Here is a 57,671-nt window from a genome sequence, read left to right as displayed (position 1 = left end):
TGTTCATAGGAAAGATTGCGTGTTCATATAATGACAGTAAAGTGAAACCGCTGGCAGAAGGAGACTTATCGATTACACAACATAAAAGGGGAGAATGACAATGATACGAATTTCAGAGTTTCAAATTAAGGATGTTGTAAATGTCTCTGACGGAAAAAAACTTGGAAACATTAGCGATATCGATATTGATATGAATACAGGGAAGATTCAAGCTGTCATTATTTCAAAGCAAACACGTATGTTAGGAATATTTGGGAAAGAAGCAGAGTTTGTTATTCCGTGGAAGCAAATCGTAAAAATTGGAGAGGATGTAATATTAGTAAGAGCTGATCATGTCAATTCTGTAACAGAATCAATACAAACACCGACAATTTCTTAAAGAATATTACAAATTCCTCTTTTTTTTATGTTGTCATTATGGAAAAATAAAAGTATGGTAAAATAGACAGGAAGTACCATGCTTTTTATGTTATTTTATTAAAAGGAGCCGCTTTATGAGAGAACCATTTATATATGAGGACGGTATATTGTATTTACAAGCGTGGAAAGAACTTGGAAACATTACTGCAGGATTTACGACAAAAGATGGTGGAGTAAGTACAGGCTCCTTTCATGCGATGAATTTAGGATTACATGTAAATGATATGATGGAAAATGTTCATGAAAATAGACGTATTTTAGCGAACAAGTTACAAAAAACATTAGAAAATTGGATTTGTTCAGAACAAGTTCATGATCATCATGTTGAAAAAGTAGGACAGCAAGAAAAAGGGCGAGGAATCTATTCATATGAAGATGGTATTCCAAACACAGATGGTATTTATACGACTGATAGAGATGTATGTTTAACATCTTGTTATGCTGATTGTGTTCCACTCTATTTCTATGCACCATCACAAGGTATGATAGGACTGGCACATGCTGGATGGAAAGGCACTGTAAAAGAAATTGCAAAAGAAATGATTCAAAAGTGGCGTGCGGAAGGGGTGCCAGCTCATGAGATTTATGTTGCAATTGGACCAGCCATAGGGTCCTGCTGTTATGTAGTTGATGATCGCGTATTATCAGCAGCAAAACAAGCGGTAAACGGACATGTTCCATATAAATTGATTTCAGACGGACAATATGCAATTGATTTAAAAGAAATCAATCGCATATTATGCATACAAGCTGGCATAAAAGAAGAGCATATTATGATGTCGTCTCTTTGTACAAGCTGTGAAGAACAATTGTTTTTCTCACATCGTCGTGATCGGGGAAAAACAGGAAGAATGTTGAGTTTCATAGGCTTTAAGGAGGATTGAAAACAGTGGTAGTGCAAGAGAATTTAGCATTTGTAAACGAGAAAATTAAAATAGCATGTGAACGAGCAGAGCGATCGGCACAAGAGGTTAAGCTCGTTGCAGTAACAAAAACAGTAGGAATTGAAAAAACAAATGAAGTAATAGAAGCTGGACTTACTGATTTAGGTGAGAATCGTAATGAAGGTTTTTTACAGAAGTATGAGCATTTTGGTTCAAAAGTAAATTGGCATTTCATTGGTTCGTTACAAACGAGAAAAGTAAAAGAAATTATTAATGAGATTGATTATTTGCATTCATTAGATCGCATTTCACTTGCGAAAGAAATTCAAAAGCGTACTACAAAGCAGGTTCGATGTTTTGTACAAGTGAAAACATCGTCTGAAGAATCAAAGCAAGGGATAGCGGCTGAGGAAACGATTGCGTTTATTCGTGCTTTGCAAGAATTTGATAAAATTGAAGTTGTTGGATTGATGACAATGGCACCATTTACTGAGGAAGAAGCCGAAATTCGTCATTGTTTTAAGAAATTGCGTGGTTTGCAAAAACAAGTACAAGAACTAGGATTATCATACGCTCCGTGTAAAGAGTTATCAATGGGAATGTCAAATGATTATACGATTGCAATTGAAGAAGGTGCTACATATATTCGTTTGGGAACGATTTTAGTAGGAAAAGCATAAAAGGAAGGAGAATGTTATTATGAGTTGGTCAAAAGTAAAATACTTCTTTTTTGACACTCCAGAAGAGCGAGAAGCTTACGAAAAGGAAAAGGAGCAAGCTGAAATGAAAAAACAACAAGATCCACCAGAGCAGCAGGATATTCCACTTACGAAAGCACAGCCGAAACAAAATATTGTAAGTATTGAAACAGCAAAGCAATCTTCCAAAGTTGTTTTGTTAGAACCGCGCACATATTCGGAAGCACAAGGGATTGCGGATCATTTAAAGGGAAGAAGAGCGGTTGTCATTAATTTGCAAAGGATGTCAACAGATCAAGCTGTGCGTATCGTTGACTTTTTAAGTGGTACTGTATACGCTATAGGCGGGGATATTCAAAAATTAGGACCGAAAACATTTATTTGTACACCTGAGACTGTGGATATTGTTGGGGCCATTTCTGAGTTGTTCGGTGAAGAGGAAGAGACAAATATAAAGAGGTGGTAATACGCCATGACGATTATTTTACAAGCATTGCTTTGGATCATCCAGATTTATTCCTGGGCGCTTATTATCTATATCCTTCTATCTTGGTTTCCAGGGGCTAGAGAATCAACATTTGGTGATTTTCTATCACGTATTTGTGAACCATATTTAGAACCGTTTCGGAGATTTATCCCACCTTTTGGCATGATTGATATTTCTCCAATTGTTGCAATTATTGCGTTGAGATTGGCTAGTAGTGGTTTAGTAAGTCTGTTTCGTTATTTCTTGTAATAAGAGGTTGAATGAATGAGCATCTATGAGCATTTTAGACCCGAAGAAGTGGTCTTTGTCGATAAAGTGTTAGAGTGGAAACAGGTGGCTGAAGAATATCATCAAGTGAAATTAACGGATTTTCTGGATCCGCGTCAGCAGCAAATTGTTGCTACGATAATTGGAAATCAAGGGGATGCTACTTTGCGTCTTTATGGTGCTGAGCCAAAAGCGGAAAGGAAAAGAGCTCTTATTTATCCGAGTTATCTTGATTTAAATGAAGAAGATTTCCAAGTTGAAGTATTAGAAATTGACTATCCTTCCAAGTTTTATACGCTTGAACATAGGCAAATATTAGGTGCATTTATGTCTCTTGGTCTTACAAGAGAAAAGTGTGGTGATATTTTGCTTCAAGAAAATCGTGCCCAAATTATAGTTGCAAAAGAAATTGTTTCTTACATTGAAATGAATTTACAATCAATAGGGAAAATGACGGTCTCACTTTCCTCTGTACAAGCAGACAAAGTATTACGATTGCAAGAAGAATGGAAAGAGCAGTCTGGAACTGTTTCATCCCTTCGATTAGATGTCCTGCTAGCTGAAATGCTTCATCTATCACGGCAAAAAGTACAACCGCTTATAAAAAACGGTCTTGTGAAAGTGAACTGGAAAACTGTTGAACAAACTGCATATGAGTGTTTTCCGGGTGATGTTTTTTCAATTAGGGGATATGGCCGGAGTAAATTATTTTCTGTAGAAGGAAAAACGAAACGCGACAAATGGCGAGTTTTGTATGGTATACTAAAATGATTGGTTTTTTAGAAGGAAAATCCCTTATTTTGTCGAAGAAAAGATATAATTAAAAGAGGAAAATTCAGATAACTACTTGGAGGTGGCGTTTGTGCCGTTAACACCATTAGATATTCATAACAAAGAATTTGGTCGCGGATTCCGTGGCTATGATGAGGATCAAGTAAATGAGTTTCTTGATCAGATCATCAAAGATTATGAATTGGTCATTCGCGAGAAAAAAGCATTAGAAGAAAAAGTTGCTCAACTAGAAGGTAAATTAGATCATTTTTCTAACATTGAAGACACGCTAAATAAGTCTATCGTTGTTGCACAAGAAGCGGCGGAAGAAGTAAAGCGTAATGCACAAAAAGAAGCAAAATTAATTGTACGTGAAGCAGAAAAGAATGCAGATCGTATCATTAATGAAGCTTTAGTAAAATCAAGAAAAGTTGCATTTGATATTGAAGAGCTAAAGAAACAAGCGAAAGTATTCCGTACGCGTTTCCGTATGTTATTAGAAGCACAGCTTGAAATGTTAAACAACGATGATTGGGACAAATTAATTGAGCTAGAAGAAGAAGTGGACGAGCTATTAAAGAAAGAAGAAACAGTGTAAGCTTGACGTTTTTCTCATTATTACATATAATTTTAAACAACATATTTATTAAGAAAAACGAAGATAGGGATAAGTACCTTTTTCATACCTTATATAGCGAACTGAGGACGGTGTAAGCTCAGGATAAGGAGATAAATGGGAATATCACCCTGGAGTTCCGCGCTGAACAAAAAAGTAAGCGTAGGCGTATATTCGCGTTAAGAATATAAAGAGGACTTTGTGCATACGTGTACGGTCTACTAGGGTGGTACCGCGGGAGACTTTCTCGTCCCTTTTTTAGGGATGAGAAAGTCTCTTTTTTATTCCATTTTTTAGGGTCTTTCTTTTATACATTCGAGGAGGAATTAAGCGTGGAGTATAAAAATACATTACTAATGCCGAAAACAGAATTCCCAATGCGTGGGAATTTACCAAAGCGTGAGCCTGCAATGCAAGAAAAATGGGCTGAGATGAACATTTATGAAAAGGTACAAGAACATACAAAAGGTCGTCCTTTATTTGTACTGCATGATGGTCCTCCATATGCGAATGGTGACATTCATATGGGACATGCGTTAAATAAAGTATTAAAAGATTTTATTGTTCGTTACAAATCAATGACTGGATACTGTGCACCATATGTACCAGGATGGGATACACACGGTTTACCAATTGAACAAGCTTTAACAAATAAAGGTGTAAAACGTAAAGAAATGACGGTTGCAGAATTCCGTAAATTATGTGCAGAGTATGCATACGAACAAGTGAATCGCCAACGTGAACAGTTTAAACGTCTTGGTGTGCGTGCTGATTGGGATCGCCCATATATTACCTTAGAGCCAGCTTATGAAGCGCAGCAAATTAAAGTATTTGGTGAAATGGCGAAAAAAGGTTATATCTATAAAGGACAAAAACCAGTTTATTGGTCTCCAACAAGTGAATCCGCTTTAGCTGAAGCTGAAATTGAATACAATGATAAAAAGTCAGCATCTATTTATGTGGCATTCCCTGTAAAAGACGGAAAAGACGTATTAGAGGGCGACGAGAAATTTATCATTTGGACAACAACACCTTGGACATTACCAGCCAACTTAGGTATTTCTGTTCATCCAGAACTTGAATACAGCATTGTGAAAGTAAATGATGAAAAATATATTATTGCTTCTGAACTATTTGACACAGTTTCTAAAACGTTAGAGTGGGAAAATGCTGAAGTTGTGAAAACAGTTAAAGGTAGCGAACTTGAGTATACAGTTGCGAAGCATCCATTCTATGAGCGTGATTCTTTAGTTATGCTTGGTGAGCACGTTACAACAGATGCTGGTACAGGTTGTGTACATACAGCACCTGGACATGGGGAAGACGATTTCCTTGTTGGGAAACAATATGGATTAGAAGTTCTTTGCCCAGTTGATGATAAAGGTGTATTAACAAGTGAAGCACCTGGATTTGAAGGTCTATTCTATGATAAAGCTAATAAGCCAATTACGGAAAAATTAGAAGAAGTTGGCGCGTTATTAAAATTAACATTTATTACGCATTCTTATCCACATGACTGGAGAACGAAAAAACCAATTATCTTCCGTGCGACAGCGCAATGGTTTGCATCTATTGAAGCGTTCCGCAAGGAGTTATTACAAGCTGTTGAAGAAACGAAATGGGTACCAGCATGGGGTGAAACACGTCTTCATAATATGGTTCGTGACCGTGGTGATTGGTGTATTTCTCGTCAACGTGCATGGGGTGTACCGATTCCTGTCTTCTATGCAGAGAATGGCGATCCAATTATTACAGATGAAACAATCAATCACGTAGCAGATCTATTCCGTGAGAACGGTTCTAACGTATGGTTCGAACGTGAAGCGAAAGATTTATTACCAGAAGGATTTACACATCCATCTAGTCCGAATGGCGAATTCCGTAAAGAAACAGACATTATGGACGTATGGTTTGATTCAGGTTCTTCTCACCAAGCTGTCCTAGAAGAGCGCGAAGACTTACAACGTCCAGCTGATTTATACTTAGAGGGATCTGACCAATACCGTGGCTGGTTTAACTCTTCATTATCAACAGCAGTTGCAGTAACAGGTAAAGCACCATACAAAGGTGTGTTGAGTCATGGATTCGTATTAGACGGTGAAGGTCGTAAAATGAGTAAATCTATCGGGAACATTGTTGTACCGAAGAAAATCATGGATCAATTAGGTGGAGATATTTTACGTTTATGGGTATCTTCTGTTGACTACCAATCTGATGTGCGTATTTCAGATGATATTTTAAAACAAGTTGCAGAAGTATATCGTAAAATCCGTAACACATTCCGTTTCTTATTAGGAAACTTAGCTAACTTTAATCCAAGTCAAGATATAGTAGCGAAAGCTGAATTACGTGAAGTAGATCGCTACATGCTAGTGAAATTAAATGACTTAATTACAAAAGTAAAAGAAGCATATGAAACATATGACTTTGCGGCAGTATATCATGCAATTCATAACTTCTGCACAATTGATTTAAGCTCATTCTATTTAGACTTTGCAAAAGACATTTTATACATTGAAGCAGCAAATCATCATGACCGTCGTGCGATTCAAACAGTACTTTACGATGTTCTTGTTGCATTAACAAAACTTGTAACACCAATCTTACCTCATACAGCTGATGAAGTATGGCCATATGTTCCTGGTGTTGTAGAGGAAAGCGTTCAGCTAACCGATATGCCAGAAGCTGTAGAAGTAGAGGGTGCGGAAGCGTTAAAAACAAAATGGGATGCATTTATGACACTTCGAGATGACGTATTAAAAGCTTTAGAAGTGGCTCGTAATGAAAAAGTAATCGGTAAGTCATTAAATGCGAGTATTACCCTATATCCAACTGCAGAAATGAAACAAATGTTAGAGTCTATTAGTGAAGATTTAAAACAATTATTTATTGTCTCTGAGTATAAACTTGGTGGAACAATGGAAGAAGCTCCAGCGGGTGCACCAAAATATGAGCATACAGCTGTTGTTGTAGCGCAGGCAACTGGTGAAACATGTGAACGTTGCTGGGTTGTTTCTGAAACAATTGGTAAAGACGCTGAACATGAAACATTATGTGAGCGTTGTGCAACAGTAGTAAAAGAAAATTATGTAAAATAATGATGTGATAAAAACTGACTGCTATTACGGTAGTCAGTTTTTGTATTTAGTAAGGATTCTTCTTAACATGTGACAGATGTATGAAAAGTTCGACTGCTTAAAGTTTTTCTGTTGGGCAGGAGGAAGTAACTTTTAAGCACTTTCCTATGAAGGAAAAATGTGTGAGCGGTAAGCGAGAAAATTTCGGACACACTAACGGTACATTGCAGCCGGGAGGGATGTACACGTGAATGAAATCTATATGGAAATCAAAGAAGAATTACAATTGATGAAAAAAGAACTACAGGAACGACTGGCAAAAGAAGCGATAGAAACTTATTATGTAGAATTCGGACTGGAATTAGGCTATGAATCGAAGGAAGATGGAAAAAAGAAATTATTTTTACATGATATAAGAGAAGATTTAAAAGATGTGGAACGAGCATTATTTAAAATGGAAATCGATATGTATGGTATTTGTGAGGAAACTGGGAAATACATTCCTGTAAAGCAAATGAAAATGATGCCAACAGCTCGTACAATTCATGAATTTTTATATGAGAAGGTAAATGTCTAAGAGGCACAACGATATTATATTACCTTTTTTTATTTTATTTTATTCTTCCGTAAAGGTTCATTGTGAAAAGACCGTAGCTATGCTAAAATTTTGAGGTACACTGTCTTTGTGGGGGAAATGAAAATGATATATTATTTAATAGCGTTATTTGTCATTACCATCGATCAAGTATCGAAATGGTTAATTGTAAAAAACATGGAATTAGGTACAAGTATCCCGATTATCGATAATGTATTATACATAACATCACATCGGAATAGAGGAGCTGCCTGGGGCATTTTAGAAAACAAAATGTGGTTCTTCTATATTATTACAGTTGTTTTTGTAGGATTTATCGTATTTTATATGAAAAAGTATGCAAAAACAGATAGGCTCCTAGGGATTTCATTAGGTCTTATTTTAGGCGGAGCAATTGGCAACTTTATTGATCGTGTATTTAGACAAGAAGTGGTGGATTTCATTCACGTGTATATTTTTTCATACAACTATCCGGTATTTAACATAGCTGACTCAGCTTTATGTATTGGGGTTGTATTGATTATTATTCAAACATTATTAGAAGGAAAGAAAATGAAGGAGTAATTGAATGAGCGAAGTAGTACAAGTAACAGTTACAGAAGAACAAATGAGCGAACGGATTGATAAGTTTCTCGCGGGAGTGAACAATGAATGGTCACGTTCACAAGTACAACAGTGGATTAAAGATGGCGTTGTAACCGTAAATGGAAACGACATTAAAGGAAATTATAAAGTAAAAGTAAATGATGAAATTGCAGTAGCAATTCCAGATCCAGAAGAGCTTGATATTTTGCCAGAAGACATGAATTTAGAAATTTATTATGAAGATGCAGATGTGCTTGTTGTGAATAAGCCACGTGGCATGGTTGTGCATCCAGCTCCTGGACATACAAGTGGTACACTTGTAAATGGGTTAATGCATCATTGTACAGATTTATCAGGTATTAACGGTGTAATGCGTCCAGGGATTGTACATCGTATTGATAAAGATACATCTGGCTTATTGATGGTTGCTAAAAATGATATGGCACATGAATCTCTTGTAAATCAGCTTGTGGCAAAAACAGTAACAAGACGATATAAAGCAATCGTCCATGGTGTAATTCCACATGATAAAGGGACAATTGATGCTCCAATTGGCCGTGATAAAAAGGACCGCCAAAGTATGACGGTTGATGAAAATGGGAAGCATGCTGTTACGCATTTTCAGGTGTTAGAACGATTTAAAGACTTTACACTTGTAGAGTGTCGTTTAGAAACCGGCCGTACGCACCAAATTCGTGTTCATATGAAATATATTGGATACCCGCTTGCGGGAGATCCGAAATATGGTCCGAAAAAAACATTAGATATAAATGGACAAGCGCTTCATGCGGGGATTTTAGGGTTTGATCATCCTCGTACAGGCGAATATATCGAGTTTGAGGCGCCAGTTCCAGCAGTATTTGAAGAAGTTTTAAATGTTTTACGGAAATAGTATTGACAAAACGATTAAAACCTGCGATACTAGCAACAGTTGAATAATGATCCTTTAACACAGCCCCGTGAGGTTGAGAAGGTAACGGTTTGAAATACTTAGGGTGTACTTGTACCCTTTTTTCAAAAGTCCTCTCGCACACGCTGAGAGGACTTTTTTTATACCATTCCTCTCACGCAAGAAAAAAGCTTGGAGGTGTAGAGCATGCAAGAAAAAGCTGTCGTTTTAGATGACCAAATGATTCGCCGCGCTTTAACACGCATCAGTCATGAAATTGTGGAACGTAATAAAGGTGTCGATAATTGTGTTCTTGTCGGAATTAAAACACGTGGGATTTTTATTGCACAGCGTTTAGCAGAACGAATTGGTCAAATTGAAGGAAAAGAAATAGAAGTAGGCGAGTTAGACATTACGCTATATCGTGATGATTTAACATTGCAATCAAAAAATAAAGAACCGCTTGTAAAAGGTTCAGATATTCCTGTGGACATTACGAAGAAAAAAGTTATTCTTGTGGATGATGTATTGTATACAGGAAGAACGGTTCGAGCAGCAATGGATGCTCTTATGGATTTAGGTAGACCATCACAAATCCAATTAGCTGTTCTTGTAGACAGAGGTCATCGTGAATTACCAATTCGCGCTGATTATGTAGGGAAGAACATTCCAACATCAAGTGAAGAACGTATTGAAGTTGATTTGCAAGAGACGGATCAGCAAGATCGAGTAAGTATATACGATAAGTAAAGCCCTTTTAAATGTAGTCCTGTGAGGCTGCCAAAGGGTCTTGACTTTCGTATGTCAAATTTGACATACGAAAGTATAGGACTCTTTGTGCATAGGGCGCAAAGAGTTTTTTTATTGCAAAGTTTTAAACTGAAGGAGGATATAACAATGGAGCAAAAGCCAGTGTTAGACATTCATGAAGTACCGAAACCCGGAAAATGGTTATTTTTAAGTATACAACATTTGTTCGCGATGTTTGGATCAACAGTGCTTGTTCCGTTTTTAACAGGATTGAATCCATCAGTAGCTTTAATCTCCAGTGGATTAGGAACACTCGCGTTTATTCTTATAACAAAAGGTCAAGTGCCAGCATATCTAGGCTCATCATTCGCGTTTATCGCACCGATTATTACGGCGAAGACAGCAGGAGGACCAGGAGCAGCAATGCTTGGTGGTTTACTAGCAGGACTTGTATACATCTTAATTTCACTTGGAATTAAGAAATCGGGATCAGCATGGATTATGAAGTTACTCCCACCAATTGTCGTTGGTCCAGTTGTAATGGTTATCGGATTAGCATTAGCACACACAGCAGTGAATATGGCAATGAATGATGCAGGTGGCAAGTATAGTGTTACACACTTCTCAGTAGCATTAGTAACGCTAGCAATTACAATCATTTGCTCTATATTCGGAAGAGGATTTTTCAGCATCATACCAGTTCTATTAGGGATTATCGGAGGATATATCTTCGCTTACTTCCAAGGATTGGTGGACTTAAAGCCAGTAGCTGAGGCGAAATGGTTTGATGTACCAGACTTTGTCGTACCATTTGTAACTTACACGCCAGAGTTTTCATGGAAGATTGTACTCTTAATGGTGCCAGTAGCACTTGTAACAATTTCAGAACATATCGGGCATCAAATCGTACTTGGAAATGTTATTAAGCGAGATTTAATTGAAAAACCAGGTTTACATCGCTCGATTTTTGGAGATGGTGTAGCGACATTAATCGCATCAGTAATTGGTGGACCACCAAATACAACATACGGTGAAAACATAGGTGTGCTGGCAATTACGAGAGCTTACAGTGTATACTTATTCATCGGATCAGCAGTCTTCGCGATTATGTTCGGATTTATTGGTAAGATTTCCGCACTGATTCACTCGATTCCAACACCAGTTATGGGGGGCGTATCAATCTTACTCTTTGGAGTAATCGCATCAAGCGGTTTACGCATGATGGTAGATGATAAAACAGACTTAAGCGACAAACGAAACTTAATGATTGCATCAGTGATTCTGGTAATCGGTATTGGTGGCGCGGTACTTCGTGTCGGAGAATCATTCCAAGTAGAAGGAATGGCGCTTGCAGCAATCGTTGGCGTACTGTTAAATCTACTGTTACCTGAAATGAAACAGAAACAACAATCTAAGCAGATTGCTTCATAAAAACAACCTTTTAATTCAGTCCTGTGAGACCGAAAAGGGTGGCTTTTTTCTCGCACCCTAGTCTCATACGATTAGGGTATTTTTATGCAATCGTTGTTATATAAATACAAAAGTGTTATCATAAAAATCAGAAAGATGAGGGATGACAATGAGCCATTTGTTAACGATGAGTGAATTATCGAAAGAAGAGATTTCGGAAATCCTAAAAGACGCAGAAGATTTCGCAAATGGAAGAAGTAAAAAAACAACAGAGCAAACGTTTGTAGCGAACTTATTTTTCGAAAATAGTACGAGAACAAAGTTTAGCTTCGAAGTTGCCGAGAAGAGATTAGGACTAGACGTATTAAACTTCTCAGCAGATTCTTCTAGCGTACAAAAAGGAGAAACATTATACGATACGATAAGAACACTAGAATCAATCGGAACAAAAGCAGTAGTCATCCGCCATCAGCAAGATCGCTACTTCGATGAGCTAAAAGATAAAGTAAATATTCCAATCCTAAATGCTGGAGATGGATGTGGAAATCATCCAACACAATGCTTGCTAGACCTTTTAACAATTAAACAAGAGTTTGGAAGCTTCGAAGGATTAAAGATTGCAATTGTTGGAGATATCCGCCATAGCCGAGTAGCCCGCTCTAATGCTGAAGCATTAACGAAACTAGGAGCAACAATTTACTTTGCTAGCCCAGAAGAGTGGAAAGATGAAACTAACACATTCGGAACATACAGAAGTTTAGATGAACTTGTTCCAGAAGTTGATGTGATGATGTTACTTCGTGTGCAACATGAGCGTCATGACCATTATGAAACAGACATCATGAAAGAGTATCATGAACAGCACGGATTAACAATTGAACGAGAAAAACGTATGAAACAAGGAAGCATTATTATGCATCCAGCTCCTATAAACCGCGATGTAGAAATTGCGAGCGAACTCGTTGAGTGTGAGCGTTCCCGCATTTTCAAACAGATGGAAAACGGAGTTTACGTAAGAATGGCTGTACTAAAACGCGCATTACCAAATGTATTAGGAGGAATGAAACATGAATTATTTGTTTAAAAATGGACGTTATCTAAATGAAGAAGGAAAAATTGTAGCAACAGATCTTCTTGTACAAGACGGTAAAATTGCGAAAGTAGCAGAAAATATTACGGCAGATAATGTTGAAGTAATCGATGTAAATGGAAAATTAATCGCACCTGGACTAGTAGATGTACACGTTCATCTTCGCGAACCAGGTGGTGAACATAAAGAAACAATTGAAACAGGTACGCTTGCAGCAGCAAAAGGTGGATTTACAACAATTTGCGCAATGCCAAATACACGCCCAGTACCAGACAGTAAAGAACATATGGAAGACTTACAAAAACGAATTAAAGAAAAAGCACATGTAAATGTACTGCCATATGGCGCAATTACAGTACGTCAAGCAGGTTCTGAAATGACAGACTTTGAAACATTAAAAGAACTTGGAGCATTCGCGTTTACTGATGATGGAGTAGGCGTACAAGATGCAAGCATGATGCTAGCTGCTATGAAACGTGCAGCAAAATTAAATATGGCAGTCGTTGCACACTGTGAAGAAAATACACTAATTAATAAAGGTTGTGTACATGAAGGGAAGTTTTCTAAGGAACACGGATTAAACGGTATCCCATCAGTATGTGAATCTGTACATATTGCCCGGGACATATTACTTGCGGAAGCGGCAGATTGCCACTATCACGTATGTCACGTAAGTACAAAAGGATCTGTACGAGTGATTCGTGATGCAAAACGTGCTGGAATTAAAGTGACAGCAGAAGTAACACCGCACCACTTAGTATTATGTGAAGATGATATCCCAGGTGTTGATCCAAACTTTAAAATGAATCCACCGCTTCGAGGAAAAGAAGATCACGAAGCCTTAATTGAAGGATTATTAGATGGAACAATCGATATAATCGCAACAGATCATGCACCGCATGCAGCAGAAGAAAAAGCACAAGGTATTGAAAGAGCACCATTTGGAATTACTGGTTTTGAAACAGCATTCCCATTACTATATACAAACCTTGTGAAAAAGGGGATTATCACATTAGAACAATTGATTCAATTCTTAACAGAAAAACCAGCTGATACATTTGGTTTAGAAGCAGGTCGCTTGCAGGAAGGAAGAGCGGCAGATATTACAATTATCGATTTAGAACAAGAAGAAGAAATTGATCCAACAACATTCTTATCAAAAGGAAAAAATACGCCGTTTGCAGGCTGGAAGTGTCAAGGATGGCCGGTTATGACAATAGTTGGCGGTAAGATCGCATGGCAAAAGGAGAGTGCATTAGTATGAAAAGACAGCTTATCTTAGAAGATGGAACAGTATTAATTGGAAAAGGTTTCGGAGGAGAGATCGAAAAGTCAGGTGAGGTTGTATTTACAACAGGAATGACTGGATATCAAGAAACATTATCTGATCCATCATACTGCGGTCAAATTGTAACATTTACGTACCCATTAATCGGAAACTATGGCATTAACCGTGATGATTTCGAATCAATTCATCCATCTGTAAATGGTTTAATAGTAAACGAAATTTGTGATCACCCATCTAACTTCCGTAATGAAATTTCGTTAGATGATTACTTAAAAGAAAGAAATATTCCCGGACTCGCAGGAATTGATACAAGAAAATTAACGCGAAAAATTCGTCAATATGGAACACTGCGCGGGCGTCTTTGCAACATGGATGCGGATGTAGAGTACATCGTTAGCCAATTAAAAGCGACAGTCTTTACAGATCATGTGAAACGCGTATCAACAAAAGATCCATATCCAAGTCCAGGCCGTGGCCATCGTGTTGTACTTGTAGACTTCGGAATGAAGCACGGTATTTTGCGCGAGCTAAATAAACGTGATTGTGATGTAATCGTTGTACCTTACAATACAACAGCGGAAGAAATTTTACGCCTTAGTCCAGACGGAATTATGTTAAGTAATGGACCTGGTGATCCAAAAGATGTACCAGAAGCAATTGAAATGTTAAAAGAAATCATCGGAAAAGTACCTTTATTCGGGATTTGCCTTGGACATCAATTGTTTGCTCTAGCATCTGGTGCGAATACAAGTAAGTTAAAATTCGGTCACCGTGGTTTAAATCATCCAGTAAAACATCTTGCAACTGGAAAAGTAGCAATTACTTCTCAAAACCATGGTTACGCAGTAGAAGAAGCGTCAGTTGAAAATACAGATCTTGAAATTACGCATGTAGCTTTAAATGATGGAACTGTAGAAGGACTTCGTCATAAGAAGTTCCCAGCATTTACAGTGCAATATCATCCAGAAGCTTCAGCGGGACCAGAAGATGCAAATGATTTATTCGAAGATTTCTTAACAATGATTGAAAACTTCAAGAAAGAAGGGGAAGAGTTATGCCAAAACGCTTAGACATTAACACAATTTTAGTAATCGGATCAGGACCAATTGTAATTGGGCAAGCAGCGGAATTTGACTACTCTGGTACACAAGCTTGTCAATCTCTTAAAGAGGAAGGTTACAAAGTAATCCTTGTTAACTCTAACCCAGCAACAATTATGACAGATACTGCAACAGCAGATAAAGTATATATTGAACCATTAACATTAGAATTTGTAAGCCGTATTATTCGTAAAGAACGTCCAGATGCAATCTTACCAACATTAGGTGGTCAAACGGGCTTAAACATGGCTGTTGAACTTGCGAAATCAGGTGTGCTTGACGAGTGTGGAGTTGAAATTTTAGGAACAAAATTATCAGCAATTGAGCAAGCGGAAGATCGTGATCTATTCCGTACATTAATGCAAGAGTTAAATGAACCAACACCACCAAGTGAAATCATTCATACGCTTGATGAAGCATATGAATTTGTAAAAGAAATTGGGTATCCGGTGATCGTTCGCCCAGCATTTACACTTGGCGGAACAGGCGGCGGTATTTGCCACAATGAAAAAGAATTAATTGAAACCGTAACAAGTGGTTTAAAACATAGCCCGGTAACGCAATGTTTATTAGAAAAGAGTATTGCTGGTTGTAAAGAAATCGAATACGAAGTAATGCGTGATTCAAACGACAATGCCATCGTAGTATGTAACATGGAAAATATCGATCCAGTTGGGGTTCACACAGGTGATTCTATCGTTGTAGCGCCGAGCCAAACATTAAGTGACCGTGAGTATCAAATGTTACGTAACACTTCATTACGAATTATTCGTGCGTTAGGAATTGAAGGTGGATGTAACGTTCAGCTTGCACTTGATCCATATAGCTTCCAATATTATGTAATCGAAGTAAATCCACGTGTAAGTCGTTCATCTGCACTAGCATCTAAAGCAACAGGATATCCAATTGCGAAGTTAGCAGCGAAAATTGCAGTCGGCTTAACATTAGATGAAATTGTAAACCCAGTAACACAAAAAACATATGCATGTTTCGAACCAGCACTAGACTATGTTGTTTCTAAAATTCCACGTTGGCCATTTGATAAGTTTGAATCAGCAAACAGAACGCTTGGTACACAGATGAAGGCAACTGGTGAAGTTATGTCTATCGGACGTAACCTAGAAGAATCATTACTAAAAGCAGTTCGTTCTCTAGAGCTTGGTATTTATCACCTAGAACTAGATCATTTAAAAGAACTTGATAAAGAAACGATGAAAAAACGTATTATAAAAGCAGATGATGAGCGCCTGTTTGTTGTAGCAGAAGCGATCCGTCAAGGTGTAACGAAAGAAGAAATCAACGCATGGTGTGAAATGGACTTCTTCTTCTTACAAAAAGTCGAAAACATCGTAAACATGGAACGCGAAGTAAAAGCGAATGTAGGAAATATGGAAGTATTACAAGAAGCAAAAGAAATGGGCTTCAGTGATCATTACATCGCAGCTGCTTGGGGTAAAACAGAACGTGAAATTTATGATGTGCGTAAAGAAAATAGCATGACGCCAGTATTCAAAATGGTAGATACTTGTGCGGCAGAATTCGAATCTGCAACACCTTACTACTACAGCACATATGGAGATGAAAATGAATCGATCGTTACAGATCGTAAAAGCGTAGTTGTACTTGGATCTGGTCCAATCCGCATCGGTCAAGGTGTTGAGTTTGACTATGCAACAGTTCACTCTGTATGGGCAATTAAAGAAGCCGGATATGAAGCAATTATTATTAATAATAACCCAGAAACAGTTTCAACAGACTTCAGTATTTCTGACAAATTATACTTTGAACCATTAACAATCGAAGATGTAATGCACATCATTGATTTAGAGAAGCCAGAAGGTGTTATCGTTCAGTTCGGTGGACAAACGGCAATTAACTTAGCTGCTAAATTAGAAGAACACGGTGTGAAAATTTTAGGAACATCACTTGAAGATTTAGACCGTGCAGAAGATCGTGATAAATTTGAAGCAGCTTTAACACAGCTTGGTATCCCGCAACCAGTTGGTAAAACAGCAACGACTGTAGAACAAGCGGTAGCAATCGCTGAAGAAATTGGTTACCCAGTATTAGTAAGACCATCTTACGTACTTGGTGGGCGTGCGATGGAAATCGTATATCGTCAAGAAGAACTACTGCATTACATGAAAAATGCGGTTAAAGTTCATGCGGATCATCCAGTATTAATTGACCGCTATATGGTTGGTAAAGAAATTGAAGTAGATGCAATTTCAGACGGTGAAAATGTATTCATTCCAGGTATTATGGAACATATTGAACGCGCTGGAGTTCACTCTGGTGACTCAATTGGAGTATACCCACCGCAAAGCTTATCTGCAAAACTGAAAGAACAAATTATCGAAAATACAATTGCACTTGGAAGAGGATTAAACATTGTTGGATTACTGAATATCCAGTTTGTAGTATTCAAAGACGAAGTGTATGTAATTGAAGTAAACCCACGTGCGAGCCGTACAGTACCATTCTTAAGTAAAATTACAGGCGTACCGATGGCGAATATCGCAACGAAAGTTATTTTAGGTCAAAATCTTGTAGAACAAGGATATGAAACTGGCTATCGCTCAGAAGAGAATGAAGTGTATGTAAAAGCTCCAGTATTCTCATTTGCGAAACTACGTTCAGTTGATACAACATTAGGGCCTGAAATGAAATCAACAGGGGAAGTAATGGGGAAAGACTTAACGCTTGAAAAAGCACTATATAAAGGACTTGTTGCTTCTGGAATTAACATTCCAACGCACGGATCAGTAATCATTACTGTGGCGGATAAAGATAAAGAAGAAGCAATGGAAATTGCAAAACGCTTCCATGAAATCGGCTATAACTTATTAGCAACAGCAGGAACAGCACAATCGTTAACAGAGAAAAACATTCCGGTGCAAGTTGTAAACAAAATTGATTCTGAAGACTACAACTTACTTGATATTATCCGTCAAGGGAAAGCACAGTTTGTAATCAATACGTTAACAAAAGGAAAACAACCAGCGCGTGATGGTTTCCGCATTCGCCGTGAATCAGTAGAAAATGGTGTGGCTTGCTTAACTTCACTTGATACAACAAGAGCAATTTTAAGAGTACTAGAATCCATGACATTCTCAGCTCACGCAATGAAAGAAATCGCGCCAGCGCAGCGTCACGAGGTGGTACATGCATGATGCAAAAGCAAAATATGATCGTCGTTAACCAAACAGAAATCGCAAAAAATATTTATGAATTAGTGCTTCAAGGTGATCTTGTACAGCAAATGAACGAACCAGGGCAGTTTGTACACATTAAGGTAGCAGAGGGCATTACGCCCCTTCTGCGCCGCCCAATTAGTATTTGTAATGTCGATCAAGACAAGAACGAATTTACAATGCTATATCGTGCGGAAGGACAAGGAACAAAAACACTAGCAAAGAGAAAACAAGGTGAAATTGTAGATGTATTAGGACCATTAGGCCATGGTTTTCCTGTAGAAGAAGCGGAAGCTGGGCAAACAGCTCTATTAGTAGGTGGAGGGATTGGTGTACCACCACTTTATGAGTTATCACAGCGTCTTGTTGCAAAGGGTGTACGTGTCATTCACATCTTAGGTTTCCAAACAAAAGATGTTGTTTTCTACGAAGAGAAATTTGCAGAGCTTGGCGATACGTATGTGGCAACAGTTGATGGTACACATGGTACAAAGGGATTTGTAACAGATGTGATTGATGCTTATGGAATCGACTTTGACATTTTATACTCATGTGGACCTTTGGCAATGCTACGTGCATTAGAAGGTCGTTATAAAGAGAAAAAAGCCTACATTTCACTAGAAGAACGTATGGGCTGTGGTATTGGAGCATGTTTCGCATGTGTATGTCACTTGCAAGAAGATCCAAGCGGACATTCTTACAAGAAGGTGTGTAGCGACGGGCCAGTATTTCCAATCGGGGAGGTTGTACTATGAACAGATTGCAAGTTGAATTACCAGGATTATCGTTGAAAAATCCAATCATCCCAGCTTCTGGTTGCTTCGGGTTTGGTCGTGAGTATGCGCAATTTTATGATTTAAGCGTACTTGGATCAATCATGATTAAAGCAACGACAGAACAACCTCGTTATGGAAATCCAACGCCTCGTGTTGCTGAAACACCAGGCGGAATGCTAAATGCAATCGGGCTTCAAAACCCTGGGCTAGAAAAGGTAATGACTTCTGAATTACCATGGCTAGAGCAATTCGATCTTCCGATTATTGCGAACGTTGCAGGTTCACAAGCTGAGGATTATGTAGCAGTTGCAAAGGAAATTTCAAAAGCACCGAATGTTCATGCGCTAGAATTAAATATTTCTTGTCCAAACGTAAAAACGGGTGGTATAGCTTTTGGTACTGTCCCAGAAATTGCTGCTGATTTAACGAAGCGAGTAAAAGAGGTTTCTGAAGTGCCGGTATATGTGAAATTGTCACCGAACGTGGCAAACATTGTAGAGATTGCGAAGGCAATTGAAAATGCAGGTGCAGACGGATTAACGATGATTAATACATTGCTTGGTATGCGTCTAGATTTAAAAACAGCAAAACCCATTTTAGCAAACCGTACAGGCGGACTATCAGGACCTGCAATTAAGCCAGTGGCGATTCGTATGGTACATGAAGTGAGTCAAGCGGTTAACATTCCCATTATCGGAATGGGCGGTATTGAATCAGCAGAAGATGTAATTGAGTTCTTTTACGCTGGTGCAAGCGCAGTTGCAGTTGGTACAGCGAACTTTGTTGATCCGTTCGTATGTCCAACAATTATTGAAGAATTACCAGCGTTATTAGATGAATTAGGATTTGATCACATTTCGGAATGTCAGGGAAGGAGCTGGAAATAAACATGTCACAGTCTTTAATCGTTGCACTGGATTTTCCAGGTAAGGCAGAGGTAGAACAGTTTTTAAGCCACTTTGAAGGGGAACAGTTATTTGTCAAAGTTGGTATGGAGCTATTCTATAAAGAGGGACCTGCTATCATTACGTACTTAAAAGAAAAAGGGCATCAAATTTTTCTAGATTTAAAGCTCCATGATATTCCGAATACAGTAAAAAGCGCTATGCGCAGCCTAGCTAGTCTAGATGTTGATATGGTAAATGTTCATGCTGCTGGGGGAAGCAGCATGATGAAAGCTGCGGTTGAGGGATTAGTGGAAGGTAAGCAAGAAGGAAAAGAGAGACCGATTTGTATTGCAGTTACACAACTAACAAGCACTTCGGAAGCTATGATGAAAAAAGAGATTGGTATTGAGAAAGCGTTAGAAGAAGCGGTTGCTCATTATGCAAAATTAACGAAAGAAAGTGGACTTGATGGTGTTGTATGTTCGACACTAGAAGTACCAAAGTTACGTGAAGTATGCGGACCTGCATTTGTAACAGTAACACCGGGGATTCGTCTTGCAAGCGATGATGTTAATGATCAAGTACGCGTAGCAACGCCAAAGCGTGCACGTGAACTTGGTTCAAGTTACATTGTAGTGGGACGTAGTATTACAAAGGCAGAAAATCCGCTTGAAGCGTATAAAACCGTAAAACAACAGTGGGAAGGTGTAACAATATGAAAAAAGAAATCGCATCTCATCTATTAGAAATTGGCGCAGTATTTTTACAACCAAATGATCCATTTACATGGTCTTCTGGTATGAAATCACCAATTTATTGTGATAATCGTTTAACGTTATCATACCCAAAAGTACGCCAAGCGATTGCGGCAGGATTAGAGAAGTTAATCGAAGAACACTTCCCAACTGTAGAAGTTATTGCAGGAACAGCAACTGCTGGTATTGCGCACGCTGCATGGGTAAGTGATCGTATGGATTTACCAATGTGCTATGTACGTAGTAAAGCAAAAGGTCATGGTAAAGGGAACCAGATTGAAGGAAAAGCAGAAAAAGGTCAAAAAGTAGTAGTAGTAGAGGACTTAATTTCAACTGGCGGCAGTGCAATTACTTGTGTAGAAGCACTTCGCGAAGCTGGCTGTGAAGTATTAGGAATCGTATCAATCTTCACGTATGAGCTTGAAGCAGGAAAAGAAAAACTAGCAGCAGCAAACGTGGCATCATATTCTCTAAGCGACTACAGTGCATTAACTGAAGTGGCAGCAGAAAAAGGTATGATCGGACAAGCTGAAACAAAGAAATTACAAGAATGGCGTAAAAATCCAGCTGACGAGGCTTGGATTACAGCCTAAATATAAAAAACACGACCGCGGGGAAACGCGGTCGTGTTTTTTATAGAAAATATGGTTAGATAAATATCCTCTTATCCTGGTAATTCTAACAATTATTCTAGATGAGGTCCCGACACATCGTCATCAAGCTAAGCATACTAAAAGGTAATATGGTAGTGCATTTTTATTGATTCTCTATGAATACACTAAAAATGGGCATGACAAAAAACTATTTAATGGTTTTTTTTTATTTTTATGTGGATTTTCGTATTTGTAACATCTTACAATACATAACACCCAAAATATCAAAAATCGTTTTCTTTTCGTAACGGTGCGATTTCCGTTCGTTTTCTTCATTTTTTAACCAAGTTTTAAAATCCATCATCATCCTTCTTTCTTCAATTGTGTTCCGTAAAAAGTATCTATTATATATATTAAGTTTAACAAGTTAACGGAAGACATCTTCTGTTAACTAAAAAAAGATTGCTATATTTATTTAGTTCTTTAATAAAGTGAAACTTTAATCAGTGGGGGTTTTCTCCATCTCCCACTGATTATTAGTTGAACCAATCGGGCTTTTATGGGCAGTGTATCTCCCACTTAACTTCTTTGCTTTCGTAGAATTTTGAGGTGGGAGTATTACTGCCCATTAATGCGGGATAAATGGAGAGATATTCATTTGTTAAAAAAATAAGAATTGAATATTTTTCTATTTTTTTACAAATAGCACACAAAAAAGACATACTTCTAGGCTATTTTTATATACAGGAATTATTTTTTTGAAATGGTTACTACATATAAAGGAGACTTCAAAATGGATATGGATTCATATTATTGGGAAATGGTTAAGAAGAATATTGGTGTGTATTCTGAACAGGAACAAGAATGTCTTCGAAATAAGAAGATTATTATTTTTGGATTAGGGGGTGTAGGTGGATATGAAGCAATTCTCTTCTCTCGGATGGGGATTGGGCATATTACAGGCGTTGATCCAGATGAATTTGAAATATCTAATATTAACAGACAAATGTTAGCACTTTCTAGTGTTATAGGTGAACCAAAAGCAAAAGTTGCAGAACAGGTTGTAAAAGATATACATCCCTATATATCAACAAACTTTATACAAACAAGAGTAGATGAAGATAATGTAATCGAACTTATAAAAGGGCACGATATTGTAGTAGAAGCCGTAGATGATATGCCTTCAAGAGTTATTATACATAGAACTGCTAGAGAATTAGGTATACCAAGTGTGGGGATGTCAGGTAGTCCTCCCACAAGAGGATTTGTTTCTACATTTTTTCCAACTGGAATTCCTTATGAGGAAGCATTGAATGTATCTATTGTAGGAGGCAAATTAACAAATCACGAATTAAGACAACAAATTGCGGATATAAAGAAAAGTCGAGCTTGGTATTCTGTAGAAAAAGGGGCACCAAAAGAGTGGGCACAAGATTTTTGTGATGGAAAAGCAGGATGGATTATCACGCCGATGCGTGCCCATCTATTGTCATTATTTAGCTTTCATGAAGCAATCCAAGTGTTAACTGGTCGTGAACCGTTAGCGAGAGCTCCAAAAGGGATTGTTATTGATGTAAATAGCCAGAACCCCGTCCAAGTAAAAAATGCACCAAAAGATGGTTGGGATTATACAACACTGTAAGGAGGAAAATAATTTGTTAACAAAAAATAAAAATACACAAAATATATATGAAGAAAGTTTCACGCGAAATATTGGCGTCATTTCTGTAGAGGAGCAAGAAAAATTAAAAAATGCTCGCGTTACTGTAGTTGGAGCAGGGGGAGTAGGAGGAATTACACTCATTCAATTGGCACGAATGGGTGTAGGTTCTTTACATGTTATTGATCAAGATGTATTTGAAGCAAGCAATATCAATCGACAAATGCTAAGTTCCATCAGTAAATTAGGACAGCAAAAAGCAGAGGTCGCTTTAGAAGTTTTGCAAGACATTAATCCATTATTACAAATAGAGATAACAAAAGAATTTGTTACCGAGGACAATGCATTAGAACTTCTAACGAATGCAGATGTCATTATAGATGCAACTGACAATTTAGTAGCGAGAGTAATTATCCATCGTACAGCTCAGAAACTAGGAATCCCTTCTATTTGGATTGCGGTTACCCCCCCTTTTAGAGGTGGTGTCATGTCTTTAACTCCTAACTCTACGCCCTATGAAATTGCGTTAGGATATCCGTCTTATCAACAAGAGCTAACACCAGAAATGCAAAATAAAATTCATGAATTAAAAGATGGACGTGCTCTTCATTCCGTTACATATGGCGCGGATGAGAAATGGGCAAGCAGTTATGTACAAAAAGATCGTCCATGGGCTGTATTGTCTCCCGTTGCGAATATAGTAGGCATTCTAGCAAGCTTTGAAGCATTTAAATTTATGATAAATCGAGAAGAGTTAAGACCTGTAATAAGTCCAAATTTAATTCAAATTAACCTTGCAACCCAGAATATGGTACAAGTCTCTATACCGGAAAATGGTAGTTGGGACTATACCACACTATAGATGAGAGAAAAGATTATGCTTCCTTTTTTGTTACTTGGAATAATTGTAATGCTCGCTCTGCTTATAAAGGATTATGCACTAGCTGGTGCGGCATGCTTATTAGGAATTTTACTTGCTGTTGGACAAAAAACTTTATTACATTTTATTCAACAATACTCTTTTCAAATTGGTATTTTCTTTCTTATGTTATTCTTTTTAATTCCAATTGCATCAGGGAAGATTACAAACGAAAACGTAGTAAAATTAATTGCTTCCCCTATGGGATTAGGGTCCATTCTTGCAGGTTTCACTGTGTCATACATAGGAGGGAAGGGTGTAGGAATTCTATCTATGAATCCTACGATATTGTTAGGTGTCTTATTAGGGACTCTTGTTGCCGTATTATTTACAAAAGGTTTACCAGCCGGATTAATTATTGCGGCTGGAATAATAGCTATTATTTCTATGAAATGAAAGGGACATTCTAAATGAAGATAAAATGGACACATATTAGTTTAGTAGGGATTTTTTTTATAATGCTTATGTCTGGTTGTTCTAATATAAAAGAAACTTCTCAAAATGCTCAGACTCCTAAAGTAGTAAAACAAGAATTAGAAATTCAGCAAGGAGAAGAAAAATTATTTTTGCTTCATAAAAGCTTAAATAATAAAAAACAGTATAAATCCGATGAAATTGTCTTATTTTTAGAACCATTTAGTGTACCTACAGCTCAAGCATTTGATGTACCAAAATATTCGTGGATGGATGAGTATGCCAAAAAAGGATATGATACTTGGGCCATGGATTTTCGAGGGTTTGGTCATTCTTCTCGCCCTAAAGAAATGTCAGATCCTCCTTCCCAAAACCGTCCGGTTATTCATCTGAATGATGCAACTAAGGATCTAGAAACAGTTGTAAAGTGGATCCAAAAGAAAAGAAATGTGAAAAAGATTCATATAATAGGATGGTCATATGGGGGTGTTGTCGCTGGAAATTATGCAATATCCCATCCTCAAGATATTAATAAACTTATTTTATATGGGTATATGCATGGATTCACACTCCCTATGATGACAAAATCTCTTGAAAATCCATTACAACCTAATCAATTTAATCCTGAAGCATCAGCCTATCAAATGGTGGACTTTGATAAAGGAATGCATCATTGGCATATAATGATGGGAAAGAAAACAATCGTTACAAATGAAGCAATGGATGCCGTAAAACAAGTATTTATCAATTCGGATCCTATGAGTAAGAAAAATAATCAAACTATTCGTCGACCAATTGGTCCACTAGAGGATTTGTTTTATATTTGGAAAAATCAGCCTTTATATGATGTATCTAAAATTAACGTTCCAGTACTTGTCATTTATGGAGAAGATGACACGTTTGCAGACCGAAATATGATGTCAAAACTAACAGGTACAAAACAAAAAAAAGAAGTTGTAATCCCCGATGCAACGCACTGGGCTGTTTATGAAAAGAATCGTAATAGCCTATTTGAACAAACGTTAAACTTTATAGAAATGAAAGAAGGAAAAAAGGAATGAACAAGGGTATAACAATATTGGATGCCACCTTACGTGAAGGAGAACAACAATGTGGTATTCGTTTCTCCAAGGAAGATAAAATTACCTTACTCCATATGTTAGAGAATTTTGGAGTAACTCTTATCGAGGTTGGACACCCGGGTATTTCTGAAGAAGAAGAAGAGATTTGCCGAGAAGTTGCAGCCTCTGCAAAGTACGCTGAAATACTTATGCATGCTCGGGCAAAAAAAGAAGAAGTTCATGCGGCTTATCGTGCTGGTGCCGATTGGATAGGAATCTGGGCGTCTATTAACCCCATTTCTTTACAAACAAAGTACACCAATAGATCAAAAGATTACGTTATTAATCAAGTGAAACAAGCTATTGAAGAAGCAAAATCTTTAGGGATGAAAATCCGTTTTACTATTGAAGATGCTTCGCGAACTGAATGGGAAGATATCGCCTACATTGGACAGGTTGCACATGTAGCTGGAGCAGACCGAATCAGTTTAGCAGACACTGTAGGAATTTGGGAACCAAGTCAGTGTGCGACAATCGTGAAGAAATCTGTTGAGACATTCCCTTGTGAGATTGAAGTTCACCTTCATAATGATTTAGGACTAGCCATGGCAAATGCTCTTGCTGCAATCGATTCAGGGGCATCTGTCATTGATACTACATTGTGCGGAATAGGTGAACGTGCTGGGATTGTTGACTTGCTAAATTTATCAGTATTTTTATCTCAAAAGCGTAATCTTCAGTACTTTAAACTACAGATGATTCCTGAATTGACTCAATCTCTTCAAATAGCTACTGGTTGTAAAGTAGATCATTGGAGACCGATTATTGGAAAGAACATATTTACTCATACGGCACCTTATCATAAAAAAGCTGTTCAGCAGAATGATTCAGCATACGAGGGTATTCAGCCTGAAATGATAGGAAGAGTAAGGACCATTCAACAAAAATGCATAGAAAGAAAAGGGCCGAGGCTTTCAAAGTTTCTCCGAGTTAGTAAACCATTTGTAAAGGGAGCATCTGAGCTTTTATATCATCGCGATGGTCCAGGAGAGCGGTGGGTGCAGATGGATTATAGAACGGATGAACGGGCTTCATTTTATGTGATACAGCGTGTATTCTACGATGCGCATATGGATGATAACTTAGAAGGACATGTAGATATTCACGCACATCATTGTGATAGTGCCTTTATCTTCTGGGGGAATAAAATAGATGGTACAGGCCTCGTATGTGAAGTGGAAATTGAAGGAGAGTCTCAAATCATTGAGAGTCCTGCATCTGTTTTTATTCCAGCGGGTTTCAAGCATAGGTATAAGTACCTTTCGGGTATAGGAACATATACAAATATCGTACTAGCACCTAATTATAATTCTAGTTTGTTAGAGGATAATTTATCAAAAATGAATGTATAATGGGTAATCTAAAATGCCATTAAGTTAAAATACATTTGCATCCCAAAAACGAAATTTTTTTCGTTTTTGGGATGTTTTTATTTTTTGCTTGATGAAGATAGGGAGCTACTTCAAAAGACGAATAAGAACCTTAATTCTCAAGAGTAGATAATAGAAAGGGTAAATTTTACAGCATTTTTCAATGAACTGAACAACTAAAGAACATGAAAGTTTCCCTACTTAAAAAGGAAGAGAATTATAAAAATTCTCTTCTTTTTTTATGTGTTCATAAACATTACTTATCTATCTGAAAGCACATGTATACGATTATTGGCTCTGGTACAAATGTGTTGCGCCCTTAAATAGTTCATACAGATCCCTAATCAAAGTATTCATAAGTTTGCATAAGATGGAAACAATGGTAAAAAGATAACTTATGAAAATAAAAAAATGGCTTTCCTTGCGTTAAAGGAAAGCCATCTTTTTAAATGCACTTAAAATTCATAAAGAGGCACAGAGTATAGGTTACAATATAAAGGTAGAATTAGCGCAAATTACCAAAAAATATTTTATTTGAATTATAAAATATGAATATACTGTGGTATTGAGGAATGAATCATTTTGAAAGAATACAAAACTCAATTGAATATATTGAAAAGAGCTTACAAGACGAATTGAACGTTACTGAAGTTTCCTCAAAACGAAAATTTTATCTCTTCATAGTTGCATGGGAATACAGCTTTCATTTTTTTCGTTGCGGGGACATTTCAAAATACTAGCTTGATAGCGATGTGGCAGGACCCAGCTTTATAAAATATAATTATTGCGATAAGGAAGAATATTATTAAAAACTTTATCAAATTTTTCTCTGAGCGGTAACTTCATCTTTAAATATTTATGAATTATAAAATGTCTTAAGTTGATGGGCATGTTGTGTTACCCCATTGCCATCAAGCTAAGAAAACGAAAACTTATATATCATTATCTTTAGGTGGAGGGGAAAGATTGTTTGATAAATTAGAAAGGCTATTTAAAAAAGATAAAGAGAATGATTTTGAAGATGAGCGGTACATTTTCAAACAGAATCGTTAAATTTCTTAAATAAAAGATATTACTATTTTCCCTCCACAGCTTCATACCCCTTTACAAATAATAAAGTTACATAAGAAACGATAAATGAGAAGATGCTATACATGCCAACCCAAAAGAAAAATGAAGGGGGAAACAATATAACTCCTAATATAAGAAAAATAGCAAACGTTACAATTGGCATTACGTAATACGTTCTTGTTCTACGTGTCCCAAGTACTGAAACAATAAAAATAAGTAATGGACAAATAAATAAGAAGAAAATCAATTCACTCATGGTTATGTCCCCTTTTCTTAAGAAGAAATATGTTTCTTTTAAACGTTTTAAACTAATTGTTCTCCTAATATAATTTTGACGGATGGTTTGAAATCCCTTTTGGGAATCAGTATATTTCAACAATTCGCAAGGGAAAACAGTAAGCAAAGAAAACTTGTCTACGGTTATAAAAGAAACATCGCGACAATTGTAGTGACAATTACCCCGATAACGACCGGTATAAAATTGCGTCTAGCAAGTTCGAATGGATCTACTTTACAAATTGCTAACCATTTTTTTGTGCGAGGAGTAATAGAAGTAAGAACTTTAGCTGGTTCAGTTGATTCAGCAGAACCAGTATGCACGAGTAAATTGCTCATTGAAATAATAATAGAGATGATTAAAATAGTTGGTAGCAGTTCGGTAATGGCATAGATAAAACTTTGAAAAATCTCGCTAACGGCAAGAGGAATGGAATGTGTTGCGGTTAGAGCTAGTAAAAAGATAAAAAACAAAATGATTGTCGTATCTTTTCGAAGAATAAACAAAGGTGATAATTGTAAGTAAACAAAGAATATAGAGGGCGTGCAGAAGTGTTAATTCTACTCCCATTTTGCTCACATCCTTTAGGCATTCGGGTAGTTTAGTGTATGAAGAGAGTGGGAGTGTGTGAGTACGTAGAGAAAGAAAATATAACAATTTCATGTACTGCACTTACAAGGTGATAATGGATGATATAATACAAATAATCCTGAAAGTGGATAAAATATTATACGGTTTTATTACTAGATAGAGAGATGGAATATATGAAGGAGAAAATAGGTTTTTACGGTCTTATGGGATGCTTCGCTATAGGACTTATTTTAAAGTATTTTATTGAAAGTGATTGGATCGACATTATTTATGCAGTGGGTTTTATTTTTGCTGTATTATATTGTTGGGATGAATTTAGAGCATACACCCGAAAAAAGAAGATCGTTTTAGGAATAGAGTTTGTCATTTTAATAGCTACAGTGCCATTCATATTGTTGGAAGGCGGTAGACAAATGGATATGATGCCAATTTTTCAAGGGTGGCTATCTTTTGCTAGATTAGTATATTTACTTATAATCTTAGGTATTGTGGGAATGATTGTTACAAAAGTGAATAAAAAATTATTATTAGGTGATGACGTATCTAAAACATAAAAAAGTGCTACCTCGCTAAGAGATAGCACTTTTTATTATTTTACAGAATGAGTTTTTTGCATTTTTTTAATTAAACGAATTTGCCTGCGATGACTCAGCTCATCCTTGAATACATGGAACCATTTGAAGTAGTTATTTGCAGGTTTGTCGTGCCAAAACGTTGTGGTTTTATATAGCCATTCATCTGGTAGTGATTGAAACGTTGCAATCGTTTTATCGCGAACTTCTTGTAACGTATCTATGTAGTAGTCTATAGGGTGATTTTTAATCGTTTGACGTCCAAGATCACCCAATTCAACTCCTGGTAACCAGTGTTCTAATTCAGCTTCTGTTGGCTCGCGATCTTCAAAGGGATGAATTTGATAATAAAACTCGACTGCAGCCATATGGTACAAAAGCATACCAATCGAGTTTGCCTGATCATCGTGCAAATAATCGAGTTCTTCAATTGTTAAGTCTTGTACAGCTTGCATAGTTGTATAGCGAGTATAATTCAGCATAGAAACAAGTTTTGAGAACTCTGTGTTTAATCCGTCAATCTTATCAATTACGAAATTCAATAGAAATTCCTCCTAATAAATAATTTCTTTATAGAAGGGTTTCTATATGTAGAAAGAAATTCTTTTTTAGGAGCGTATATGAATCAAGTTTGTGGTTATTAACCAATAACAATAAGGTCTCTATTTGCCTTTGTAATTACTTCATGCCCATCTTTTGTAATGACAATATCATCTTCAATCCTACAGCCACCCCAGTTTGGAATATAAATACCTGGTTCGACAGTAACAACCATTCCTTCTTGTAAAGTAGCTTTACTTTCTTGTGATAATCGAAGTGGTTCATGAAGTTCTAATCCAACGCCATGGCCGGTAGAATGGCCAAAGTATTCACCGTAGCCGTTATCTGTAATGTAATTTCTTGTCACATCATCAATCGTTTTTGCGGATTCACCAGGCCGGATTGCTTTGGTTCCTCGTTTTAATGCTTCTAATACAATACTATATATTTTTTCGAATTCTTTGGAGTAACTTCCAATCGCAATAGTACGTGTTAAATCAGAGCAATACCCATTGTAAAGTGCACCAAAATCTAATGTAACCATATCTCCGTTTTCAATCATCTTATTTGTGGCAACGCCGTGGGGAAGAGAAGAACGGACTCCAGAAGCTACGATAATGTTAAATGATGAGGAAGAGGCCCCTTGTTTTCGCATAAAAAACTCTAATTCATCTCGGACATCAAATTCAGATACACCGGGTTTTAGAAATCCTGTTATATGTTGAAATGCTTCATCGGCCATACGTGCTGCAACTTTAATTGTTTCGATTTCAGACTCTTCCTTAATGGAACGGATTGTTTCTACTAGTTCACTTACTTGTACAAGTTTGATGTTTGTATATTTTTTTAACGAACTATACTGTTTTAAGGTCATATTGTTTTCTTCGATGCCTAGTCTTTGGATGTTTAATCTAGTTGTCTGATTTGCAATCTCTTGTTCTATGTTTCCTTTATGCATAATGATTTCAGTTTCTTGTACCTGTGTTTTTGCTTGATCGACATAGCGGAAATCTGTAATGAATACAGCTTCAGTTGCAGATAGTAATACGACTCCAGCACTACCTGTAAATCCAGTTGCATACTGGCGATTTTCCTTTTTCGTAATGAGTAATCCGTCTATTCCATATTCGGTTAGTTGTTCTTGAATTTTTTTGATTCTAGTAGTCATTTTGATTCCTCCTTTTCATTGTCTATATAAAGCAATAATTATGCCAATATTCTCAATCTAGCTGTTCGTGGGCAATAAGACCCCCACTGTAAAATTCAACAAAAGTAAAGAAGATAGGTGGGGGTCGGGCACCCGATTGGTGAGGGCTAATAATCAGTGGGGATGAAGAAAACCTCCTACTGATTAAAGCTTCACTTTATGAGGGAAGATACTTAGTAATGAATATACTGTCAAAAAATGTAGACATATAAAATTATATGTGTCTACATTTTTTGACATGAAAATCTAGGGTATAAACTTTTTAACACGATATATTTTTAATTGCTCAATAATTTTTTTGTGAAAAATAGTTTTTATTAAGTGATAGGTATAAAAAAAGGTAATAACGATTTAATTAATATCGTTATTACCTCTTTTTGTTTTAAGCTTTTAATTTCATCACCGTATCAGCATCTGGTGTTACATACAATGTTTGTTGATTATCATATGTCACAAACCCAAGTTTAGCACCGCTTGGTTTTTTAACATGGCGAATTTTTGTGAAATCTACAGGAACAGAACTAGAATCTTTTGCTTTACTGTAATAAGCAGCGAGTTTAGCAGCTTCTAATAAAGTCTCTTCAGTTGGTTCTAATGAGCGAATAACAACGTGAGAACCAGGAATATCTTTTGTATGTAACCAAATTTCATCACGACGTGCAAATTTGGTTGTTAAATAGTCATTTTGTTTATTATTTTTACCGACTAAAATTTCTGTTCCATCGGTAGAGATATATTTATCTAATATCGGTTTTGATGTTTTTTTCTTTGTATTCTTCGACTTACGGTTACGCATATAACCTTCTTCAGCTAATTCTTCGCGAATCTCCTCGATATCTTTTGAAGAAGCAGCCTCCATTTGTTGAAGTAGGCTATCAAAGTAAAGGATTTCTTCATTTGTTTTTTCAATTTGTTCTTTTACGATTGCAACAGAATTTTTCGCTTTTTGATACTTTTGGAAATAACGTTGTGCGTTTTCTGACGGTATTTTCAGTGGATCTAATGTAATTTTTACTGTTCCGCCATTTTCATCGTAGTAGTTGACAACCTCAATTTCTTTGTCACCTTTTTTTAATGCATACATGTTAGCTGTAAGAAGTTCACCGAATAATTGATATTTATTAGCTTTCCCAGCATCTTGTAGTGTTTTTTGTAATTTAATTAATTTCTTTTCATTTTTTGCTTTTTCATTGTGCATAAATCGTTCTAAATCATGTGCTTGTTGTTTTACACGATCGCGTTCAGCCTTTCCAAAGAAGAATCGATCTAATAATTCACTTACAGATAAGAATGTTTTATTATCCCCTTTTAAATGTGTAAGAGGGAAGAGATAAAAGAACTCTTTTCCATTTGCCGTTATCATTGTTGGTTCATATTGATGCGCTTGCATTGGTTTTTGTAATGTGAAAAACGCTTCTGATAATGCATGTTCATTTACCATAACAGCTTTCTTTACAACTTCTTTTGCAAATAGCGGAGAAATCCCCATAAAGGCCCCAACAAGTTGTTTATCCATATTTCCTGCTAAAAAGTCTAGTGGCCTAATAAACTCATCTTGTGTTTCAATCTGCAAGGGATTAATTTTATGCTGTGCTGGTGGTGCAACATATTCAGCGCCAGCATATACAGTACGATGCCGATTTACCGCTAAAGAAACGTGCTTTAAGCTATCTAAAATGATATTTGTTTTCGCGTCTACTAAAATAATATTGCTGTGACGACCCATTATTTCAATCACTAATGTTTTTAACGATTCGTCCCCAATCTCGTTACGGCTTCGAACGGTAATTTGAATGATACGTTCTAAATCGATTTGTTCAATTTTCTCAATAAATCCACCTTCTAAATGTTTGCGAAGAAGCATGCAAAACATTGGTGGTAATGCTGGTGAATCATAACTTTGATTTGTAAGATGCATACGTGCGTATGTAGGGTGTGCGGAAATAAGTAATTTTTGATTTTTTCCGTTTGCTCGAATATGTAACAAAACCTCATATTTTGAGGGTTGATATATTTTTGAAATTCTTCCTGTTTGAAGAGAATTTGCAATTTCATGTGTAATCGCTCTTGTAAATAATCCATCGAATGCCATTATGAACACTCCTTTCTAACTAAATGTTAATTATAGCATTTTTTTGGACGGGACTGAATAAGCTTTCATTAGAGCATGTCTGCAATCAGGAGGTCGATAGCGAGATGAATTGGTATGAAATGCGTGCACATGAAGTGGAAGAAAGAACGAATACGAATGTGAAGGTAGGACTGTCAGAGCAAGAAGCGGAAGGGCGCTTAAAGAAGCTAGGGCCAAATGAATTACAAGAAGCAAAGCGGCCTTCTGCACTTCTTGTATTTTTGGCGCAGTTTAAAGATTTTATGGTACTTGTTTTGTTTGGTGCGACAATCATTTCAGCTTTTTTAGGAGAGTATATTGATTCGATTGCAATTGTCGCAATTGTTATTATCAATGGTGTTCTTGGTTTTTTTCAAGAAAGAAAAGCAGAAAAATCATTGGAGGCTTTGAAAGAATTAGCTGCCCCGCAAGTAACGGTTTTACGAAATGGAAAATGGATGAAAATACCATCTAAAGCACTTGTCCTTGGGGATATCATTAAATTTTCTAGCGGCGACCGTATTGGTGCTGATATTCGTCTTGTTGAAGCATCGAGTTTATATATCGAGGAATCGGCTTTAACGGGAGAATCTGTACCTGTTCAAAAGAAAGTGGAAGCATTAAGCGGTCAAAATGTTGCGATTGGTGATCAAAAAAATATGGCATTTATGGGGACGATGATAACAAGGGGTTCCGGGGCCGGAGTAGTAGTAGCTACAGGGATGAACACGGCTATGGGGCAGATTGCAAATCTGTTGCAAAATGCAGAGCAAATGGAAACACCGCTGCAAAGAAGATTAGAACAACTTGGGAAGATTCTAATCATTGTTGCCCTTATTTTAACAGCACTTGTTGTACTAGCTGGAGTGTATCAAGGGAATGAAGTGTATCATATGTTCTTAGCGGGTGTGTCACTTGCTGTTGCAGCAATTCCAGAAGGATTACCAGCGATTGTTACGGTCGCATTGTCACTTGGTGTACAGCGCATGATTAAAAAGAGAGCGATTGTTCGAAAATTACCAGCAGTAGAAACTTTAGGATGTGCTTCTGTTATTTGTTCGGACAAAACGGGTACGATGACACAAAATAAAATGATGGTAACACATATGTGGTCAGGTGGCGAAACATGGCATGTAACCGGGCAAGGCTACGAGCCTACTGGATCATTTATGAAAGGTGAGCAGAAGGTTAATCCGGAATCTACAAGGGCGTTATATCAATTATTAACATTTGGGTGTTTATGCAATAACGCGAGCATTGTAAAAAAGAAAAAAACATATGTCCTAGATGGAGATCCGACAGAAGGTGCGCTCGTTGCAGCGGCGATGAAAGCAGGAATATCCCGAGAAGCTTTAAAAGAGAAGTTTGAAATTATTCATGAACTCCCTTTTGATTCCACACGAAAAATGATGAGCGTAATCGTTCGTGATCGTGATGGTAGAAAATTTGTAGTCACAAAAGGGGCACCTGATGTTCTTTTGCAAATGAGCCAAACAATTTTATGGGGGGATAAACAGCAACCTTTAAGTGAGTTATATCGTAAAGAAGTGCAAGCGGCAATTTATAACCTTGGAAGTCAAGCGCTTCGAACGATTGCTGTTGCATTTAGGGCTTTAAAAGTAACAGATTCAATTGAACATGAAAGAGAAGTAGAAAAAGATTTCATGCTTGTCGGGATACAAGGAATGATAGACCCGCCAAGACCAGAAGTGAAACAGGCCGTAAAAGAGTGTAAAGAGGCTGGTATTAAAACGGTAATGATTACAGGAGACCATAAAGTAACAGCGATGGCAATTGCGGAGCAGTTAGGGGTTTTACCACCGAATGGCCGCGTTATAGAAGGTGTAGAATTAGCAAATATGTCTGTAGATGAACTAGAGGATATTGTAGAAGATACCTATGTATTTGCACGTGTATCTCCTGAACATAAATTAAAAATTGTAAAAGCTCTTCAAAATAAAGATCATATTGTGGCGATGACAGGTGATGGAGTGAATGACGCTCCTGCTATTAAAACAGCTGATATTGGGATAGCGATGGGAATTACAGGAACGGATGTAGCTAAAGAAGCTTCCTCTCTTGTTTTGCTAGATGATAACTTTGCTACGATTAAATCGGCAATTAAAGAGGGACGAAATATATATGAGAATATTCGGAAGTTCATTCGGTATTTATTAGCATCAAATGTTGGAGAGATTTTAGTTATGTTATTTGCGATGATGCTTGCTTTACCACTTCCGATGGTTCCAATTCAAATTTTATGGGTGAATTTAGTAACAGATGGTTTACCAGCAATGGCACTAGGGTTAGATGCAGCTGAGGGAGATGTGATGAGAAGAAATCCACGGCATCCGAAAGAAGGGGTGTTTGCAAGAGGGTTGGCTTGGAAAATTGTGAGTAGAGGCTTTTTAATTGGTATTGTAACCTTGCTGGCATTTATTATTGCATTTAATCAGCATCCAAATGAATTGAAATATGCGCAAACAGTAGCTTTTGCTACACTAGTTTTAGCACAGCTTATTCATGTATTTGACTGCCGCAGTGAACACTCTATATTCCATCGTAATCCTTTTGGGAATATATATTTGGTTGGAGCAGTTATTATTTCGGTGTTATTAATGCTTGTGGTTATTTATTATCCACCACTGCAACCGATTTTTAGTACAATGCCAATTCAAGCGAGAGATTGGTTATTAATCGTTGGTTTATCGTCCATTCCAACATTTTTATTAGTCGGCTCTTTATTGACAGGGAAAAAGGAGAAGAAGAAGCCGATATTGTATAAGAGAGGCATAAACTTGAAATAGTCAATGATATGAAAATGTGATATAATTTACAAAAGGTAGTAGAGTTGCATCTCTATTACCTTTTTCATTGAGTTATTTCATGGTGTGGATGTGATAAAGATGATTTCTAGTATGACAGGATTTGGAAGAGCGAAAGTGGAAAATGATGCTTTTCAAATTACAGTAGAAATGAAGTCAGTGAACCATCGTTTTTTAGAGATGAACATTCGACTTCCGAAACAAATGATGGTTTTTGAGGACAAAATTCGTAAGTTAATTGCAGAACAAGTTCGCCGCGGGCGTATTGAAGTGTCCATTATTATTACAGGGGAAGGGCTTGTTGAAAGAAAGTTAAGTGTGAATTGGCCGCTTCTCAAGCAGTATAAATCCATTATGGAAGACGTGAAAACGAAATTTCAATTACAAGATTCCATTACACTTCAACAATTAATGGCAATGCCAGAAGTAACGGCGATTGAAGAAATGGAAAATGTAAATGAACAATTTGAACAAAATTTATATGAAGCTGTTCGCCAAGCTGCTCGTACGTTAAAAACGATGAGAGATGGCGAAGGAGAACGATTACATAAAGATATGGCGTATCGTTTACAAGAGATACACGATTGTGTAAATGCGATTATTCCGCATGCACCAATTGTTACTCAAAAATATCGTGAACGATTGGAAAATCGCTTAAAAGAATTACATAATCATGAGTTAGATGAACAAAGGTTGCTGACAGAGGTAGCGATGTTTGCGGAGCGCTCGGATATTCATGAAGAATTGGTTCGCTTGCAAAGTCATTTAGCTCAATTTCATGAAGCCCTTGAGATCGAGGAGCCTGTTGGTAGAAAAATGGATTTCATTGTACAAGAGATGCATCGGGAAATTAACACGATCGGTTCTAAGGCAAACGACTTAACAATTTCAAAATATGTTGTAGAAATGAAAAATAACCTTGAAAAAATTCGTGAACAGGTACAAAATATTGAGTAGCTGTCAAAAAATATATAAAGTTATACGTGGTGGGGAAATCGGATAGACTTACTAGGAGGCGCAAACTATGGCCATGCGGTTTTTAAATATTGGATATGGGAATATTGTATCTGCTCATCGAATTATTGCAATTGTAAGTCCGGAGTCAGCTCCTATTAAACGAACGGTGCAGGAAGCGCGTGAACATAACGTGTTACTAGATGCTACGTATGGGAGAAAAACAAGGGCGGTTATTGTTATGGATGATGGGCATATTGTACTAAGCCCAATTCAGCCAGAGACGATTGCACATCGTTTAAATAATAAAGAAGATTTAAGTGAGGAAGGGTAGGTTTTACATATTTATGAGAAGTAGAAGAGGGTTGCTCATCGTTCTTTCAGGACCTTCTGGCGTTGGGAAAGGGACAGTTCGAAAAGAGTTGTTCAGCCATGAAGATACAAGATTTCAATACTCTATTTCAGTAACGACACGTAAACCGCGTGAAGGTGAAGTAGATGGTGTGGATTATTTCTTTAAAGAGAGAGAAGAGTTTGAAGAAATGATTCGTAACGAAAAGCTGCTTGAGTGGGCAGAGTTCGTTGGGAATTACTATGGAACACCAATCGATTATGTTGAAAAAACATTGCAAGAAGGAAAAGATGTATTCTTAGAAATTGAAGTACAAGGAGCAATTCAAGTAAAGAAAGCTTTCCCAGAAGGGGTATTTATTTTCTTAGCTCCTCCAAGCTTATCAGAGCTTAAGAATCGCATCGTTGGTCGCGGTACAGAGACTGAAGATGTTATTGAAAATCGTTTAACTGTAGCAAAAGAAGAAATCGAGATGATGGACGCTTATGACTATGTAGTAGAAAATGATAAAGTAGAACTTGCTTGTGAACGCATTAAAGCTATTGTGGTTGGTGAACATTGCCGCCGCGACAGAGTAGCGAAATATTATAAAGAAATGACGGAGGGTATATAATATGTTAAATCCATCAATTGATTCATTGCTAAAAAAAATCGACTCTAAATATACATTAGTAACAGTAGCGGCAAAACGCGCTCGTGAAATGCAAATGGCTAACAACTGTGTTGTTGAAAATCCTGTTTCTCATAAATGTGTAGGTAAAGCGTTGGAAGAAATCGATGCGGAAGCATTAAATTATGTACCAAGCGAAGAGAAAGTATCTGAGTAAGGCATTCTCTTCGACAAATGAAAACATAGACTTTATACTTTTCTATGTAACGGTAACAACCTATTTACAAGTAGGTTGTTATTTTTTTACGATAGAGCTAAAAGAAATAGGTTTTTGTTTAATGAAATACTAGCACTGACGAGCTGGAATGAATACATTTCAGCAGAATAAGTTTGAAAAAGAAAGAGGACGAGTCATATGCTAAAAGGGAAAAAGATACTTCTATGTGTAACAGGAGGCATTGCTGTTTTTAAAGCGGCTGCGTTAACGAGTAAATTAACACAAGCAGGAGCACTTGTAAAAGTAATGATGAGTGAATCGGCGATGAAATTTGTTACACCTCTTACATTTCAAGCGCTTTCTCGCCATGATGTATACACGGATACGTTTGATGAAAAAGATTCTGCAGTTATCGCTCATATTGATTTAGCGGATTGGGCGGACGTTGTGCTTATTGCACCAGCAACAGCGAATTGTATCGGAAAATTAGCAAATGGTATTGCTGATGATATGATCACAACAACATTGTTAGCTACTATAGCACCAGTCTGGATTGCACCTGCTATGAATGTGCATATGTATGAAAATAAAATTGTCCAAAAGAATATGATGACGTTAAAAGCGTTGGGATATACATTTATTGAACCTGGAGAAGGCTTTTTAGCATGTGGATATGTTGCGAAAGGTCGATTAGAAGAACCAGAAACAATTATCGCTCGATTACAAGAAGCGTTTTCAGAACATAAACCATTAAAGGGAAAGAAAATTTTAGTAACTGCTGGCCCAACGCGTGAAAAAATTGATCCAGTACGTTTTATGACGAACTTTTCTTCAGGGAAAATGGGGTATGCGCTAGCGGAAGTTGCTGCTAACTTAGGAGCGGATGTAATACTTGTTTCAGGTCCAACTGCAATAGCACCACCTGTAAATGTAACAACTGTGCAAGTAGAATCTGCACAAGATATGTTAGAAGCTGTAATGCAACATTATGGATCTATGGATGTTGTTATTAAAACAGCTGCAGTAGCAGACTATCGCCCGAAAATTGTGCATAATCAGAAGATGAAAAAGAAAAGTGGCGATGCAGTCATTGAGTTAGAAAGAACAATCGATATTTTGAAAACACTCGGTGAGAAAAAAGAGCATCAACTCCTAATTGGTTTTGCTGCTGAAACGACAAATATAGAAGAATATGCAACGAAAAAATTGCGTAAAAAAAATGCAAATATGATTGTTGCAAATGATGTGAAAGCACAAGGTGCAGGATTCGGTACGGATACGAATATTGTAACAATGTATAGAAAAGATGGAGAAGTTATTCGATTACCTCTTTTAACAAAGAAAGAAGTTGCACGTGAAATTTTAATGCAAATTAAAGCGATGTTAGAAGAGGATCGTGTATGAAATTTGCAAGTGTAATCGTTGATGTACCGGCACGTCAAACAGATCGCCCGTTTGATTATGTTATCCCTAAGAAATGGGAAGATATTGTACAAACAGGTATGCGTGTAGTCGTTCCGTTTGGTCCACGGAAATTACAAGGCTTTATTATTGAAATAAAAGATTCAGTCGATGTGGAAAGTAAAAAGTTAAAAGCATTGCATGAAATACTAGATGTTACGCCAGTTTTAAATGAAGAATTATTACAACTTGGTTTTTGGCTGACGGATGAAACATTATGTTATATGATTTCAGCTTTTCAAGTTATGCTTCCAGCTGCGATAAAAGCGACTTATAAAAAACGGCTACAGCTCCATAAAACAGCTGCAGTGGCGCCGGAAATTCGTGATTTGTTTCAAGGGAAAGAAGCGATAGATTGGGAAGAAATTGCTACGCACTCACATATGTATCGCATGGTTCAAAAAGAGATAACAAACGGCACTATTGAAGTCATCTATAAAGTAAAAGATAAGGTGCAAAAGAAGAAACAAAGGGTGATTCAGCCAGAATTGCCACAGGAACAATTAGAGGCAGCTGCCTTTGAGCTGAAAAGTAAAAAGCAACAAGATGTACTGTATTACTTTGTAGAAAATTATCAGAGTGTGCCATTAAAAACATTAACAGAAGAACTACAAATAACAGATGCACCGGTAAAGTCGCTTGTGAAAAAAGGGTTGCTTTTAGAACAGTACATTGAAGTATATCGTAACCCATATGACGATGAGGCTTTTGAACAAACAAAGCCATTTCCGCTCACAGATGAACAAAATCAAGTGATTACGCCCATCTTGTCATCCATTACAAATGAAACATATAATCCATTTTTACTATATGGTGTTACAGGAAGCGGTAAAACAGAAGTGTATTTGCAATCCATTGCTGCGGTGTTGAAAAAGGGAAAAGAGGCGATTGTACTTGTTCCAGAAATTGCGTTAACACCGCAAATGGTAGATCGATTTAAAGGACGTTTTGGTTCGCAAGTTGCGGTTCTTCATAGTGCGCTTTCTGTTGGGGAAAAATATGATGAATGGCGGAAAATTTTACGAAAAGAAGTAAAAGTTGTTGTTGGAGCACGCTCCGCTATTTTTGCTCCATTTGAAAACTTAGGAATTATTATTATTGATGAAGAACATGAGTCAAGTTATAAACAAGAAGATAATCCGAAATATCATGCCAGGGATGTTGCGATTTGGCGAGGGCAATATCATAATTGTCCAATCGTGCTCGGCAGTGCAACGCCCACTCTAGAATCATTTGCTAGAGCGAAAAAAGGTGTTTATGAGCTACTAACCATGCAAAAGCGTATGAATGAACAAGCGTTGCCGACAGTAGAAATTGTTGATATGCGTGAGGAACTGCGTGATGGAAATCGTTCTATGTTTTCAAAATTACTTCATGAGAAAATAGCGGATCGGTTAGAAAAGAAAGAACAAATGGTTCTTTTTTTAAATCGAAGAGGCCATTCAACGTTTGTCATGTGTCGTGATTGTGGTTATGTGGTGCAATGTCCACACTGTGATATATCACTCACCTATCATAAAATGAATCATCGTTTAAAATGTCACTATTGCAGTTATGAGGAAAGTATGCCAACTGCTTGTCCTGCTTGTAATAGTTCGTATATTCGTTTCTTTGGGACAGGAACACAAAAGGTAGAAGAAGAAATTACAAAGTTATTTCCAGAGGCGCGGGTTATCCGTATGGATGTTGATACAACGAGTCGCAAAGGAATGCACGAAAAGTTATTAAAAGCCTTCGGTGAAGAGAAAGCTGATATCTTACTTGGAACACAGATGATCGCTAAAGGGCTTGATTTTCCAAAGGTTACACTTGTTGGTGTCTTAACAGCTGATACGATGCTACATTTACCAGATTTTCGAGCAAGCGAGAAAACGTATCAGTTATTGACACAGGTGAGTGGACGTGCAGGTCGACATGAATTACCAGGAGAAGTAGTAATTCAAACGTATACGCCAGAACACTATAGCGTAGAACTAGCAAAGAATCAGCAGTACGATGTATTTTTTGAACAAGAAATGCAAATGAGAAAAACGAGGCAATACCCGCCATACTACTATGTCGCACTTGTAACCGTTTCGCATCCAGAGTTATTAAAAGCAGTGCAAGTAACGGAAAAAATTGTCGGTTATTTACGAACGCATTGCTCGCGGCAAACAATGGTGCTAGGACCGGTTGCTTCAGCAATTCCAAGGATAAAAGATAGATATCGATACCAATGCATGATAAAATACAAGCGGGAACCAAACTTAAAGTACGTGCTCAAAATGGTAAATGAACATTATCAAGCAGAAATGCAAAAAGATTTGCAGATCTCAATCGACTTTAATCCAACAATGTTAATGTAGCGGAGGAAAATATGGCAGTTTTAGAAATTGTAAAGCATCCAGATGAAGTGTTAGAAACCCCATGTGAACGGGTAATGAACTTTGATAAAAAGTTAGTGAATTTGTTAAAAGATATGCATGAAACAATGTTAGTTGCAGATGGTGTTGGTTTAGCAGCACCACAAGTCGGCGTAAGTTTGCAAGTGGCAGTTGTTGATATTGGTGATGATACGGGAAAAATCGAACTGATTAATCCAGTTATTTTAGAAAAACGTGGTGAACAAGTAGGTCCCGAAGGCTGCTTAAGCTTTCCGGGACTTTATGGTGAAGTGGAGCGTGCAGAGTATATTAAAGTACGTGCACAAAATCGTCGTGGTAAAATCTTTTTATTAGAGGCAGATGATTTTTTAGCACGCGCAATCCAACATGAAATCGACCATTTACATGGTGTGTTATTTACATCAAAAGTGACGAGATATTATGAGGAAAATGAATTAGAAGAGATGTAAAAGGAGCGGTTTTTGAATGATAAAAGTAGTATTTATGGGAACACCGGACTTTTCTGTACCGGTGCTTCGTCGTCTTATTGAAGATGGATATGATGTAATTGGTGTTGTAACGCAGCCGGATCGTCCAGTGGGAAGAAAAAAGGTTATGACACCAACACCTGTTAAGGTGGAAGCGGAAAAACATGGTATTCCGGTGTTACAGCCGTTAAAAATTCGTGAAAAAGACGAATATGAAAAAGTATTGGCATTAGAGCCGGATTTAATTGTGACAGCTGCGTTCGGACAAATTGTACCAAACGAAATTTTAGAAGCACCAAAGTATGGATGTATTAATGTTCATGCTTCATTACTTCCAGAACTTCGCGGCGGTGCACCAATTCATTACTCCATCATGCAGGGAAAAGAAAAAACAGGTATCACAATTATGTATATGGTGGAAAAATTAGATGCTGGTGATATTTTAACGCAAGTAGAAGTGGAAATCGAAGAACGTGAAACAACTGGTTCATTATTTGATAAATTAAGTGAGGCTGGAGCGCACTTATTATCAAAAACAGTTCCGCTTTTAATACAAGGAAAATTAGAACCGATTAAACAAAATGAGGATGAAGTAACATTCGCTTACAATATTAAACGTGAGCAAGAAAAGATTGATTGGATGAAAACAGGAGAAGAGGTTTACAATCACATTCGTGGTTTAAATCCGTGGCCAGTTGCTTATACAACTTTAGCAGGGCAAGTTGTAAAAGTATGGTGGGGCGAAAAAGTTCCTGTAACAGTACAGGCTGAAGCTGGTTCTATTGTAGCAATTGAAGAAGATGGTTTCGTTGTGGCAACAGGAAATGAAACAGGTGTTAAAATTACTGAGTTACAACCATCTGGTAAAAAGCGCATGAGTTGTTCACAATTTTTACGTGGAACAAAACCTGAAATTGGTACGAAGTTAGGAGAAGACGCATGAGACAAAATGTTCGTGAGTTAGCTCTTGATGGTCTAATTCAAGTAGAGAAAAGTGGCGCTTATAGCAACTTACTTTTAAATAATTTGATTGAAAAAAGTGCGATTGATAGAAAAGATATTGGTTTGTTAACTGAGATTGTCTATGGAACGATTCAACGTCGTGATACACTTGACTATTATTTACAACCATTTTTAAGAAAAAAAGTTGAAGCGTGGGTAAAAATATTACTTCGCTTATCTTTATATCAAATGCTATATTTAGATCGCGTCCCAGAAAGAGCGGCGATTCATGAGGCTGTTGAGATTGCAAAACGTCGTGGTCATAAAGGAATTGCAGGGATGGTAAACGGGGTACTCCGTTCGATTCAACGTGAAGGTGTGCCATCTTTAGAGGAGATACAAAATCCTGTAGAGCGAGTTTCTGTTGCAACGAGTCATCCAGAGTGGCTTGTACAAGAGTGGGTATCAGCATACGATTTAGAAACAGCGCAAAAAATGTGCGAAGTAAATATGGTTCCGCCGGTACCGACAGCACGTGTGAATGTTGATAAAATAACGGTAGAAGAAGCGATTGCTTTGCTAGAACGTGAGGGTGTACAAGCAAAATGTGGTGATTTATCAGAAGATGCTATCCAAATTGAAAAAGGAAACGTAGCGCATACAGAAGCGTTTAAAAACGGTTTCCTTTCTATTCAAGATGAAAGCTCTATGCTTGTTGCGCGTGCTTTGAAACCCGAAGAAGGAGATATGGTTCTTGATAGCTGCGCGGCGCCTGGTGGGAAAACAACACACATTGCAGAGCGTTTAAAGGGGACTGGTCAGGTAACGTCGCTGGATTTACATCCGCATAAAGTTCGTCTAATTCAGCAACAGGCGAAGCGTCTAGAATTAGAGAACATTGAAACAAAGGCGCTAGATGCCAGAAAAGTTCAAGAACATTTTGCGAACGAAAGCTTTGACAAAATATTAGTAGACGCACCATGTTCTGGATTTGGTGTTATCAGACGTAAGCCTGATATTAAATTAGGTAAAGAAAAAGGCGATAGTGAAAGACTGTCGACAATTCAGCTATCGATACTAGAAAAGGTAGCTCCACTGTTAAAAGCAGGTGGTCGCCTTGTTTATAGTACGTGTACAATTGAAAAAATAGAAAATGAACAAGTGATAGAGCGATTTTTACAAGAGCATCCTGAATTTGAATGGGATACTACTATGAAAGAGCGCATGCCAGAAAAATTACGTCCTTATATAAATGAAGGGCAAGTACAAATTTTACCGCATTATTTTGCAACAGATGGCTTTTATATTGCTTGTTTAAGAAAGAAGGTGTAGCATCATGGAAACGACTGTAAAAAAACAAAAGAAAGATTTAGAAACAAAAAAAACATCTATTTACTCTTTACAACTTCATGAAATGCAAAATTGGTTAAAGGAACAAGGTGAACCGAAATTCCGTGCAGGTCAAATTTTTGATTGGCTATATAAAAAGCGTGTAAAAAATTATGAGGATATGACAAATCTTTCAAAAGGATTGCGTGATAAATTGTCGAATTCCTTTGATATTACTACTTTAAATACATTAGTAAAGCAAACATCTTCTGATGGGACAATTAAGTTTTTATTCCAATTATATGATGGGTATTCTATCGAAACAGTATTAATGCGACATGAATATGGAAATTCCATTTGTGTAACAACACAGGTAGGTTGCCGAATTGGTTGTACATTCTGTGCATCAACACTAGGTGGTTTAAAGCGAAACCTAGAGGCTGGAGAAATCGTAGCGCAAGTAGTAGAGGTTCAACGTGCGCTTGATGAGACAGATGAGCGCGTGAGTTCTCTTGTTGTAATGGGAATTGGAGAGCCGTTTGATAACTACGATAACTTAATGTCGTTTTTACGCATTATTAACCATGAAAAAGGAATTCATATTGGTGCACGTCATATGACGGTTTCAACAAGTGGAATCATCCCGAAAATTTATAAGTTTGCTGAAGAGGATATGCAAATTAACTTTGCGATTTCATTGCACGCTCCAAATACAGAATTACGCTCAAAATTAATGCCGATTAACCGTGCTTATAAGCTGCCTGACTTAATGGAAGCTATTAAATACTATGTAAATAGAACCGGGCGTCGCATTACGTTTGAATATGGCTTATTTGGAGGAGAAAACGACCAAGTTGAGCATGCCGAAGAATTGGCTCAACTTTTAAAAGGTGTAAAATGTCATGTGAACTTAATTCCGGTAAACTATGTACCAGAACGCGATTACGTAAGAACACCACGTGAACAAATTTTCTTATTTGAAAAAACGTTGAAAGACCGTGGAGTGAATGTAACGATTCGCCGTGAACAAGGTCATGATATTGATGCTGCCTGCGGTCAGTTGCGTGCAAAGGAGCGCAAAGAAGAGACGAGGTGACAAGATGAAAGCCGTGTTTCTATCGGATAAAGGGAAAGTTCGTCAACATAATGAAGATAGTGCAGGAGTTTTTCATAATTTAGATGGAGATATTTTAGCTGTTGTAGCTGATGGAATGGGAGGTCATCGAGCAGGCGATGTTGCTAGCTCGATGGCCATTCAACTATTCCATGATTATTGGAAACAAACGTATAATATGGATACACCAAAAAAGGCCGAAGAATGGCTACATACAAACGTTGAGATGATTAACGAGAGGGTATACGAATACTCGAAGAAACATACAGAGTGTAGTGGTATGGGAACTACTGTTATTGTTGCGATTTGTACAGCGGGATTTGTAACAATTGGACACATAGGAGATAGTCGATGTTACATGTTATCAGATGATGAGATTTCACTTATAACTGAAGACCATTCACTTGTAAATGAACTTGTCAGATATGGTGAGATTTCAAAAGAGGATGCAGAGTATCATCCAAAAAAGAATTTGCTTTTACGAGCGCTTGGAACAGAAGAAAAAGTTGGATTAGATGTTAAAACATTAGTGTTAGAAGAAAATGATCAACTGCTTCTTTGCTCTGACGGATTATCAAATAAAGTTGCTATGGATGATATGCGAAAGATTTTGCAATTAAACGAACAACTCGAGACAAAGGGAGAACATCTTGTTCAACTTGCGAATGATCGTGGGGGAGAAGATAATATTACCCTTGTCATTGTTGATTATGCGGATTCGGCAAACGAAAGTAGGTGAATTACAACGTGCTGATTGGAAAACGCCTAAACGACCGTTATAAGCTACTGAAAATGATCGGTGGCGGAGGGATGGCCAATGTATATTTGGCTCATGATGATATACTAGGCCGAGATGTAGCGGTAAAAATATTAAGACTCGATTATGCAAATAATGATGAGTTTATTAAACGTTTCCATCGAGAAGCGCAATCTGTTACAACGTTGTCGCATCCAAATATTGTGAATATGTATGATGTTGGGGAAGAAGATGGAATTTATTATCTTGTTATGGAATATGTACCTGGACAAACATTAAAGCAATACATAACGCAGCGTGGAATGTTACCGATAGGAGAAGCTCTTGATATTATGGAGCAGTTAACATCTGCAATGGCACATGCGCATCATTTTGAAATTGTCCATAGAGATATAAAGCCACATAACATCTTAATTCGGAATGATGGAGTCGTGAAGGTGACAGACTTTGGGATTGCGACTGCTACAAGTGCAACGGCGATAACGCATACGAACTCAGTGCTTGGTTCGGTCCATTACTTGTCACCAGAGCAAGCACGTGGAGGGATAGCGAATAAACAATCGGATATTTATTCGCTTGGTATTGTTATGTTTGAATTACTAACAGGGCGACAACCTTTCTCAGGAGAGTCTGCAGTCGCGATCGCTTTAAAACATTTACAGAATGAAACACCATCTCCAAAACGCTGGAATCCAGATATTCCGCAAAGTGTAGAAAATATTATTTTAAAAGCAACTGCAAAAGATCCATTTCATCGCTATCAGTCTGCTAATGCGATGAAGAGAGATATTGAAACGGCGCTATATCCAGAACGTATTAACGAACAACCATTTTATATACCTGAAGATATGGAAGCGACGAAGGCAATTCCAATTATTCAACAAGAACAATTATTTGGAAATGTAAGCGATGAAACAATTGTATTGAATGGAAGTAAAGCGGATGAACAGATAAAAGATGAAGAAGTGAAACCGAACGAGAAAAAAAAGCGAAGTAACAAATGGCTGAAAGTGTTACTTACAACATTTTTACTTTTAGCAATCGGCACAACGTTAGCGCTGACTGTGATTCCAGGATTCTTTATTCCTAAAGACGTAAAAACTCCTGATGTGTCTGGTATGAAGTATGAGACTGCTGTTAACACTCTTGTTGAGAAAGGATTTGAAGTTGCTGAACCGAACATTGTTTATACAGATGATGTTGAAGCTGGGAAAGTAATTAAAACAAGTCCGGCAGCAGGAAGGGTTGTAAAAGAAAGGTCGAAAATTACTATCTATCAATCCGGTGGAAAAAAGAAGGATAAGATGAGTAATTTAATCGGAAAAGATTTTGATAGTTTGAAGGACGAATTGGAAGGGAAGTATAAAATTGTTGTTCGATACGATATTGAAAGCGAAAAACCAAAAGGTGAAATCGTAGAACAAAGTCCAGCAGCAGACCAAATGGTTGTGGAAGCGGAGCAAGATGTGAAAGTTTGGGTGAGTAAAGGTCCTTACCAAATTCGACCTGTTGATTTTTCTGGATGGACGGAAAATAGTGTGAATAGCTATTTAAATGAAAAGAAACTGGTCCCAGATATAAAAAGAGAATATTCGGATACTGTTGATAAGGGACAAGTAATTTCACAATCACCAAAACCAGGAACGCCGTTAAAAGAAGGGGATAAAGTAACGATTACTGTCTCTGATGGTCCGAAGCCTAAAGTAACGAAAACAGTAAAGGTTGATAACATTTCGATTCCGTATGAGCCTCCTGCAACAGGTGAGAAAAAGCCACAAACAATTGAAATTTATAAAGAAGATATGCAGCAGAAAATGGATAAGCCGATTGAAACGCGAACAATAACAGAATCTGCTACTATTTCTTTGGAATTTGTGATTCAAGAAGGAACAAAAGGCCATTACAAAATTGTTCGAGATGGGACGACAATTATTGATAAAGAAGTGCCATATCCAGCCTAGTAAAGGTGTGTCTCTATTTGGTGGATTCCACCTTCTTTGTATGGAGAGTGGAATTTGTTGCTCTTGCCTGTTATGCTGTTAACGTAGAAGGGTAAGAAATTACGTTTTGAAATAGAAGGACAGCCATAAAAGTGAAGTGGAAATAAAGGAGAATCTGAACTGATAAATAGTCAGTTTTATCCTAGTATTCGCTGGCAGTACCCCGTCTCAATATTTTAAGGAAGGGATAACTGTATGGAGAGGCTGATAACAATTTCACTTTATATAGAATAAAGGAGAATTATATGGCAGAAGGAAAAATTGTAAAAGCTTTAAGTGGTTTTTATTATGTACAGCATGAAGGTGGCATTACACAATGCCGTGGTCGTGGTGTATTCAGAAAAAATAAAATTACACCACTTGTAGGAGATCAAGTAGTTTTTCAAGCGGAGAATCCGAATGAAGGCTATGTTTTAGAGATTTTTGAGCGGAAAAATGAACTTGTTAGGCCGCCAATTGCCAATGTTGATCAAGCAATCCTTGTTTTCTCAGCAGTTGAACCAGATTTTAACCCAGGGTTATTAGATCGATTTTTAGTATTAATTGAATATCATAACATTAAACCAATTATTTGTATCAGTAAAATGGATTTAGTAGATGAAAAAATGCGAGAAACTGTTGAATCTTATGCAAATGATTATCGTGAAATGGGATATGATGTGTTATTTACTTCTATAAATACATCGGAAAGTATTGATATTTTAAAACCATTCTTAGAAGGTTGTGTCTCAGTTGTTGCGGGGCAATCTGGTGTAGGGAAATCTTCCATGTTAAATGTATTACGCCCAGATTTAGCCCTAAAAACAGATGATATTTCATCGCATTTAGGGCGAGGGAAGCATACGACAAGGCATGTAGAGTTAATTGCAGTAGGAAGCGGTCTGGTTGCAGATACACCGGGTTTTAGCTCTCTTGATTTTATTGATATCGAAGTAGAAGATCTTACGTATTGTTTTCCAGAGTTGAAAGAAGAGAGTCAATACTGTAAATTTAGAGGGTGTACACACCTTTCAGAACCGAAATGTGCAGTAAAAGCTGCGGTTGAAGAAGGGAAAATTACACAATATCGTTATGAACATTACAAACAATTTGTAGAAGAAATTAGAGAGAGAAAGCCGAGGTATTAAATATGATTAAAATTGCACCATCGATTTTATCAGCAGATTTTTCCAAACTAGGGGAAGAAATTAAAGATGTAGAAAAGGGCGGAGCGGATTATATCCATGTTGACGTAATGGATGGGCATTTTGTTCCGAACATTACAATTGGTCCATTAATTGTAGAAGCGATTCGTCCAATTACATCTTTACCATTAGATGTACACTTAATGATTGAAAACCCGGATAACTATATCCCTACTTTTGCAAAAGCTGGAGCGGATATTATTACTGTTCATGTAGAGGTGTGCCCGCATTTACATCGTACGATTCAATTAATTAAATCACATGGTATTAAAGCTGGAGTTGTATTAAACCCACATACACCAGTTTCAATGATTGAACACGTATTGGGAGATATTGATATGGTATTACTTATGACAGTAAATCCAGGATTTGGTGGACAGAAGTTTATTCACTCTGTATTACCGAAAATTAAACAAGTTGCAGAAATGGTCAAAGAGCGTAATTTACAAGTAGAAATCGAAGTTGATGGTGGTGTGAATGCTGAGACTGCGAGACTTTGTGTAGAAGCTGGAGCAAATGTTCTTGTAGCAGGATCAGCAGTGTACAATCAAAAAGACCGCGGTGAAGCAATTCGAGTAATTCGTGGATAAGGAATATAGATAAGAAAACTTTTAAGACCTGTTAGAACGGGCTAATGTGAAAAAAGCAATCTACCGACTGGCAGATTGCTTTTTTCTATAGAAGGGAAAGAAAAGATGATTATTCATATTTTAGCTGGAGGACCGGCGGAGTACTGTGCTGATTTCTCTCGGTATGAAAATGAGGAAGTAGTATGGGCTGCGGTTGATCGTGGTGTATATCGTTTGTTGCAAAGAGGAATCATACCTACTGTTGCATTTGGTGATTATGACTCAGTTACAGATGAAGAATTAGCGTGGATGCAAAAACAGACAGATGAGTTACATATTGTTCCGCGTGAAAAAGATCAAACGGATTTAGAAATCGCAATTCATTGGGCACTGGAGCAAAAGCCGGATTTGATTCGCATTTTTGGTGCTACAGGCGGAAGGCTTGATCATGGGTTAGCGAACATACAAATGCTTTTAAAAGGGCTGGAAGCACATACTGAAATGTATATCGTTGACAATAAAAATGAAATCTCTGTAAAAAAAGTAGGCACATATATAATTGAAGAAAATGAACAATTTCCATACGTATCCTTTGTGCCTGTTACGGAAATTGTAAAAGGTATTACACTTCGTGGCTTTAAATATCCTCTTACTGATAAAACGATAGAATGGGGATCGACGCTTTGTATTAGTAATGAACTCATTGCGGAAAAAGGTACTTTTTCATTTGCTTCTGGCATATTAATGGTGATAAGAAGCACTGATTGAAGAAACACTTTTGCTACTTGCATCATATAGTAAACAAGTGGAGTAATGGGGATTAGGAGGGAAACCATGAGATTTTATACAATTAAGTTACCTAAATTTCTTGGTGGAATTGTTCGCGCGGTGTTAAATACCTTTAAAAAGGACTAAAAAAGCACCATTAATGGTGCTTTTTTCATGAGGATAATAAAAAAAGAGCCTATTGGCTCTTTTTTTTATTATTAAACACGTTCGATTTTGCCAGATTTTAATGCTCTAGCAGAAACGTAAACACGTTGAACTTTACCGTCGATGCGTACGCGAACTTTTTGAAGGTTAGCGCCCCATTTACGTTTTGTAGCGTTCATTGCGTGAGAACGAGAGTTACCAGAACGAGCTTTTCTTCCAGTAATAGCACAAACACGAGCCATCTATATTTCCCTCCCTTAACTACCTTACCATACGTAATTTTTTCAATGTTAGTCTTTTATGCGATGCTAAAAACACTACTATAATTTAACACAACTAAAAAGAGAATGCAACAGTGTATAAAAAAGAAATCAAGAAAAATTACTTGACACTAAATTTCAGTAAAGAAAAGTAGAAATCAAGAAAAATCACTTGACATATTATAGTGGTACATGTTGTATAATAACAATGGACTATTTTGCTCGTCGTAGAAAAGTGTAATAATAAGTATAAAATATGAGAGCGAAAAGAAAGAACGATGGAATTTTCTTTAAAAAGATTATATGATAGTAATTAAAGTAGTCTAGCTCACTTTCACCATTTATGAAGGGGGAAAAGAGATGTCAATTGAAATTAAAACGAAGTACGGTCAAATTGATATTAGTACAGATGTAATTGCAACGATTGCTGGAGGTGCCGCGGTAGATTGCTACGGTATCGTTGGTATGGCTTCAAAAAATCAATTAAAAGATGGATTAACAGAAATTTTACGAAAAGAAAACTTCACTAGAGGCGTTATTGTTCGTAAAGACGAAGATGAAGTACATATTGATATGTATATTATTGTGAGCTATGGTACAAAAATTTCAGAGGTAGCACACAACGTCCAAACGAAAGTGAAATATACATTAGACCAAACGGTAGGACTAGCAGTAGATTCTGTAAACATCTACGTACAAGGAGTTAAAGTAATAAACTTGTAATGTGCATTAAGGAGGAAAATCTGTGTCAATTCAAAAAATTGATGGGAAACGTTTATCACAAATGATTATTCAAGGAGCGAATAACTTAACAAACAATGTTCAGCTTGTTGATGCATTAAACGTTTTTCCAGTTCCAGATGGCGATACCGGTACAAATATGAATTTATCAATGACTTCAGGCGCGCGTGAAGTGAAAGCAAACCCTTCGCAGCATGCTGGTAAAGTCGGCGTAAGTTTAGCAAAAGGATTATTAATGGGAGCTCGTGGTAACTCAGGTGTTATTTTATCTCAGTTGTTCCGTGGTTTCTCTAAATCCATTGAACAAAAAGAAGAATTAACAACAGTTGATTTTGCGGCAGCTTTAGAAGCTGGTGTAGAAACGGCGTATAAAGCGGTTATGAAGCCGATTGAAGGAACGATTTTAACAGTTGCAAGAGAAACGGGGAAATATGCAGTCACAGTTGCGAAAAAACAGCGCGACTTTGTTTTGTTTATGGAAGACGTTGTCAAAGAAGCAAATGCATCGTTAAATCGTACGCCAGATTTATTACCTGTATTAAAACAAGTTGGCGTTGTAGATAGCGGTGGTAAAGGTCTTGTTGTTGTATACGAAGGCTTTTTAGCTGATTTAAAAGGGGAAACAATTTCTTCTGATGTACCAGCACAACCATCTATGAATGAAATGGTGCGTGCGGAGCATCACCGTAGTGTACAAAGCCAATTGAGTACAGAAGATATTAAATACGGATATTGTACGGAATTTATGGTGAAATTAGAGTCTGAAAAAATGAAAGAACATAATTTCTCTGAGCAGAAATTCCGTGAAGATATTAGTGTATATGGAGATTCATTGCTTGTTGTCTCGGATGATGAAGTTGTAAAAGTTCATATTCATGCAGAACATCCTGGTGATGCGATGAACTACGGTCAACGTTATGGTAGTTTGATTAAAATTAAAGTAGAAAATATGCGCGAACAGCATACTGCTTTATTAGATGAGCCAACACCGATGCCGGAAAAAGTAATTCCAGTAAAAGAAAAGCAACCATACGGTATTGTAACTGTAGCAATGGGATCAGGTATTAAAAACCTATTCGAGAGCATTGGGGCAACACAAGTTATCGAAGGTGGTCAAACGATGAACCCAAGTACAGAGGATATCGTAAAGGCAATCGAAGAAGCGAATGCTGAAAAAATCATTATATTACCGAATAACGGGAATATTGTGATGGCAGCAGAGCAAGCGGCATCTGTTGTTGATCAAGAAGTGATTGTTGTTCGTTCAAAAACTGTTCCTCAAGGAATGGCTGCAATGTTAGCATTTAATCCAGTTGGAACGTTAGAAGAAAACGAAGAGAACATGCAAGAAGCACTAGCACATGTGAAAACAGGTCAAATTACGTATGCAGTTCGTGATACGGAAATTGACGGTGTAGCGATTCAAAAAAATGATTTCATGTGTATTGCAGATGGGAAAATTGTATCTACAAATGCTAAAAAAGTAGATGCAGCGAAGCAATTGCTAGAAAGTATGATTGATGAAGATTCTGAGATTGTAACGATCTTGCAAGGTGAAGATGCAACAGATGAAGAAGTTGCAGAGTTAGTTGCATTTGTAGAAGAGAAGTTTGAAGATGTAGAGGTAGAAGTTCACCAAGGAAATCAACCTGTATATTCTTTCATATTCTCTGTAGAATAAAGGGAATTTCTTTTTTGCATAGAGATGAATGGTTTTACTTGCTAATGAGCAAGAACTAGCGATAATCTATCGTCAGTGGTTCTTTTTCAAAAGGCTAGCATAATGACGATAAAAAAGAGCCTTGCTGCTATAGTAAGGCTCTTTTTTATCGCATATCTTTCTTTGGAATATACATAATTTGATAAAAGATTTCGCAAAGTTTAATCAAGTAGGTCTTTAGGTTAATGAAAGGAAAGGGTCATTATATATGGCTGATAATGTATAAGGGTAGTTTCCTTGAGAATGCCTATGATAGAATAGAAAAGGCAGAAGAGAACGATTACAAGTTAGGATAGTAAATGTATAAGTTATATGGAATTGTATATCCATATATGTATGAAGTATATACGCAAGTAAAAATAAGAAAATGATGTGACGGAGCGTGAAAATCTTGAGTGAAGTTGTGCAAGTTCCTGTTACGGATGTAAAAGGAATCGGGGAAGAGACATCTGAATTATTACATGAGATGGGGATTTATACAGTTTCCCATCTATTAGAGCATTTTCCGTACCGTTATGAAGACTACGCGATGAAAGATTTGGCAGAAGTGAAACATGAAGAGCGTGTAACAGTGGAAGGAAAGGTGCATAGTGCTCCTTTATTACAATATTACGGGAAAAAGAAATCGCGTCTTACTGTTCGCGTACTTGTTGGCCGTTATTTAATTACGGCTGTATGTTTTAATAGACCGTATTATAAGCAAAAATTAAAGCTTGATGAAACGGTGACGATTACTGGTAAATGGGATCAGCATCGTCAAACGATTTCTATATCCGAGCTTCACTTTGGTCCAGTCGTACGTCAGCAAGAAGTGGAACCTGTGTATTCAGTAAAAGGAAAATTAACAGTAAAACAAATGCGACGTTTTATTGCACAAGCTTTAAAAGAGTATGGTTCCTCTATAGAAGAAATGTTGCCAGATGGTTTGTTAGGGCGTTATAAATTATTACCGCGTTATGAAGCGCTTCGAGCGCTCCATTTTCCAGTTGGTCAAGAAGATTTAAAACAAGCACGCCGTCGATTTGTATATGAAGAATTTTTCTTATTCCAGCTCAAAATGCAAGCGTTGCGTAAAATGGAAAGAGAGAGTTCGAAGGGGACGAAAAAAGATATTTCAATGAAAGAATTAGAAGAGTTCACTGATGCACTTCCGTTCCCGCTTACTGGAGCACAGCGTCGCGTTGTTTCTGAGATTATAAAAGATATGCAGTCTCCGTACCGGATGAATCGGTTATTACAAGGGGATGTTGGATCAGGAAAAACAGTCGTAGCTGCAATTGCTCTTTATGCAGCGAAACTTGCACATTATCAAGGTGCGTTAATGGTCCCTACAGAAATTTTAGCTGAGCAACATTATCAATCGCTAGCAGAGACGTTCTCGCATTTTAATATGAATGTGGAATTGTTAACGAGTTCAGTTAAGGGGGCACGTCGTCGTGAAGTTTTAGCGAAACTTGAGCAAGGAGAAATAGATATTCTTGTTGGGACACATGCTTTAATTCAGGATGAGGTCATTTTCCATAGACTTGGACTTGTTATTACTGACGAACAACACCGTTTTGGTGTAGCGCAGCGCCGCGTTTTACGAGAGAAAGGTGAAAGTCCAGATGTGTTGTTTATGACAGCAACACCGATTCCTCGTACATTGGCGATTACTGCTTTTGGAGAGATGGATGTTTCTATTATTGATGAAATGCCTGCTGGGCGTAAAGTGATTGAAACGTATTGGGCAAAACATGATATGTTAGAACGTGTCCTTGGTTTCGTGGAAAAGGAAGTGAATAAGGGGAGACAAGCTTATGTAATTTGTCCGCTTATTGAAGAATCTGAGAAGCTTGATGTGCAAAATGCAATTGATTTGCATAGTATGCTGATGCATCACTATCAAGGAAAGTTTCAGGTTGGATTAATGCACGGACGTTTATCTTCTCAAGAAAAAGAAGATGTAATGGAGAAATTTAGTGAAAATAAAGTGCAAATTCTTGTTTCAACAACTGTAGTTGAGGTTGGTGTCAACGTGCCAAATGCAACGGTTATGGTAATTTATGATGCGGAGCGCTTTGGTTTATCGCAATTGCACCAGCTTCGAGGTCGTGTTGGCCGTGGGAGTGAGCAGTCGTATTGTTTGTTAATCGCAGATCCGAAATCGGAAACTGGGAAAGAACGCATGCGCATTATGACAGAAACAAATGATGGATTTGTATTGTCGGAAAAAGATTTAGAGTTACGTGGTCCTGGAGATTTCTTTGGAAGTAAACAAAGTGGTCTACCAGAGTTTAAGGTAGCTGATATGGTACATGATTATCGAGCGTTGGAAACGGCGAGACAAGATGCGGCCGTGCTGGTTGATTCTGAAGCGTTTTGGCACAACGAGCAGTATGCTGCATTACGCGTATATCTTGAAGGAGCAGGTGTGTTTCAAGGAGAAAAGCTCGATTAAAAATGGAATGTGCAAATTTTTTTGTTGCATTCTACTTTTAATGATTATATACTACTGTTAGTACCTAGTCATAAAAACGGATGGTGCGGTATGAAAAAAAGAAAAAGTAAGAAAGAAAGACAAGTATTATTACAACAAACAATAGAAACGAATCCTTTCATAACGGATGAAGAGTTAGCAGAGCAGTTTCAAGTAAGTATACAAACTGTTCGCCTTGATCGAATGGAATTATCGATTCCTGAGTTAAGAGAGCGAATTAAACACGTGGCAACGAAACAGCATGAAGAAGATGTAAAATCTTTACCGTTAGAAGAGGTAGTTGGAGAAATTATTGATATAGAATTAGATAGACATGCAATTTCTATTTTTGAAGTGAAGATGGAGCATGTATTTAAAAGAAATCAAATTGCGCGTGGGCACCATTTGTTTGCTCAAGCGAACTCACTAGCTGTTGCAGTTATTGATGAAGAATTAGCTTTAACTGCAAAGTCTACCATTCGATATATTCGTCCTGTAAAATTAGGAGAACGTGTTGTTGCAAAAGCCCGCGTTGAAGATGTGGAGAATGATAAAGGACGGACGGTTGTCAAAGTGCATAGCTTTGTTGGCGAAGAACTTGTTTTTACAGGCACTTTTGAAATGTATCGATCTAGTAATTATAGTGAGGAAGGTAACAATTTATGAAAATCGCAATAGATGCAATGGGTGGCGATCACGCTCCAAAAGCAGCTGTATTAGGAGCAATGAAAGCTATTAAGGAATATTCAGATTTACATATTACTTTGGTAGGAAAAGAAGAGGAGATTCGTCAGTATTTAACAAGCGAAGAGCGTATTACTGTACTTCATACAGATGAAAAGATTGAAGGGACAGATGAACCAGTAAGAGCTGTTCGTCGGAAAAAGCAAGCTTCAATGGTACTTGCAGCGCAGCAAGTAAAAGAAGGTGTAGCCAATGCTTGTATATCAGCAGGTAACACAGGGGCTTTAATGGCAGCTGGATTGTTTGTGGTAGGACGTATGGAAGGGATTGAACGTCCAGCGTTATCTCCTACAATGCCAACAATTGATGGGAAAGGTTTTGTTATGTTAGACGTTGGAGCAAATGTTGACGCGAAGCCAATTCATTTATATCAATATGCGGTAATGGGTTCTATTTACGCTGAGAAAGTAAGAGGAATTAACAATCCGCGTGTTGGTCTTTTGAATGTCGGGACAGAAGATGGCAAAGGAAACGAACTTTCAAAACAAGTATTCACTATGCTAAAAGATGCGCCAATTAATTTTGTTGGAAACGTTGAGTCAAGAGACCTATTACAAGGTGTGGCAGATGTAGTTGTATGCGATGGTTTTACTGGAAACGTAGCATTAAAATCATTAGAAGGAACTGCACTAGCATTATTTTCTATGTTAAAAGAACAATTAATGA

Annotated in this window: 54 protein-coding genes, 1 pseudogene and 1 other annotated feature (1 of these 56 cut by a window edge); of the genes and pseudogenes, 49 read left to right on the top strand and 6 right to left on the bottom strand. The window is 37.3% G+C overall.

The window, feature by feature from the left end:
* Nucleotides 1-100 precede the first annotated feature (100 nt).
* From C564_RS0106135 to C564_RS0106000, 26 genes are all read left to right on the top strand, one after another.
* The gene (locus C564_RS0106135; protein WP_016116026.1) at nucleotides 101-379 is read left to right on the top strand and encodes a YlmC/YmxH family sporulation protein; all 279 of its coding nucleotides are present in this window, start codon (nucleotides 101-103) and stop codon (nucleotides 377-379) included.
* A 115-nt stretch (nucleotides 380-494) separates the two neighbouring features.
* Entirely contained in the window at nucleotides 495-1,304 is an 810-nt protein-coding gene (gene pgeF / locus C564_RS0106130; RefSeq protein ID WP_018764753.1) for a peptidoglycan editing factor PgeF, read from the top strand.
* Between the two features lie 5 nt (nucleotides 1,305-1,309).
* Complete coding sequence (locus C564_RS0106125) at nucleotides 1,310-1,984, top strand: YggS family pyridoxal phosphate-dependent enzyme (protein WP_003199799.1); 675 nt, start codon at nucleotides 1,310-1,312, stop codon at nucleotides 1,982-1,984.
* 19 nt (nucleotides 1,985-2,003) lie between these two features.
* Complete coding sequence (locus tag C564_RS0106120) at nucleotides 2,004-2,468, top strand: cell division protein SepF (protein WP_003199801.1); 465 nt, start codon at nucleotides 2,004-2,006, stop codon at nucleotides 2,466-2,468.
* A gap of 6 nt (nucleotides 2,469-2,474) precedes the next feature.
* Complete coding sequence (locus C564_RS0106115) at nucleotides 2,475-2,738, top strand: YggT family protein (RefSeq protein WP_003199802.1); 264 nt, start codon at nucleotides 2,475-2,477, stop codon at nucleotides 2,736-2,738.
* A 15-nt stretch (nucleotides 2,739-2,753) separates the two neighbouring features.
* Entirely contained in the window at nucleotides 2,754-3,527 is a 774-nt protein-coding gene (locus C564_RS0106110; RefSeq protein WP_003208221.1) for a YlmH family RNA-binding protein, read from the top strand.
* A 91-nt stretch (nucleotides 3,528-3,618) separates the two neighbouring features.
* Nucleotides 3,619-4,125 (top strand): septum site-determining protein DivIVA, encoded by a 507-nt coding sequence (gene divIVA / locus C564_RS0106105; RefSeq protein WP_016116021.1) that lies wholly within the window; start codon nucleotides 3,619-3,621, stop codon nucleotides 4,123-4,125.
* A gap of 51 nt (nucleotides 4,126-4,176) precedes the next feature.
* Nucleotides 4,177-4,401, top strand: a binding site (T-box leader).
* 74 nt (nucleotides 4,402-4,475) lie between these two features.
* On the top strand, nucleotides 4,476-7,241 hold the full coding sequence (ileS2, locus tag C564_RS0106100; RefSeq protein ID WP_018764752.1) for an isoleucine--tRNA ligase: 2,766 nt from the start codon (nucleotides 4,476-4,478) through the stop codon (nucleotides 7,239-7,241).
* 226 nt (nucleotides 7,242-7,467) lie between these two features.
* Nucleotides 7,468-7,797: a molecular chaperone DnaK gene (locus C564_RS0106090; RefSeq protein WP_018764751.1), complete on the top strand. Its 330-nt coding sequence runs from the start codon at nucleotides 7,468-7,470 to the stop codon at nucleotides 7,795-7,797.
* Nucleotides 7,798-7,920: 123 nt separating this feature from the next.
* A complete protein-coding gene (gene lspA / locus C564_RS0106085; protein ID WP_018764750.1) occupies nucleotides 7,921-8,379 on the top strand; it encodes a lipoprotein signal peptidase LspA in 459 nt (152 codons plus the stop codon).
* 4 nt (nucleotides 8,380-8,383) lie between these two features.
* Nucleotides 8,384-9,292, top strand: a complete 909-nt coding sequence (locus tag C564_RS0106080; RefSeq protein WP_018764749.1) for an RluA family pseudouridine synthase — start codon at nucleotides 8,384-8,386, stop codon at nucleotides 9,290-9,292.
* 204 nt (nucleotides 9,293-9,496) lie between these two features.
* A complete protein-coding gene (pyrR, locus tag C564_RS0106075; protein ID WP_001156487.1) occupies nucleotides 9,497-10,039 on the top strand; it encodes a bifunctional pyrimidine operon transcriptional regulator/uracil phosphoribosyltransferase in 543 nt (180 codons plus the stop codon).
* A gap of 147 nt (nucleotides 10,040-10,186) precedes the next feature.
* Complete coding sequence (gene uraA / locus C564_RS0106070; RefSeq protein WP_003199817.1) at nucleotides 10,187-11,470, top strand: uracil permease; 1,284 nt, start codon at nucleotides 10,187-10,189, stop codon at nucleotides 11,468-11,470.
* A 148-nt stretch (nucleotides 11,471-11,618) separates the two neighbouring features.
* Nucleotides 11,619-12,533 (top strand): aspartate carbamoyltransferase, encoded by a 915-nt coding sequence (gene pyrB, locus C564_RS0106065; protein ID WP_018764748.1) that lies wholly within the window; start codon nucleotides 11,619-11,621, stop codon nucleotides 12,531-12,533.
* Nucleotides 12,517-13,803 carry a dihydroorotase gene (gene pyrC / locus C564_RS0106060; protein WP_018764747.1) on the top strand — a complete coding sequence of 429 codons (1,287 nt, stop codon included), beginning with the start codon at nucleotides 12,517-12,519 and terminating at the stop codon, nucleotides 13,801-13,803. Before pyrB ends, pyrC begins: the two co-directional genes overlap by 17 nt.
* Nucleotides 13,800-14,897 (top strand): carbamoyl phosphate synthase small subunit, encoded by a 1,098-nt coding sequence (locus C564_RS0106055; RefSeq protein ID WP_018764746.1) that lies wholly within the window; start codon nucleotides 13,800-13,802, stop codon nucleotides 14,895-14,897. Before pyrC ends, C564_RS0106055 begins: the two co-directional genes overlap by 4 nt.
* Entirely contained in the window at nucleotides 14,882-18,100 is a 3,219-nt protein-coding gene (gene carB, locus C564_RS0106050) for a carbamoyl-phosphate synthase large subunit (protein WP_018764745.1), read from the top strand. Before C564_RS0106055 ends, carB begins: the two co-directional genes overlap by 16 nt.
* Complete coding sequence (gene pyrK / locus C564_RS0106045; protein WP_018764744.1) at nucleotides 18,097-18,876, top strand: dihydroorotate oxidase B electron transfer subunit; 780 nt, start codon at nucleotides 18,097-18,099, stop codon at nucleotides 18,874-18,876. Before carB ends, pyrK begins: the two co-directional genes overlap by 4 nt.
* Nucleotides 18,873-19,784, top strand: a complete 912-nt coding sequence (gene pyrD, locus C564_RS0106040) for a dihydroorotate oxidase B catalytic subunit (RefSeq protein ID WP_018764743.1) — start codon at nucleotides 18,873-18,875, stop codon at nucleotides 19,782-19,784. The genes pyrK and pyrD overlap by 4 nt, the downstream gene beginning before the upstream one ends.
* Before the next feature lie 2 nt (nucleotides 19,785-19,786).
* Complete coding sequence (gene pyrF / locus C564_RS0106035; protein WP_018764742.1) at nucleotides 19,787-20,503, top strand: orotidine-5'-phosphate decarboxylase; 717 nt, start codon at nucleotides 19,787-19,789, stop codon at nucleotides 20,501-20,503.
* Nucleotides 20,500-21,132 (top strand): orotate phosphoribosyltransferase, encoded by a 633-nt coding sequence (gene pyrE, locus C564_RS0106030; protein ID WP_016116008.1) that lies wholly within the window; start codon nucleotides 20,500-20,502, stop codon nucleotides 21,130-21,132. Before pyrF ends, pyrE begins: the two co-directional genes overlap by 4 nt.
* Before the next feature lie 793 nt (nucleotides 21,133-21,925).
* Nucleotides 21,926-22,774 carry a HesA/MoeB/ThiF family protein gene (locus C564_RS0106020; RefSeq protein ID WP_018764740.1) on the top strand — a complete coding sequence of 283 codons (849 nt, stop codon included), beginning with the start codon at nucleotides 21,926-21,928 and terminating at the stop codon, nucleotides 22,772-22,774.
* A 13-nt stretch (nucleotides 22,775-22,787) separates the two neighbouring features.
* Nucleotides 22,788-23,654 carry a HesA/MoeB/ThiF family protein gene (locus tag C564_RS0106015; RefSeq protein WP_018764739.1) on the top strand — a complete coding sequence of 289 codons (867 nt, stop codon included), beginning with the start codon at nucleotides 22,788-22,790 and terminating at the stop codon, nucleotides 23,652-23,654.
* Nucleotides 23,655-23,669: 15 nt separating this feature from the next.
* A complete protein-coding gene (locus tag C564_RS0106010; RefSeq protein WP_018764738.1) occupies nucleotides 23,670-24,107 on the top strand; it encodes a DUF441 family protein in 438 nt (145 codons plus the stop codon).
* A gap of 14 nt (nucleotides 24,108-24,121) precedes the next feature.
* Entirely contained in the window at nucleotides 24,122-25,186 is a 1,065-nt protein-coding gene (locus C564_RS0106005; RefSeq protein ID WP_018764737.1) for an alpha/beta hydrolase, read from the top strand.
* Nucleotides 25,183-26,598 carry a homocitrate synthase/isopropylmalate synthase family protein gene (locus tag C564_RS0106000; RefSeq protein ID WP_018764736.1) on the top strand — a complete coding sequence of 472 codons (1,416 nt, stop codon included), beginning with the start codon at nucleotides 25,183-25,185 and terminating at the stop codon, nucleotides 26,596-26,598. The genes C564_RS0106005 and C564_RS0106000 overlap by 4 nt, the downstream gene beginning before the upstream one ends.
* A gap of 1,093 nt (nucleotides 26,599-27,691) precedes the next feature.
* On the opposite strand, the gene C564_RS0105990 is transcribed toward C564_RS0106000, so the two are convergent.
* Both C564_RS0105990 and C564_RS37315 read right to left on the bottom strand, forming a co-directional pair.
* On the bottom strand, nucleotides 27,692-27,943 hold the full coding sequence (locus C564_RS0105990; RefSeq protein ID WP_018764735.1) for a YbeF family protein: 252 nt from the start codon (nucleotides 27,941-27,943) through the stop codon (nucleotides 27,692-27,694).
* Between the two features lie 275 nt (nucleotides 27,944-28,218).
* Nucleotides 28,219-28,534, bottom strand: a pseudogene (locus C564_RS37315) (hypothetical protein); the annotation flags it as partial.
* 194 nt (nucleotides 28,535-28,728) lie between these two features.
* Here C564_RS37315 and C564_RS0105980 point away from each other — a divergent pair.
* Nucleotides 28,729-29,109 (top strand): YoqO family protein, encoded by a 381-nt coding sequence (locus tag C564_RS0105980; RefSeq protein ID WP_018764733.1) that lies wholly within the window; start codon nucleotides 28,729-28,731, stop codon nucleotides 29,107-29,109.
* 35 nt (nucleotides 29,110-29,144) lie between these two features.
* Here C564_RS0105980 and C564_RS0105975 read toward each other — a convergent pair whose 3' ends face one another.
* The 3 genes from C564_RS0105975 to C564_RS0105965 all read right to left on the bottom strand — a co-directional run bounded on the left by C564_RS0105975 (nucleotide 29,145) and on the right by C564_RS0105965 (nucleotide 32,966).
* Nucleotides 29,145-29,669: a mycothiol transferase gene (locus C564_RS0105975; protein ID WP_018764732.1), complete on the bottom strand. Its 525-nt coding sequence runs from the start codon at nucleotides 29,667-29,669 to the stop codon at nucleotides 29,145-29,147.
* A 98-nt stretch (nucleotides 29,670-29,767) separates the two neighbouring features.
* Entirely contained in the window at nucleotides 29,768-30,835 is a 1,068-nt protein-coding gene (locus tag C564_RS0105970; RefSeq protein ID WP_003199637.1) for a M24 family metallopeptidase, read from the bottom strand.
* 421 nt (nucleotides 30,836-31,256) lie between these two features.
* On the bottom strand, nucleotides 31,257-32,966 hold the full coding sequence (locus C564_RS0105965) for an Rqc2 family fibronectin-binding protein (protein WP_018764731.1): 1,710 nt from the start codon (nucleotides 32,964-32,966) through the stop codon (nucleotides 31,257-31,259).
* A gap of 104 nt (nucleotides 32,967-33,070) precedes the next feature.
* On the opposite strand from C564_RS0105965, the gene C564_RS0105960 reads away from it, so the two are divergent.
* The 17 genes from C564_RS0105960 (at nucleotide 33,071) to spoVM (ending at nucleotide 51,064) form a co-directional block, all read left to right on the top strand.
* Nucleotides 33,071-35,791 (top strand): calcium-translocating P-type ATPase, SERCA-type, encoded by a 2,721-nt coding sequence (locus C564_RS0105960; RefSeq protein ID WP_018764730.1) that lies wholly within the window; start codon nucleotides 33,071-33,073, stop codon nucleotides 35,789-35,791.
* Between the two features lie 99 nt (nucleotides 35,792-35,890).
* Entirely contained in the window at nucleotides 35,891-36,766 is an 876-nt protein-coding gene (locus C564_RS0105955; RefSeq protein ID WP_003208193.1) for a YicC/YloC family endoribonuclease, read from the top strand.
* A gap of 67 nt (nucleotides 36,767-36,833) precedes the next feature.
* Nucleotides 36,834-37,097, top strand: coding sequence for an extracellular matrix/biofilm regulator RemA (gene remA, locus C564_RS0105950; protein ID WP_001251459.1), 264 nt, complete (start codon nucleotides 36,834-36,836; stop codon nucleotides 37,095-37,097).
* A gap of 13 nt (nucleotides 37,098-37,110) precedes the next feature.
* Nucleotides 37,111-37,728: a guanylate kinase gene (gene gmk / locus C564_RS0105945; RefSeq protein WP_003199649.1), complete on the top strand. Its 618-nt coding sequence runs from the start codon at nucleotides 37,111-37,113 to the stop codon at nucleotides 37,726-37,728.
* A 1-nt stretch (nucleotide 37,729) separates the two neighbouring features.
* The gene (gene rpoZ, locus C564_RS0105940; protein WP_003199650.1) at nucleotides 37,730-37,942 is read left to right on the top strand and encodes a DNA-directed RNA polymerase subunit omega; all 213 of its coding nucleotides are present in this window, start codon (nucleotides 37,730-37,732) and stop codon (nucleotides 37,940-37,942) included.
* Between the two features lie 198 nt (nucleotides 37,943-38,140).
* Nucleotides 38,141-39,346, top strand: coding sequence for a bifunctional phosphopantothenoylcysteine decarboxylase/phosphopantothenate--cysteine ligase CoaBC (gene coaBC, locus C564_RS0105935; protein ID WP_018764728.1), 1,206 nt, complete (start codon nucleotides 38,141-38,143; stop codon nucleotides 39,344-39,346).
* A complete protein-coding gene (priA, locus tag C564_RS0105930) occupies nucleotides 39,343-41,748 on the top strand; it encodes a primosomal protein N' (protein ID WP_018764727.1) in 2,406 nt (801 codons plus the stop codon). Before coaBC ends, priA begins: the two co-directional genes overlap by 4 nt.
* An 11-nt stretch (nucleotides 41,749-41,759) precedes the next feature.
* Nucleotides 41,760-42,236: a peptide deformylase gene (gene def / locus C564_RS0105925; protein ID WP_003199655.1), complete on the top strand. Its 477-nt coding sequence runs from the start codon at nucleotides 41,760-41,762 to the stop codon at nucleotides 42,234-42,236.
* Between the two features lie 16 nt (nucleotides 42,237-42,252).
* Entirely contained in the window at nucleotides 42,253-43,197 is a 945-nt protein-coding gene (gene fmt, locus C564_RS0105920; RefSeq protein ID WP_003199658.1) for a methionyl-tRNA formyltransferase, read from the top strand.
* Complete coding sequence (gene rsmB, locus C564_RS0105915; RefSeq protein WP_018764726.1) at nucleotides 43,194-44,528, top strand: 16S rRNA (cytosine(967)-C(5))-methyltransferase RsmB; 1,335 nt, start codon at nucleotides 43,194-43,196, stop codon at nucleotides 44,526-44,528. Before fmt ends, rsmB begins: the two co-directional genes overlap by 4 nt.
* A gap of 4 nt (nucleotides 44,529-44,532) precedes the next feature.
* Nucleotides 44,533-45,621, top strand: a complete 1,089-nt coding sequence (gene rlmN, locus C564_RS0105910) for a 23S rRNA (adenine(2503)-C(2))-methyltransferase RlmN (protein WP_003199662.1) — start codon at nucleotides 44,533-44,535, stop codon at nucleotides 45,619-45,621.
* Between the two features lie 4 nt (nucleotides 45,622-45,625).
* The gene (locus tag C564_RS0105905) at nucleotides 45,626-46,378 is read left to right on the top strand and encodes a Stp1/IreP family PP2C-type Ser/Thr phosphatase (protein WP_003199663.1); all 753 of its coding nucleotides are present in this window, start codon (nucleotides 45,626-45,628) and stop codon (nucleotides 46,376-46,378) included.
* An 8-nt stretch (nucleotides 46,379-46,386) separates the two neighbouring features.
* Nucleotides 46,387-48,357 carry a Stk1 family PASTA domain-containing Ser/Thr kinase gene (gene pknB, locus C564_RS0105900; RefSeq protein ID WP_018764725.1) on the top strand — a complete coding sequence of 657 codons (1,971 nt, stop codon included), beginning with the start codon at nucleotides 46,387-46,389 and terminating at the stop codon, nucleotides 48,355-48,357.
* Between the two features lie 284 nt (nucleotides 48,358-48,641).
* Complete coding sequence (gene rsgA, locus C564_RS0105895) at nucleotides 48,642-49,523, top strand: ribosome small subunit-dependent GTPase A (protein WP_003199670.1); 882 nt, start codon at nucleotides 48,642-48,644, stop codon at nucleotides 49,521-49,523.
* Nucleotides 49,524-49,525: 2 nt separating this feature from the next.
* Nucleotides 49,526-50,170 carry a ribulose-phosphate 3-epimerase gene (rpe, locus tag C564_RS0105890; RefSeq protein ID WP_003199671.1) on the top strand — a complete coding sequence of 215 codons (645 nt, stop codon included), beginning with the start codon at nucleotides 49,526-49,528 and terminating at the stop codon, nucleotides 50,168-50,170.
* 105 nt (nucleotides 50,171-50,275) lie between these two features.
* On the top strand, nucleotides 50,276-50,917 hold the full coding sequence (locus C564_RS0105885; protein WP_018764724.1) for a thiamine diphosphokinase: 642 nt from the start codon (nucleotides 50,276-50,278) through the stop codon (nucleotides 50,915-50,917).
* Nucleotides 50,918-50,983: 66 nt separating this feature from the next.
* A complete protein-coding gene (gene spoVM / locus C564_RS31735) occupies nucleotides 50,984-51,064 on the top strand; it encodes a stage V sporulation protein SpoVM (RefSeq protein ID WP_001213600.1) in 81 nt (26 codons plus the stop codon).
* Nucleotides 51,065-51,135: 71 nt separating this feature from the next.
* Here spoVM and rpmB read toward each other — a convergent pair whose 3' ends face one another.
* Nucleotides 51,136-51,324 carry a 50S ribosomal protein L28 gene (rpmB, locus tag C564_RS0105875; RefSeq protein ID WP_000124776.1) on the bottom strand — a complete coding sequence of 63 codons (189 nt, stop codon included), beginning with the start codon at nucleotides 51,322-51,324 and terminating at the stop codon, nucleotides 51,136-51,138.
* A gap of 378 nt (nucleotides 51,325-51,702) precedes the next feature.
* Here rpmB and C564_RS0105870 point away from each other — a divergent pair, with 378 nt between their 5' ends.
* The 5 genes from C564_RS0105870 to plsX form a co-directional block, all read left to right on the top strand.
* Nucleotides 51,703-52,065, top strand: coding sequence for an Asp23/Gls24 family envelope stress response protein (locus tag C564_RS0105870; protein ID WP_000021111.1), 363 nt, complete (start codon nucleotides 51,703-51,705; stop codon nucleotides 52,063-52,065).
* A gap of 22 nt (nucleotides 52,066-52,087) precedes the next feature.
* Nucleotides 52,088-53,764, top strand: a complete 1,677-nt coding sequence (locus C564_RS0105865) for a DAK2 domain-containing protein (RefSeq protein ID WP_003208184.1) — start codon at nucleotides 52,088-52,090, stop codon at nucleotides 53,762-53,764.
* Nucleotides 53,765-54,194: 430 nt separating this feature from the next.
* Nucleotides 54,195-56,243 (top strand): ATP-dependent DNA helicase RecG, encoded by a 2,049-nt coding sequence (gene recG, locus C564_RS0105855; RefSeq protein ID WP_018764722.1) that lies wholly within the window; start codon nucleotides 54,195-54,197, stop codon nucleotides 56,241-56,243.
* A gap of 90 nt (nucleotides 56,244-56,333) precedes the next feature.
* Nucleotides 56,334-56,927 carry a transcription factor FapR gene (fapR, locus tag C564_RS0105850; RefSeq protein ID WP_003199443.1) on the top strand — a complete coding sequence of 198 codons (594 nt, stop codon included), beginning with the start codon at nucleotides 56,334-56,336 and terminating at the stop codon, nucleotides 56,925-56,927.
* A protein-coding gene (gene plsX / locus C564_RS0105845) for a phosphate acyltransferase PlsX (protein ID WP_018764721.1) crosses the window boundary here: on the top strand, nucleotides 56,924-57,671 show its 5' portion. 245 nt of this gene lie beyond the right edge of the window; only the first 748 of its 993 coding nucleotides appear in the window; its start codon is at nucleotides 56,924-56,926; its stop codon lies beyond the right edge, outside the window. The genes fapR and plsX overlap by 4 nt, the downstream gene beginning before the upstream one ends.

Origin of the sequence: Bacillus sp. 105MF (assembly GCF_000374885.1) — a bacterium.
GTDB lineage: Bacteria > Bacillota > Bacilli > Bacillales > Bacillaceae_G > Bacillus_A > Bacillus_A pseudomycoides.
The sequence above is the reverse complement of the archived record's forward strand: the minus strand, read 5'-3'. Positions and strand labels throughout refer to the sequence as shown.

Bases quoted from the DNA above. Each gene is read 5' to 3' on its own strand.
- C564_RS0106135 (WP_016116026.1), top strand. From the start codon at position 101: ATGATACGAATTTCAGAGTTTCAAATTAAGGATGTTGTAAATGTCTCT.
- pgeF (WP_018764753.1), top strand. From the start codon at position 495: ATGAGAGAACCATTTATATATGAGGACGGTATATTGTATTTACAAGCG.
- C564_RS0106120 (WP_003199801.1), top strand. From the start codon at position 2,004: ATGAGTTGGTCAAAAGTAAAATACTTCTTTTTTGACACTCCAGAAGAG.
- C564_RS0106115 (WP_003199802.1), top strand. From the start codon at position 2,475: ATGACGATTATTTTACAAGCATTGCTTTGGATCATCCAGATTTATTCC.
- C564_RS0106110 (WP_003208221.1), top strand. From the start codon at position 2,754: ATGAGCATCTATGAGCATTTTAGACCCGAAGAAGTGGTCTTTGTCGAT.
- lspA (WP_018764750.1), top strand. From the start codon at position 7,921: ATGATATATTATTTAATAGCGTTATTTGTCATTACCATCGATCAAGTA.
- C564_RS0106080 (WP_018764749.1), top strand. From the start codon at position 8,384: ATGAGCGAAGTAGTACAAGTAACAGTTACAGAAGAACAAATGAGCGAA.
- pyrR (WP_001156487.1), top strand. From the start codon at position 9,497: ATGCAAGAAAAAGCTGTCGTTTTAGATGACCAAATGATTCGCCGCGCT.
- uraA (WP_003199817.1), top strand. From the start codon at position 10,187: ATGGAGCAAAAGCCAGTGTTAGACATTCATGAAGTACCGAAACCCGGA.
- pyrB (WP_018764748.1), top strand. From the start codon at position 11,619: ATGAGCCATTTGTTAACGATGAGTGAATTATCGAAAGAAGAGATTTCG.
- pyrC (WP_018764747.1), top strand. From the start codon at position 12,517: ATGAATTATTTGTTTAAAAATGGACGTTATCTAAATGAAGAAGGAAAA.
- C564_RS0106055 (WP_018764746.1), top strand. From the start codon at position 13,800: ATGAAAAGACAGCTTATCTTAGAAGATGGAACAGTATTAATTGGAAAA.
- carB (WP_018764745.1), top strand. From the start codon at position 14,882: ATGCCAAAACGCTTAGACATTAACACAATTTTAGTAATCGGATCAGGA.
- pyrK (WP_018764744.1), top strand. From the start codon at position 18,097: ATGATGCAAAAGCAAAATATGATCGTCGTTAACCAAACAGAAATCGCA.
- pyrD (WP_018764743.1), top strand. From the start codon at position 18,873: ATGAACAGATTGCAAGTTGAATTACCAGGATTATCGTTGAAAAATCCA.
- pyrF (WP_018764742.1), top strand. From the start codon at position 19,787: ATGTCACAGTCTTTAATCGTTGCACTGGATTTTCCAGGTAAGGCAGAG.
- pyrE (WP_016116008.1), top strand. From the start codon at position 20,500: ATGAAAAAAGAAATCGCATCTCATCTATTAGAAATTGGCGCAGTATTT.
- C564_RS0106020 (WP_018764740.1), top strand. From the start codon at position 21,926: ATGGATATGGATTCATATTATTGGGAAATGGTTAAGAAGAATATTGGT.
- C564_RS0106010 (WP_018764738.1), top strand. From the start codon at position 23,670: ATGCTTCCTTTTTTGTTACTTGGAATAATTGTAATGCTCGCTCTGCTT.
- C564_RS0106005 (WP_018764737.1), top strand. From the start codon at position 24,122: ATGAAGATAAAATGGACACATATTAGTTTAGTAGGGATTTTTTTTATA.
- C564_RS0106000 (WP_018764736.1), top strand. From the start codon at position 25,183: ATGAACAAGGGTATAACAATATTGGATGCCACCTTACGTGAAGGAGAA.
- C564_RS0105990 (WP_018764735.1), bottom strand. From the start codon at position 27,943: ATGAGTGAATTGATTTTCTTCTTATTTATTTGTCCATTACTTATTTTT.
- C564_RS0105980 (WP_018764733.1), top strand. From the start codon at position 28,729: ATGAAGGAGAAAATAGGTTTTTACGGTCTTATGGGATGCTTCGCTATA.
- C564_RS0105970 (WP_003199637.1), bottom strand. From the start codon at position 30,835: ATGACTACTAGAATCAAAAAAATTCAAGAACAACTAACCGAATATGGA.
- C564_RS0105965 (WP_018764731.1), bottom strand. From the start codon at position 32,966: ATGGCATTCGATGGATTATTTACAAGAGCGATTACACATGAAATTGCA.
- C564_RS0105960 (WP_018764730.1), top strand. From the start codon at position 33,071: ATGAATTGGTATGAAATGCGTGCACATGAAGTGGAAGAAAGAACGAAT.
- C564_RS0105955 (WP_003208193.1), top strand. From the start codon at position 35,891: ATGATTTCTAGTATGACAGGATTTGGAAGAGCGAAAGTGGAAAATGAT.
- remA (WP_001251459.1), top strand. From the start codon at position 36,834: ATGGCCATGCGGTTTTTAAATATTGGATATGGGAATATTGTATCTGCT.
- gmk (WP_003199649.1), top strand. From the start codon at position 37,111: ATGAGAAGTAGAAGAGGGTTGCTCATCGTTCTTTCAGGACCTTCTGGC.
- rpoZ (WP_003199650.1), top strand. From the start codon at position 37,730: ATGTTAAATCCATCAATTGATTCATTGCTAAAAAAAATCGACTCTAAA.
- coaBC (WP_018764728.1), top strand. From the start codon at position 38,141: ATGCTAAAAGGGAAAAAGATACTTCTATGTGTAACAGGAGGCATTGCT.
- priA (WP_018764727.1), top strand. From the start codon at position 39,343: ATGAAATTTGCAAGTGTAATCGTTGATGTACCGGCACGTCAAACAGAT.
- def (WP_003199655.1), top strand. From the start codon at position 41,760: ATGGCAGTTTTAGAAATTGTAAAGCATCCAGATGAAGTGTTAGAAACC.
- fmt (WP_003199658.1), top strand. From the start codon at position 42,253: ATGATAAAAGTAGTATTTATGGGAACACCGGACTTTTCTGTACCGGTG.
- rsmB (WP_018764726.1), top strand. From the start codon at position 43,194: ATGAGACAAAATGTTCGTGAGTTAGCTCTTGATGGTCTAATTCAAGTA.
- rlmN (WP_003199662.1), top strand. From the start codon at position 44,533: ATGGAAACGACTGTAAAAAAACAAAAGAAAGATTTAGAAACAAAAAAA.
- C564_RS0105905 (WP_003199663.1), top strand. From the start codon at position 45,626: ATGAAAGCCGTGTTTCTATCGGATAAAGGGAAAGTTCGTCAACATAAT.
- rsgA (WP_003199670.1), top strand. From the start codon at position 48,642: ATGGCAGAAGGAAAAATTGTAAAAGCTTTAAGTGGTTTTTATTATGTA.
- rpe (WP_003199671.1), top strand. From the start codon at position 49,526: ATGATTAAAATTGCACCATCGATTTTATCAGCAGATTTTTCCAAACTA.
- C564_RS0105885 (WP_018764724.1), top strand. From the start codon at position 50,276: ATGATTATTCATATTTTAGCTGGAGGACCGGCGGAGTACTGTGCTGAT.
- spoVM (WP_001213600.1), top strand. From the start codon at position 50,984: ATGAGATTTTATACAATTAAGTTACCTAAATTTCTTGGTGGAATTGTT.
- rpmB (WP_000124776.1), bottom strand. From the start codon at position 51,324: ATGGCTCGTGTTTGTGCTATTACTGGAAGAAAAGCTCGTTCTGGTAAC.
- C564_RS0105870 (WP_000021111.1), top strand. From the start codon at position 51,703: ATGTCAATTGAAATTAAAACGAAGTACGGTCAAATTGATATTAGTACA.
- fapR (WP_003199443.1), top strand. From the start codon at position 56,334: ATGAAAAAAAGAAAAAGTAAGAAAGAAAGACAAGTATTATTACAACAA.